This is a genomic window from Sphingobacterium sp. UGAL515B_05 (assembly GCF_033097525.1).
Lineage (GTDB): Bacteria > Bacteroidota > Bacteroidia > Sphingobacteriales > Sphingobacteriaceae > Sphingobacterium.
Window position 1 is genome coordinate 461,373 of record NZ_CP109907.1, and the last position, 57,671, is coordinate 519,043.

The 57,671-nt window shown below is 38.4% G+C and carries 54 protein-coding genes (2 of these 54 cut by a window edge); 30 read left to right on the forward strand and 24 right to left on the reverse strand.

The annotated features are described in order from the left end of the window. On the forward strand, window positions 1-461 hold the 3' end of the coding sequence (locus OK025_RS01805; protein ID WP_317668097.1) for a SusD/RagB family nutrient-binding outer membrane lipoprotein. The gene continues 1,039 nt to the left of window position 1, outside the view; only the last 461 of its 1,500 coding nucleotides appear in the window; its start codon lies beyond the left edge, outside the window; the stop codon is at window positions 459-461. A 356-nt stretch (window positions 462-817) separates the two neighbouring features. Here OK025_RS01805 and OK025_RS01810 read toward each other — a convergent pair whose 3' ends face one another. Both OK025_RS01810 and OK025_RS01815 read right to left on the reverse strand, forming a co-directional pair. Continuing rightward, window positions 818-1,708: a hypothetical protein gene (locus OK025_RS01810; protein ID WP_317668098.1), complete on the reverse strand. Its 891-nt coding sequence runs from the start codon at window positions 1,706-1,708 to the stop codon at window positions 818-820. Window positions 1,709-2,069: 361 nt separating this feature from the next. Next, window positions 2,070-2,624, reverse strand: coding sequence for a hypothetical protein (locus OK025_RS01815; protein ID WP_317668099.1), 555 nt, complete (start codon window positions 2,622-2,624; stop codon window positions 2,070-2,072). A 224-nt stretch (window positions 2,625-2,848) separates the two neighbouring features. Here OK025_RS01815 and OK025_RS01820 point away from each other — a divergent pair, with 224 nt between their 5' ends. From OK025_RS01820 to OK025_RS01845, 6 genes are all read left to right on the forward strand, one after another. Beyond that, window positions 2,849-3,436 carry an RNA polymerase sigma-70 factor gene (locus OK025_RS01820; protein WP_317668100.1) on the forward strand — a complete coding sequence of 196 codons (588 nt, stop codon included), beginning with the start codon at window positions 2,849-2,851 and terminating at the stop codon, window positions 3,434-3,436. A gap of 61 nt (window positions 3,437-3,497) precedes the next feature. Continuing rightward, window positions 3,498-4,601 (forward strand): FecR family protein, encoded by a 1,104-nt coding sequence (locus OK025_RS01825; RefSeq protein WP_317668101.1) that lies wholly within the window; start codon window positions 3,498-3,500, stop codon window positions 4,599-4,601. Window positions 4,602-4,781: 180 nt separating this feature from the next. After that, entirely contained in the window at window positions 4,782-8,264 is a 3,483-nt protein-coding gene (locus tag OK025_RS01830) for a TonB-dependent receptor (protein ID WP_317668102.1), read from the forward strand. 24 nt (window positions 8,265-8,288) lie between these two features. Next, the gene (locus OK025_RS01835; RefSeq protein ID WP_159729700.1) at window positions 8,289-9,962 is read left to right on the forward strand and encodes a RagB/SusD family nutrient uptake outer membrane protein; all 1,674 of its coding nucleotides are present in this window, start codon (window positions 8,289-8,291) and stop codon (window positions 9,960-9,962) included. A 5-nt stretch (window positions 9,963-9,967) separates the two neighbouring features. Next, window positions 9,968-11,314 (forward strand): alpha-L-fucosidase, encoded by a 1,347-nt coding sequence (locus OK025_RS01840; protein WP_317668103.1) that lies wholly within the window; start codon window positions 9,968-9,970, stop codon window positions 11,312-11,314. A gap of 352 nt (window positions 11,315-11,666) precedes the next feature. Next, window positions 11,667-13,433, forward strand: a complete 1,767-nt coding sequence (locus tag OK025_RS01845) for a hypothetical protein (protein ID WP_317668104.1) — start codon at window positions 11,667-11,669, stop codon at window positions 13,431-13,433. Window positions 13,434-13,556: 123 nt separating this feature from the next. Here OK025_RS01845 and OK025_RS01850 read toward each other — a convergent pair whose 3' ends face one another. Further along, window positions 13,557-14,492, reverse strand: a complete 936-nt coding sequence (locus OK025_RS01850; protein ID WP_317668105.1) for a hypothetical protein — start codon at window positions 14,490-14,492, stop codon at window positions 13,557-13,559. A 250-nt stretch (window positions 14,493-14,742) separates the two neighbouring features. On the opposite strand from OK025_RS01850, the gene OK025_RS01855 reads away from it, so the two are divergent. The 3 genes from OK025_RS01855 to OK025_RS01865 all read left to right on the forward strand — a co-directional run bounded on the left by OK025_RS01855 (window position 14,743) and on the right by OK025_RS01865 (window position 17,186). Then, entirely contained in the window at window positions 14,743-15,339 is a 597-nt protein-coding gene (locus OK025_RS01855) for a porin family protein (RefSeq protein WP_317668106.1), read from the forward strand. Window positions 15,340-15,542: 203 nt separating this feature from the next. Then, window positions 15,543-16,448: a sensor histidine kinase gene (locus tag OK025_RS01860; protein WP_317668107.1), complete on the forward strand. Its 906-nt coding sequence runs from the start codon at window positions 15,543-15,545 to the stop codon at window positions 16,446-16,448. Window positions 16,449-16,457: 9 nt separating this feature from the next. Next, window positions 16,458-17,186, forward strand: coding sequence for a LytTR family DNA-binding domain-containing protein (locus tag OK025_RS01865; protein WP_317668108.1), 729 nt, complete (start codon window positions 16,458-16,460; stop codon window positions 17,184-17,186). On the opposite strand, the gene OK025_RS01870 is transcribed toward OK025_RS01865, so the two are convergent. The 5 genes from OK025_RS01870 to OK025_RS01890 all read right to left on the reverse strand — a co-directional run bounded on the left by OK025_RS01870 (window position 17,187) and on the right by OK025_RS01890 (window position 21,195). Beyond that, complete coding sequence (locus OK025_RS01870; RefSeq protein ID WP_159729724.1) at window positions 17,187-18,095, reverse strand: DUF6268 family outer membrane beta-barrel protein; 909 nt, start codon at window positions 18,093-18,095, stop codon at window positions 17,187-17,189. A gap of 138 nt (window positions 18,096-18,233) precedes the next feature. Continuing rightward, on the reverse strand, window positions 18,234-18,995 hold the full coding sequence (locus OK025_RS01875) for an SDR family oxidoreductase (RefSeq protein ID WP_317668109.1): 762 nt from the start codon (window positions 18,993-18,995) through the stop codon (window positions 18,234-18,236). Window positions 18,996-19,031: 36 nt separating this feature from the next. Beyond that, the gene (locus OK025_RS01880) at window positions 19,032-19,880 is read right to left on the reverse strand and encodes a TraB/GumN family protein (protein WP_317668110.1); all 849 of its coding nucleotides are present in this window, start codon (window positions 19,878-19,880) and stop codon (window positions 19,032-19,034) included. 78 nt (window positions 19,881-19,958) lie between these two features. Then, window positions 19,959-20,171 carry a hypothetical protein gene (locus OK025_RS01885; RefSeq protein WP_317668111.1) on the reverse strand — a complete coding sequence of 71 codons (213 nt, stop codon included), beginning with the start codon at window positions 20,169-20,171 and terminating at the stop codon, window positions 19,959-19,961. 580 nt (window positions 20,172-20,751) lie between these two features. Further along, window positions 20,752-21,195 (reverse strand): SRPBCC domain-containing protein, encoded by a 444-nt coding sequence (locus OK025_RS01890; RefSeq protein WP_317668112.1) that lies wholly within the window; start codon window positions 21,193-21,195, stop codon window positions 20,752-20,754. A gap of 224 nt (window positions 21,196-21,419) precedes the next feature. On the opposite strand from OK025_RS01890, the gene OK025_RS01895 reads away from it, so the two are divergent. From OK025_RS01895 to OK025_RS01905, 3 genes are all read left to right on the forward strand, one after another. Further along, a complete protein-coding gene (locus tag OK025_RS01895; RefSeq protein WP_317668113.1) occupies window positions 21,420-24,059 on the forward strand; it encodes a family 78 glycoside hydrolase catalytic domain in 2,640 nt (879 codons plus the stop codon). A 331-nt stretch (window positions 24,060-24,390) separates the two neighbouring features. After that, entirely contained in the window at window positions 24,391-25,557 is a 1,167-nt protein-coding gene (locus tag OK025_RS01900; RefSeq protein WP_317668114.1) for an FN3 domain-containing metallophosphoesterase family protein, read from the forward strand. A gap of 41 nt (window positions 25,558-25,598) precedes the next feature. Further along, a complete protein-coding gene (locus OK025_RS01905) occupies window positions 25,599-26,138 on the forward strand; it encodes a GNAT family protein (RefSeq protein WP_317668115.1) in 540 nt (179 codons plus the stop codon). Window positions 26,139-26,162: 24 nt separating this feature from the next. Here OK025_RS01905 and OK025_RS01910 read toward each other — a convergent pair whose 3' ends face one another. From OK025_RS01910 to OK025_RS01920, 3 genes are all read right to left on the reverse strand, one after another. Next, window positions 26,163-27,020 carry an alpha/beta hydrolase gene (locus OK025_RS01910; RefSeq protein ID WP_317668116.1) on the reverse strand — a complete coding sequence of 286 codons (858 nt, stop codon included), beginning with the start codon at window positions 27,018-27,020 and terminating at the stop codon, window positions 26,163-26,165. A gap of 165 nt (window positions 27,021-27,185) precedes the next feature. Further along, window positions 27,186-27,407: a methyltransferase type 11 gene (locus tag OK025_RS01915; protein ID WP_317668117.1), complete on the reverse strand. Its 222-nt coding sequence runs from the start codon at window positions 27,405-27,407 to the stop codon at window positions 27,186-27,188. A 492-nt stretch (window positions 27,408-27,899) separates the two neighbouring features. Further along, window positions 27,900-28,115: a hypothetical protein gene (locus OK025_RS01920; protein WP_317668118.1), complete on the reverse strand. Its 216-nt coding sequence runs from the start codon at window positions 28,113-28,115 to the stop codon at window positions 27,900-27,902. A 223-nt stretch (window positions 28,116-28,338) separates the two neighbouring features. Here OK025_RS01920 and OK025_RS01925 point away from each other — a divergent pair, with 223 nt between their 5' ends. After that, window positions 28,339-30,798, forward strand: coding sequence for a bifunctional YncE family protein/alkaline phosphatase family protein (locus OK025_RS01925; protein ID WP_317668119.1), 2,460 nt, complete (start codon window positions 28,339-28,341; stop codon window positions 30,796-30,798). 146 nt (window positions 30,799-30,944) lie between these two features. Here the strand turns inward: OK025_RS01925 and OK025_RS01930 are convergent, their stop codons facing one another. Continuing rightward, window positions 30,945-31,541, reverse strand: a complete 597-nt coding sequence (locus OK025_RS01930) for an HD domain-containing protein (protein WP_317668120.1) — start codon at window positions 31,539-31,541, stop codon at window positions 30,945-30,947. Window positions 31,542-31,719: 178 nt separating this feature from the next. Between OK025_RS01930 and OK025_RS01935 the strand changes: the two genes are divergently transcribed. The 6 genes from OK025_RS01935 (at window position 31,720) to OK025_RS01960 (ending at window position 37,356) form a co-directional block, all read left to right on the forward strand. After that, window positions 31,720-32,742 (forward strand): LLM class flavin-dependent oxidoreductase, encoded by a 1,023-nt coding sequence (locus OK025_RS01935; protein ID WP_317668121.1) that lies wholly within the window; start codon window positions 31,720-31,722, stop codon window positions 32,740-32,742. 13 nt (window positions 32,743-32,755) lie between these two features. After that, window positions 32,756-33,877 (forward strand): NAD(P)-binding domain-containing protein, encoded by a 1,122-nt coding sequence (locus OK025_RS01940; protein ID WP_317668122.1) that lies wholly within the window; start codon window positions 32,756-32,758, stop codon window positions 33,875-33,877. A 164-nt stretch (window positions 33,878-34,041) separates the two neighbouring features. Continuing rightward, complete coding sequence (locus tag OK025_RS01945) at window positions 34,042-34,953, forward strand: hypothetical protein (protein WP_317668123.1); 912 nt, start codon at window positions 34,042-34,044, stop codon at window positions 34,951-34,953. Window positions 34,954-35,091: 138 nt separating this feature from the next. Beyond that, window positions 35,092-35,865, forward strand: coding sequence for a helix-turn-helix domain-containing protein (locus tag OK025_RS01950; protein WP_317668124.1), 774 nt, complete (start codon window positions 35,092-35,094; stop codon window positions 35,863-35,865). Window positions 35,866-36,062: 197 nt separating this feature from the next. Next, window positions 36,063-36,560, forward strand: coding sequence for a DUF1772 domain-containing protein (locus OK025_RS01955; RefSeq protein WP_317668125.1), 498 nt, complete (start codon window positions 36,063-36,065; stop codon window positions 36,558-36,560). A 292-nt stretch (window positions 36,561-36,852) separates the two neighbouring features. Then, a complete protein-coding gene (locus OK025_RS01960; RefSeq protein ID WP_317668126.1) occupies window positions 36,853-37,356 on the forward strand; it encodes a hypothetical protein in 504 nt (167 codons plus the stop codon). Between the two features lie 345 nt (window positions 37,357-37,701). On the opposite strand, the gene OK025_RS01965 is transcribed toward OK025_RS01960, so the two are convergent. Further along, the gene (locus OK025_RS01965) at window positions 37,702-38,508 is read right to left on the reverse strand and encodes a hypothetical protein (protein WP_317668127.1); all 807 of its coding nucleotides are present in this window, start codon (window positions 38,506-38,508) and stop codon (window positions 37,702-37,704) included. A gap of 339 nt (window positions 38,509-38,847) precedes the next feature. On the opposite strand from OK025_RS01965, the gene OK025_RS01970 reads away from it, so the two are divergent. Next, window positions 38,848-39,423, forward strand: coding sequence for a hypothetical protein (locus OK025_RS01970; protein WP_317668128.1), 576 nt, complete (start codon window positions 38,848-38,850; stop codon window positions 39,421-39,423). Between the two features lie 126 nt (window positions 39,424-39,549). Here OK025_RS01970 and OK025_RS01975 read toward each other — a convergent pair whose 3' ends face one another. From OK025_RS01975 to OK025_RS01985, 3 genes are read right to left on the reverse strand one after another with little or no spacing between them, the layout of a single operon-like run. After that, on the reverse strand, window positions 39,550-40,065 hold the full coding sequence (locus OK025_RS01975) for a hypothetical protein (RefSeq protein WP_317668129.1): 516 nt from the start codon (window positions 40,063-40,065) through the stop codon (window positions 39,550-39,552). After that, window positions 40,022-40,402 (reverse strand): hypothetical protein, encoded by a 381-nt coding sequence (locus OK025_RS01980; protein ID WP_317668130.1) that lies wholly within the window; start codon window positions 40,400-40,402, stop codon window positions 40,022-40,024. Before OK025_RS01980 ends, OK025_RS01975 begins: the two co-directional genes overlap by 44 nt. After that, window positions 40,386-40,880, reverse strand: a complete 495-nt coding sequence (locus tag OK025_RS01985) for an N-acetylmuramoyl-L-alanine amidase (protein WP_317668131.1) — start codon at window positions 40,878-40,880, stop codon at window positions 40,386-40,388. The genes OK025_RS01980 and OK025_RS01985 overlap by 17 nt, the downstream gene beginning before the upstream one ends. A gap of 530 nt (window positions 40,881-41,410) precedes the next feature. Here OK025_RS01985 and OK025_RS01990 point away from each other — a divergent pair. The 3 genes from OK025_RS01990 to OK025_RS02000 all read left to right on the forward strand — a co-directional run bounded on the left by OK025_RS01990 (window position 41,411) and on the right by OK025_RS02000 (window position 45,589). Beyond that, complete coding sequence (locus tag OK025_RS01990; protein WP_317668132.1) at window positions 41,411-41,968, forward strand: hypothetical protein; 558 nt, start codon at window positions 41,411-41,413, stop codon at window positions 41,966-41,968. 378 nt (window positions 41,969-42,346) lie between these two features. Continuing rightward, a complete protein-coding gene (locus OK025_RS01995) occupies window positions 42,347-44,587 on the forward strand; it encodes an ATP-binding protein (RefSeq protein ID WP_317668133.1) in 2,241 nt (746 codons plus the stop codon). 132 nt (window positions 44,588-44,719) lie between these two features. After that, the gene (locus tag OK025_RS02000) at window positions 44,720-45,589 is read left to right on the forward strand and encodes an SIR2 family protein (RefSeq protein ID WP_317668134.1); all 870 of its coding nucleotides are present in this window, start codon (window positions 44,720-44,722) and stop codon (window positions 45,587-45,589) included. A gap of 131 nt (window positions 45,590-45,720) precedes the next feature. On the opposite strand, the gene OK025_RS02005 is transcribed toward OK025_RS02000, so the two are convergent. Both OK025_RS02005 and OK025_RS02010 read right to left on the reverse strand, forming a co-directional pair. After that, entirely contained in the window at window positions 45,721-46,878 is a 1,158-nt protein-coding gene (locus tag OK025_RS02005) for an NAD(P)/FAD-dependent oxidoreductase (protein ID WP_317668135.1), read from the reverse strand. A gap of 30 nt (window positions 46,879-46,908) precedes the next feature. Further along, the gene (locus OK025_RS02010; RefSeq protein ID WP_317668136.1) at window positions 46,909-47,667 is read right to left on the reverse strand and encodes an AraC family transcriptional regulator; all 759 of its coding nucleotides are present in this window, start codon (window positions 47,665-47,667) and stop codon (window positions 46,909-46,911) included. A 281-nt stretch (window positions 47,668-47,948) separates the two neighbouring features. On the opposite strand from OK025_RS02010, the gene OK025_RS02015 reads away from it, so the two are divergent. From OK025_RS02015 to nudK, 3 genes are all read left to right on the forward strand, one after another. Then, window positions 47,949-49,178: a hypothetical protein gene (locus OK025_RS02015; RefSeq protein ID WP_317668137.1), complete on the forward strand. Its 1,230-nt coding sequence runs from the start codon at window positions 47,949-47,951 to the stop codon at window positions 49,176-49,178. Window positions 49,179-49,209: 31 nt separating this feature from the next. After that, a complete protein-coding gene (locus OK025_RS02020; RefSeq protein ID WP_317668138.1) occupies window positions 49,210-50,049 on the forward strand; it encodes an AraC family transcriptional regulator in 840 nt (279 codons plus the stop codon). 470 nt (window positions 50,050-50,519) lie between these two features. Next, complete coding sequence (gene nudK / locus OK025_RS02025; protein WP_317668139.1) at window positions 50,520-51,101, forward strand: GDP-mannose pyrophosphatase NudK; 582 nt, start codon at window positions 50,520-50,522, stop codon at window positions 51,099-51,101. Between the two features lie 23 nt (window positions 51,102-51,124). Here nudK and OK025_RS02030 read toward each other — a convergent pair whose 3' ends face one another. The 5 genes from OK025_RS02030 to OK025_RS02050 all read right to left on the reverse strand — a co-directional run bounded on the left by OK025_RS02030 (window position 51,125) and on the right by OK025_RS02050 (window position 53,732). Next, complete coding sequence (locus tag OK025_RS02030; RefSeq protein WP_317668140.1) at window positions 51,125-51,553, reverse strand: hypothetical protein; 429 nt, start codon at window positions 51,551-51,553, stop codon at window positions 51,125-51,127. Between the two features lie 255 nt (window positions 51,554-51,808). Further along, window positions 51,809-52,240, reverse strand: a complete 432-nt coding sequence (locus tag OK025_RS02035) for a MarR family transcriptional regulator (protein WP_317668141.1) — start codon at window positions 52,238-52,240, stop codon at window positions 51,809-51,811. Between the two features lie 46 nt (window positions 52,241-52,286). Beyond that, window positions 52,287-52,922: a nitroreductase family protein gene (locus tag OK025_RS02040; RefSeq protein WP_317668142.1), complete on the reverse strand. Its 636-nt coding sequence runs from the start codon at window positions 52,920-52,922 to the stop codon at window positions 52,287-52,289. Between the two features lie 12 nt (window positions 52,923-52,934). Further along, the gene (locus OK025_RS02045; RefSeq protein WP_317668143.1) at window positions 52,935-53,303 is read right to left on the reverse strand and encodes a DUF1304 domain-containing protein; all 369 of its coding nucleotides are present in this window, start codon (window positions 53,301-53,303) and stop codon (window positions 52,935-52,937) included. A 3-nt stretch (window positions 53,304-53,306) separates the two neighbouring features. Next, entirely contained in the window at window positions 53,307-53,732 is a 426-nt protein-coding gene (locus OK025_RS02050; protein WP_159729772.1) for an organic hydroperoxide resistance protein, read from the reverse strand. A 167-nt stretch (window positions 53,733-53,899) separates the two neighbouring features. Between OK025_RS02050 and OK025_RS02055 the strand changes: the two genes are divergently transcribed. From OK025_RS02055 to OK025_RS02065, 3 genes are all read left to right on the forward strand, one after another. Continuing rightward, window positions 53,900-54,814, forward strand: coding sequence for a helix-turn-helix transcriptional regulator (locus tag OK025_RS02055; protein WP_317668144.1), 915 nt, complete (start codon window positions 53,900-53,902; stop codon window positions 54,812-54,814). Between the two features lie 93 nt (window positions 54,815-54,907). Next, window positions 54,908-55,669 carry an SDR family NAD(P)-dependent oxidoreductase gene (locus tag OK025_RS02060; protein ID WP_120335413.1) on the forward strand — a complete coding sequence of 254 codons (762 nt, stop codon included), beginning with the start codon at window positions 54,908-54,910 and terminating at the stop codon, window positions 55,667-55,669. A 191-nt stretch (window positions 55,670-55,860) separates the two neighbouring features. Beyond that, window positions 55,861-56,598: a metallophosphoesterase family protein gene (locus OK025_RS02065; RefSeq protein WP_317668145.1), complete on the forward strand. Its 738-nt coding sequence runs from the start codon at window positions 55,861-55,863 to the stop codon at window positions 56,596-56,598. 139 nt (window positions 56,599-56,737) lie between these two features. Here the strand turns inward: OK025_RS02065 and OK025_RS02070 are convergent, their stop codons facing one another. Then, on the reverse strand, window positions 56,738-57,671 hold the end of the coding sequence (locus OK025_RS02070; protein WP_317668146.1) for an IPT/TIG domain-containing protein. It continues 1,223 nt past the right edge of the window; the window shows 934 of its 2,157 coding nt (coding positions 1,224-2,157); its start codon lies off the right edge, out of view; the stop codon is at window positions 56,738-56,740.

Here is a 57,671-nt window from a genome sequence, read left to right on the forward strand (position 1 = left end):
CAAGCTATGCGTTTACGTATTCGGATATCTGTTTTTACAAAGCTGAAGCTGCACTTCTTGGCTGGGGTGCTACACCTGCCAATGCCCAAACGTTCTTTACAGAAGGGGTCAAAGCTGCGCTGGCACTTCCGCCATATAATATGACAGCAATCCCCTCTGCATACGAACCAGTGCTCAATCTAAGCGGCTTGACTGACGAACAGAAAATGGAGAAAATAGCGACACAAAAATGGATTCACCTATTTGGCCGGGACATGGAAGCCTTTGCCGAATGGCGACGTACAGGATATCCTCGATTAACCCCCGGTCCTAACCCAGGCTCCACCAACGGACAAATACCGCGTAGAGCTATTTATTCCAGTGAAGAGACTGAGTTAAACGCAGCAAATTTAAAAGAGGCTGCAGCACGCATGACAAATGGTGACTCGTTCCTATCCAAAGTCTGGTGGGACAAGAAGTAACTGCACTTTTTTAGCCGAGATTATAGACAGACAAAGCTGTTCACAATCATTCAAAGAAGTGCTAATAAGTAGGGCCCTGATATTAATATCAGGGCCCTACTTGTTTCTTCTCATCTCCAATTCGCGTGGTTGTCAGGTCTTACCAATACAATATAAGCTAAACGATACTATCGGATCCTCTTAAATATTTCCGTTTTATTGTGCTGTATAATTTTCAACTCATTACCGCTGATGGAAAATTTTCCGGAGTAATAAATTAAGCTGTCTTTCCCCAAGTCATCATTCCCCTTTGGAGGGTAAAACAACAATGAGTCCGCTGAAGTAAAGAGTAAGACTTTACCTACAATAGTCAAAAATTACGTCAATTCCAAATCGTCAAGGCTAATTTTCTCTTTCTTTAGTTCAGTAATTTCCTTTTCTAATTTTTTTAAGTTTTCATCAATCAATGCTATACTACCTTCAGGAAGAACTGTCTCCCGGTCATTCGATTTGATCGATTGCGTCGTCACAACTAATTCCAGATCATAATCTGTCAGATTGATTCCTTTGACGGGATAGCGAGGAAAGCTCCAGAGTTTAGGATAATCTTTTTTTTGCTGATTGAAGACTATCGTATTGACACGAGAATCACCTGGCTGGAGCACACTGTCAGATTCGCCAAAAACAGCCTGCTCATTGCTGATAATAGTTTGTGAAGAACGTTTTTTCAGCACATACGAAAAGCCCTGGCTTCCGTTCAGTGGCTTTTTACCTATATACTTCATAGTCACTATAATTCTGGGAACAGGTTCGCCAAAGAAATCTTCGAGTCCAAGTTCAATAGGTTCCAACTGAAAAACAGCCAGCTCTTTCTTTACCTGTTCAAATTCAGTTTTATGTTTTTGTAGACTATCGATCTCATTTTGAAGATGAGCTATCTTCCTTTCCTGTTGTTTTTGAAGGATGTCGTCGGCCAGGTCCAATACTGCACCATAAGATTTTCCATCGATCATACCCAACGAAATACGATTTATTGATTCCTCACTATATTTTTGAGGTTCGTTCATTTTGAGCCACATCGCTTCGGATAGTGCCACTCGCAAGGCCTTTTCCAAGTTCGCTTTTTCTTTGTCATTCAGCTTCGCTTCTACCTTTTTACGGGAACTGTCAAAAGACGACTCGTCCTTTCCACTTAGTCTTTCGCTACAGGAGCTTATAGATAATGTCAAGAATAGTCCGATCAGTGCGATTTTTATGCATTGTTTCATTTTAAATAGTTTTAGTATATAAGATATCGGCTAAGCTTGCATAAAGCTAATGCTTAGGTAACACTGTTCTTAAATCAATTGAACGTTTCTTACTGCTTATTCCTTAATATCGTTCAAGCAGAACATAAGGACGCAGAATTTAACATTCAGTTTTTTTATGAGCTGTTAAAAATATATAAAAAACGTTATCTTAAAAATTAATTCAACACAAAAAGCTACATTTCACAAGATAGCCCCCAACTGACACTTTCCAACTGTCGCTATTGATAACAGCCCGCTGACTCAGCGATAATTTGTACTAGGTATTTTGGCTAAACACCTTAGAACAATCTGAAAATAAAGAAATTATAAAGGTGAAATTTTATTTCCCCCTGAGTAAAAGATGCAATTTATCGTAATCTTCCCAATCACCGAAACCTGCAAAATTTGGTTTGTCGCTCCATGAAACCATAGCCTTACAATCAAAACAGATCTTAGCGATCCCAATGCATTGCTTATTTTTATAGAACACAAGGATATCTCGAAATTCATAAATACAAGAGGTGTCGAGATGATCTGTTCTTGTTTTTAAGAAAAATAGTGAGTCGACAGCACGATAGCGAGATTGATCCAGTGAGCCTCTAACATATCCTATATTCTTCAAATGAGATAAAAGGGAAAGATCCAACTTATCATCTTCCAATACTGATAACAAAAGACGCTCTTTCTCAGATTTATTCTTTTTGTTCTCCAATTCACCTATTTTAAATAAATCAATGTCCATAGAATAATACTCCAATGAATCAAAATTAGATGATATCGGGACTGCTGGCTCATTTCCCCGCTGTTTTATAGAATTTCCGCTATTCATGCAACCTTGCAGATAAATAGCACTGAAAAGTAGACATCCAACGGTAAAACATATTATTCTTTTCATATAAATAATTTACAAGCTTTTGAATGGTTTAACTATTTTCGAAATTATCAATTTCATTTCATAATCTAGTAATATACACATCCGTATAGAACCGAAATAAACGTTTTCTAATCAAGTTATCGGAAAGCGTTGGGAGATCAAATATTACGCAATCGTGTGCATGCAAACAAAAGCTGAATAGATTTGCTCAACTATGCATTGTTTACTAATATTGTCCATTGATCATGTACAATAAGCAAAAAATAGAAGAAAGGGATCTGCTGCAAGAGCTAAAGAATGGGAACTCTCTTGCCTTTCAGAAACTTTATAACACTTATTTTGCCTTATTGTATCTTCACGCTACCAATAAGTTGCACGATCGCGAAGCCGCTAAGGATATCGTCCATGACTTATTTGCTTCGATTTGGCAAAACAGGTATACATTAGCTATCCAGGGAGAAATATCTGCCTACCTCCACAGTGCCATACGCTACCGCGTAATAGATCATATCGCCAAGGAACAATCAAAAACCAGGTATTTGGCTTCGTTACCTCCTATTACAACATATCATACCGGAGGTACAGACCATTCCCTAAGGGAGAAATTGCTTCAGGAACAAATAGATCGTGTGCTTAATAAGCTTTCCCCACGCGTAAGAGAGGTCTTTGAACTGAGTAGGGAGCACTATCTCAGTCACAAGGATATCGCAAAAAAACTTAATCTATCAGAACATAGCGTTCGCAGTTATATGAAAGAAGCCCTACGTCTGCTTCGCAGTAAATTAGGAAGCCTGCTTTGGGTAAGCTTACTGTTTTTTTGTAAAATTTTCTAATCGCCCCCCCCCCCCTTCCCCCCTTCTCATCCGTCATATAGAAGTAACCAACTATATTATCATGATGAACCAAGAGCACGGAAATGGCCCGTCCTTACTTAAGAAATATCTAGAAGGGAAATGTACTACACGAGAACAAGCGCTTGTTGAAGAATGGTATCTTAATCTAGGTGAAGACCAAATTCCATCTGACAAGGAGCTAATTTCGGATGTAATCGAACTACAAAAAAGATTAAAGGGAATCTCTAAAGAGCAGCCTTATTATAATAAAGGGTACATTATGGCAATTGCTGCAATCCTCCTCGCTTTTTTTACAATTGGAACAATACTATATCTACAACGGAATAATAATCAAGAAAACAAACATGAATTGCTTGTTGATGACATTGCGCCTGGCAAAAACAAAGCGTTATTATCAATAGATGGACAACCAGCAATTGCTCTAGACGGAAAAAATAGCAGCATTATCTCAAAAGAAGGCTCATTGGGATACAATAATGGAACGACAATCATTGAAACGGAGAATGTAAAAACAATCCGGCTTTCAACACCGGCTGCCGGTCAATTTGAAGTCGTGCTGCCTGATGGTACCAAAGCATGGTTGAATGCCTTATCTTCTATCACTTATCCAGCAGCCTTTATTGGTAAAGAAAGACAAATCCAGCTGACAGGTGAAGTCTACCTGGAGGTTACCAAAAATGTACACAAACCATTTGTCATACAAACAGCACAGCAGCGTATTGAAGTGCTGGGAACAAGCTTCAACGTCAATACCTATAATGACAATGGCCGTTCATACACGACACTTGTCAGTGGTAGTCTGCGCGTTACAGACATAAAGACAAAACATCAGGCCCTCTTAAGTCCAGGGCAACAGGCAATTGTCAATGGAAAAGATGCTATTGAAATAACAACCAGCGGTATTGAAGATAGTTATGCCTGGAAGGACGGTCTTTATGTACTGCATGAGGAACCTTTGAGCCAATATGCACTAAAGATCGAACGTTGGTATGATGTTGAAGTCGACATGGGCCCCTATGGCGATCGTAAGTTTTCAGCCATTATCCCCAGAGACGCTAAATTATCTGAAGTGTTGCAGGCAATTGAATTGAAGTCAAACGTAAAATTCACGCGAGAAGGAAGGAGGATTGTAGCTATGCGATAACCTGACAAAAGAGCTTTTTCTTCGACATTCGAGAAGAGATCCGAAACCAATTATTGTGTTAGTTCCGCCAAAACCTGGAACGAAAACCTATAACCGCCAATGTAAATCTGACTTATATGGTCTCCGAAACCAAGGATTGTATAGGTATCAACCTGCATTGTTTATTAAACTTAAAAGAATATGAAAAAAGATCATCCAAGGTATTATTACCAATGCCTGAAATCTTACAAGGCACACCTGTCTATGAAACTAACCTTTGTTCTATTATTGGCTTCCATTATGGTGGCTATGGGAAATGTTCGCGCGCAGCGCATCAACCTCAACCAGCATAAAGCACAACTGAAAAATATATTGATTGAAATCAGTAGACAGTCGGGTTACACGTTCATTTATGACGAGAACGATCTGAAAAATATTAAACCGATCACGATCAGTGCAAACAATAAATCGATCATCTCTCTATTGGATGAACTCTTAGTTGAGAAATCGTTGGATTATCAAATAAAGGGGCGCTCTATCGCGATAGGGCGCAAGCCAACGATACAGCCTATCGCTAAAAACGTCAATGACAACATTCAAAAACGGACAATCAGAGGGCGAGTGACGAATGAAAATGGGCAAGCTCTTCCTGGTATAAATGTTCTTTTAAAAGGTAGTGCCATCGGCACAAGTACCAATGCCCAAGGGGAGTTTTCCCTCACTGTACCAGAATCAAACAGCCTATTGATTATTAGTTCCGTTGGATATGCAACAGCTGAAATATCCACGCAGGGGAAAAACGAAATCAATGTTATTCTAAAGGCAGCAAACAGTAACCTCGAGGAAGTCGTTGTTGTCGGATTTGGGACCCAAAAGAAAGAGAATCTGACCGGAGCAGTTTCAACCGTGAGTGCCAAACGTTTGGCAGATCGCCCAATTGCAAATTTGGGTCAAGGGTTGCAAGGCTTAGTACCAAACTTAAACATTACCTCTGCCAATGGCAAACCGGGAACTGGTTCTCAGTTCAACATCCGCGGTACAGGATCGATCAATGGCGGTACCGCAGGCCCCCTGATTTTAGTAGACGGTGTACAACGTGATCCCAATTCTATTGATCCTTCGGATGTGGAAAATGTAACCGTTTTAAAAGATGCCGCTGCGGCAGCTATATATGGCGGTAGAGCGGCCTATGGTGTCATCTTGATTCAGACAAAAAATCCAAAAAGCCAAAATCCTCAGATCAATTATTCAGGAGAATATACCGTCTCCAGGCCTACTAAAATGGCCAAATACATCAATTCGATCGATTACATTAGGATGCACCGCCAGGCAAATCGAAATGGGCAAGACGGTGGTACCACGGCAACAGAATCTTTTACAGAACAAGATTCTGTTCTTGCCAATGCCTATTTTAATGATCCGATCAACAACCTTCCGGTGTATGTAGACCCTTCCAATCCCGCCAAGTATCGTTATGTTGGAAATACAGACTGGATTAAGGAACAATATCCAGGATGGGCGCCGATGCAGCGACACAATCTATCATTACAAGGAGGCCGTGGTGCAACTTCGGTGATCACCTCCCTAGGATATCTACAACAAAAGGGCTTATTTAAAGAAGCTGGTCAAAAGTATCAACGCTTGAACCCATCGATGAAAGTAAACTCGGAAATTACAGATTGGCTGACCCTAACAGGAAATTTCGCCCTCACACATATAGACGATAAAGAAACAGCCGGAGTCGTTACCGGTGGAACCTCGTCTGGATGGATCTCCGGAGACTTGAGACCGACAATGCCAATTCGACATCCTGACGGTAACTTTTCAGGACAAGGCAGTTTTACCAATCCTTTCGCTGTAGCTGCCAACAATGGAAAAAGAAAACGATATTCTAATGATTTATGGCTGACTGGAGGAGTAAAAATCAAACCTATAGAACATGTCTCGGTCGTTGCTGATTATACGTGGAATGCTTACAACAACTTTCTACAAAGCCATCAGATTCCTTTTAAGGAATATGGTGTGAATGGGATTCTGCTCGGAACATTTCCTTGGACAAACCCTTCATCTGTATCAGAAACAACAGATAACCATAATTACTTTGCCTTAAATGCTTTTGCAACATACGAAAACACCTTCGCCGAAAAACATTATTTCAAAGCAATGGTGGGTATTAATCGAGAAAGTAGCCGCTACAAACGATTAGGCATATTCGCAAATAATCTAGTTGACCCCACCAAACCGGCAATCAATCTAAATAATGATCCCCGACCAAGTGTCACTGGGGCCGAGAACGAGTGGGCACTCTTTGGAACAGTTTTCAGATTGAACTATATTTTCGATAAGAAATACCTATTGGAAATAAATGGTCGTTACGACGGATCCTCCCGTTTTTCTGCGGATAAAAGATATGTCTTCACTCCCTCCGTTTCTGCAGGTTGGCGGATTTCTGAAGAAAACTTTATGGAAGGCATTAAGGATGTTGTCAATGACTTAAAATTGAGAGGTTCATACGGTGAATTGCCTAACCAAGGTTTCAATAGTGATGATTTATATTCCGCTTCCAATTTCTATCCTTATCTACCGACAATGCCCGTAAACAATAGCGTAGGCTATATTTTTGGTAATCAAACCGGTGTGAGTGTAGGCGCTCCAGGGCTAGTGAGTACAAACTTTACCTGGGAAAAATCGGCGACGACCAATTTCGGCTTAGATTTCGCCTTACTTAAAAACCGCTTGACAGGTAGCTTTGACGTTTACGAAAGGCGCACACGAGATATGCTTGTCGCTGGAGTTCCGCTCCCATCCGTACTGGGAACAGCTGCTCCGAGCCAAAATGCAGGTACATTGGTTACGAAGGGATGGGAGCTTAGTGTAGGCTGGAATGATCGCATAGGTGATGACCTTTCCTATGACGTGATGCTTTCGTTATCGGACAATCATGCCAAGCTCACGAAATATCCACTGAATACAACCAAAATATTCAATAACTGGTATGAAGGGAAATTAGACGGCGAAATATGGGGATTTGAAACACAGGGTTACTTTCAAAGTCAGCAAGAGATCGATTCGGCGCCAAAACAGACCCAAGTATGGGGTGGCACCTGGAGGCCAGGCGATATTCGCTATGCGGATTTAAATAACGATGGTAAGATCGACTTTGGCAACAACACAGTCGGCAATCCAGGAGACCGAAAAATTATCGGAAATTCTACACCTCGGTATTCGTTTGGCCTTAACATGGGATTGAATTATAAAAACTTTGATTTCTCGGCTTTCTTACAAGGTATAGGCAAGCGCGATACCTGGATCAGCAATAGTGCTTTCTGGGGATTTACGAGCGAATGGAATGTCCCTTTTGTCTATGCAACAGATTATTGGACGCCAGAAAACAGGGATGCTTATTTTCCGAGGCTACGATTTGGTAATGGTGGAAACTCACAACAACAGACAAAATACCTTCAAAACGCGGCATACCTTCGGGTGAAACAACTCACGCTTGGTTATTCACTACCTAAAAGATGGACTGAAAAGGCCAAACTCGGTCGTGCACGCGTGTATATTTCAGGACAGAATCTCCTAACGTTTACGAGCTTATTTGATGCCTTCGATCCAGAAGTCCTCAATTTTCAAGATGCTCCACAGAGTAAATCGGTAGCATTTGGATTGCAACTCGGATTTTAATTGATAAGATTTAGCTTTTAGATTATGAAAATTTTAAAAACACTACTCATACTTGGTTCATTGGCGTTTATTACTTCTTGTAAAAAAGACAGCTATCTGGATAGGTTACCTTTGTCCTCGATCACCGAACCAACCTTCTTCAAGAATGAAAATGACCTGATGCTCTATGCGAATCAGTTTTATACTTCGCTGCCTACCCAAAATTTTATCCAGGACAATCAGTCAGATGATAAAGTCCCAAGTAGTATAAACGCTTTTTTAGCTGGTCAATATGTTGTTCCCAATACGGATGCCAGTTACAACTGGACAAATATCCGTAATGTAAATTATTTCTTACAGCGCTACAACAATGCCGAAGCTAGTGCAGCAATTAAAAATCAATATGCTGGTGAAATTCGGTTTTTTCGCGCTCTTTTTTATTGGGGGCTCTCCAAACGTTATGGAGACGTTGCCTGGTACAATAAGGATCTTACGGAAAAAAGTGAAGAGCTTTATGCGCCGAGAACTCCTCGTAATATCGTCATGGATTCGGTATTGGCCGACCTGAATTTTGCTGTCGAAAATATTCCTGCTGATAACGTTTCTGCCGGACGCTTGCATAAATATGCAGCCGCAGCACTAAAAGCCCGTATATGTCTATGGGAGGGAACCCGAAGAAAATATTTTGGTGTCGAAGGGAGCGAAAAATATCTTCGCGAAGCGCTCAATGCTGCCGAACTTATCATGGGATCAAATAAATACTCCTTATACTCTACCGGAAATCCAACAACGGATTACTACAATCTCTTTATCCAACAGGAACTCAATGGCAACACCGAGTCTATTCTTGGAAGACGTTACCTTCAAAGCATCCTTATGAATGGTATCAGTAGGACTTTGGGTGAGACAGGGACAGGCTACAGCAAAGATTTCGTGCAAAATTATCTTTGTTCAGATGGACTACCTACCGCGCTTAGCACAAAATATAAAGGAGACAATACACCTGAGGATGAATTTGCGGATCGTGACCCAAGGGCCAAACAGACAATTGCAACCAAAGGCTTTGTATTACTACAAAACAGCGACGGATCGAAAGACATTATTGATCTACCCAGAATTGGAACAAACACTGCCAATACAGGGTATCAGTTGATTAAAGGACGAAGCTCAGACCCTGCTATGTGGCAAGCCAATCAATCGACTCTGGACTTTTTTATCTTCCGATACGCTGAAATACTATTGATCTATGCCGAAGCCAAGGCCGAACTGGGTGATATCAAACAAACTGATATCGACAAAAGTATCAATCTGCTGCGAAGACGTGTAGGTATGCCAGATATGATTATTGCATCGCTAAAAAGAGATCCCAATTCGGTCTTTCCAGAGGTTCCGGTTTTGATAGACGAAATTAGAAGGGAACGCAGAGTCGAGCTCGCTGATGAAGGTTTCAGGTTTGACGATCTGTTACGCTGGAAAGCAGGAAAAAGAATCGAACGTCCTGAAACAATATTAGGAATGAAACTTACTCCTGCATTAAGAGCTAAATATCCAGCTGCACAAGTCAATGGTATAACGGTCAATAGCGATTTTTATATTCGAATCTACACTGCACTAGAAAAAAGATCATGGAATGACAAAATGTATTTATTTCCAATCCCGTTAGAGGAAATCAGTTTAAACCCTGCTTTGGGACAGAATACAGGATGGCAACAACAATGATAAAAATGAAGAACTATATTTTAATGATCCACTTCCTTTTGTTGGGCTTACTGTGTAACGCCCAACAAAAGGAAGTGATCCCTTCTCCGGCCCATGTAGCATGGGCTGAAGCAGAGATCGGGGTGATTTTTCACTTCGATGTTGTGAACTATGTGCCCGACTATAAATGGCAAGAATGGGGCTCGCACCCTCCTGCCTCAGTCTTTAACCCTAGCAAATTGGACACTGATCAATGGATCAAGGCTGCCAAAGCTGCAGGTGCAAAATATGCTGTGCTCGTTGCAAAGCATTGTTCGGGATTCAGCTTATGGCCTACCAAAGCACATGACTATAATATCAGCAAATCACCTTGGAAAGCAGGAAAAGGCGATATCGTAAAGGATTTTATCCAATCCTGTCAAAAATATGGCATCAGACCTGGCATCTATGCCAGCGCTTCCGCCAATGGATATTTGCACGTAAACAATCCCGGTAAAGTTCAACCCGGGGGCCCACTTACGCAACAGCAATACAATGAAGTGGTGAAAACGCAGCTTTCCGAATTATGGTCAAATTATGGTAAGCTGTTTGAAATCTGGTTTGATGGCGGAGTACTGCCCATAAAAGATGGCGGACCGGATATTGCTACATTACTAAAAAAACTACAGCCTGATGCTGTCGTTTTTCAAGGTCCAAGTGATGCCAAAAATTTAATCCGATGGATAGGCAATGAAGAAGGGAGAGCACCATATCCCAATTGGAGCCGTTCGGATTTCACTACATCAGCAACGGGGACTATTGTTATCGATGGTTTGAACGGCAATCCAAATGGGGCAATATGGTGTCCGGGGGAAGCCGATTTCCCAATGCGTACCGGTTGGCAAGGTGGCTGGTTCTGGAAGGAAAATGGACAGAAGCTCCTTTCGGTGGATCAACTGGTGGATTCCTACTATACCAGTGTAGGCAGAAATTCCAACATGTTATTGGGCATTGTAGTCGATACGAGCGGCTTGGTTCCAAAAGAGGATGTTAATCGACTAGCAGAGTTTGGGAGAACATTGACTAATGTCATATCCCATCCCATAGCAATCGTTAAGAACAAAGCAGCAAAAGACTTTACCCTAGACCTGAAAATGCCTAAAACTGTAAATCAGGTCATCTTTGGTGAGGTAATACAGCGTGGCGAGCGTATTCGAAAATACACCGTAGCCGCCTGGATCGATAATAATTGGGTAAATATTGCTTCTGGCGAATCAGTTGGCAACAAAAGGATACATAAGTTTGACAAAATCAAAACATCTAAAATTCGTTTTCATGTCGTTGAATCGACAGCAACGCCACACATCAAAAGCTTTGCAGTTTATGACATTTGAGCCAAAAGAAATACTTGCCTAACAAGCAGCGATAAAGAAGTCTGCCTTTAAGCAGCTTTATATGTTAAACTTCAAATGAGAATTAAAAAAAGGAATAACTCCATATAAAAGGGTAAACCACAGCGCAAGGAGAAACAAAGAGTTCCATCCTCCAAAGTAAGGTCTGATTTATATCAGACCCTTTTATATACGAGTAAATTTAGTTGAACATGCAATGGGAAAATTTGTGTTCAGCCGAAGTTTATACAACATAAAATGTAGTAGTAAAACAACTACAGCTTTATAAAAATTAACCGCAACAAAACTTAACTACAAGATTTTTGGTTTACTTTTGTGATAGATATATAATATTATGAAACAGAAATTTTACCTGCCACTTTTAGCATTGAGTTTGACCACTATTATTAGCTGTAACAAAAACAATGATACCATTGATAACCCTAAAAATAATCAGTCTGTTGTTATCGACAATAATGCGAGCCAACTGAATGCACGTTTAGATCATCAAAATGCTGGTTTATTGCCGTTATCTAATCTTTTAGCATCCGGTAAGCGAGCAGCCAATGGTTCGACAGTAACTGCCACTCAAAACCCAGACTTCTCATTAGCATTGGTCGCACAAGTCGCTCCTCCGGATTATGAAGGCAATAAGCTTCGGGCAACCCATGTTGCTGTTTCGGGCAACTACGCTTATGTAAGTTACAATACCGAAGGCGATCGCTATCTTGGTGGTGTCGATGTCATCGACATTTCAGATATTAATAACCCACGTCTTATTGTAAATGCTAAATTGCCGAACATCGACATTAGCTCCTTGGCAGTTGATGGCAATAGTCTACTCTTAGCTGGAGCAGCAGATGAAGGTGTATTGGCAAAGATGACCTCCCCTGCAGTTCTTATTGTTTTACCGCTTCAGAATGGCTTACCTACCGATGCTTATCGTTATACAGGTCTGCCAAGCTATGTGGCAACAGATGTTACTTTTAACAACGAAAGCCAGTATGCTGTTTCAGGTAATGCGGGTGCTATTTCTAAAATCAATAAATCTTCGGGCGCTATCGAAAAATCGGTAACTATTGCGGATCTCCTATCTGTAAGAACATACCAGAATCAAGTGTATGTGCTTTCAGGAACACAGGGGATAAAAGTTGTATCCAATAATCTTGATCCGGTTAAAACAATCAATGTGGGTCAAAATCCAAGTTCAGCAAAGCGTACTATCGATTTTTACAGCAATTATCTTTTAGCTGCTGAAGGCGCTCAGGGCTTGGGTATTTATAATATAAATACAGGAGCTCTGGATAAACGCATTAGTATTCCAGTAAGTCCTGATGACAGCAACATGGATCCGGAAGATATTGTGACCAATGCTGTATCCACAAACGACAAACGTGTATTTGTTGCCAACGGTGGTGCTGGTATCGCAGCCTATCAATTTGATACACAAAATAACTTTAACTATATCGGTAGTGCAAGCTTCAATGCCATTGACAACAGTTCAAGTAATTTTGTGATCAGTAGAGATAACTATGTTTTTGTGGCAACGGGAAAAGGTGGCTTAAAAATTCTTAAACTCATCGATCTGAAACCAACAACTCCAAGCTGTAATGGTACTTATCCAGCTTTCACAGGAAATACACAAGCAGACCTGAATGTCAATAATGAAGCGAGCTACTCGGATACAAAAACATTTGCTTCAAACGTTAATATCAACCGGAATTTTAACTGGTGTGGCACACTTAATATCAATGGAAATTCCGTTAACATCAACAGCGGTGTATTCAATATGTATGGTTCAATCGCTTTGAAGCAAAACATTAACGTCAATTCAACAATGAATTTGGTGGGCTCAGGTGTTATTGGTGGAACCTTTACCGTAAACGGAAGTGGCATATTGAGCGTAACAGGCTCACTTTCTCAGGGAACTGTCGGATCCAAATCCACTTCATTTATCAATGGTAGGATGGTTATTGACGGTGAAGTTGTCGTATACGGTAACTTGACTATTAATGGTAGCGGAAAGGTAGAATTCGCCAACAGTAAGTCTAAATTAATTGTTTATGGAAGTCTTACAAATTGGGGAAGCGTTACTAACGGAACAATTACACAAGTCAAATAAGACATTGTATAGCCATTAAGCAGAACACAAAAAAGCCACATTGTCTGATGTGGCTTTTATATTTACTGAGAATTACAAAAAGGTCATTATATTGTTGTTATGCTTAAAACCTCATAAACAATCTTATTCCAGAATAGTCCGTGGGGTCAGCGGAACCTTTTGCTTCCAGATACCCTTCACTTGGAATTCGTGCCCAGATGTTTTATTCTTGATCGTGAAGATATAATTGCAAGTTCTTTCGAGGTATTTGAATTCACCTCTCGCAGTTATCTGGGCATTGGGTTTGAGCAGCAATTCTTGTTTATCTCCAGATTTAATATAATTTTCAAAAGTTTTGCCTTTGCTGTAAGGAACTTTACCTTGCCAGCGAACTCCACCATTTACCATTAATTCATCCATGAAGATCGTAGAGTCTGTTTTATTGAGCCAGTCAAAAGCACCGTAGCTGTCACTTATGAATTCGGAACTATACTTTACGTCCTTAAAAATGGCAGTGATATCGACTTTTCGCTCCCGATTTGAGCTGTTTACCAGAGTCATCGCAGTACACCCTTCGGTACTGACAAAGATTTTCCGGCTTTCTTTCACTTCTTTGATTTCTTTTTTGACCAACTCATATCCATCAGCCCTAGTTTGAATGAAATTCACTTCATCCATTTTATCCGCTGACAATATGCCAATGGCAAAATTCCTGGGCTGATCACTAAAATTTTCCAATAAGGTCAATTTAAGCTCGTTATTAATTGTTTTTTCCAACTGTAGCCACCCGCCGTCAACCCCAATCGAGCCCGTACGCTCCAACTTGAGCTTTTTTCCAGTGGAATCTTTCAATATTTCTCCTGTAAGGGCATCTTTGACATAGGATACATACCATAAATCCGCTTTAATCGGAATTACATTTTCCTTGATTCCGGTTTGTAATTTGACAGCTTTAAAACCGGGATCTATTAGACCTCCTTGTGAATTAAGTCCCTCTTTAGAACAGGATGTTAGTATAAGCAGACAAAAGGGCCATACCAGATAAGAAAAAGAAAACGTTAGCTTCAATGGATTTTTCATGAAATCGATTATTTATACAACACAATTTACCAAACAAAATCTATCTTGTAAGTTAAAAAAAACAATAGACCTTTCCCCATCAATCCCAAAAAAAATACGCTTAGGCAAGAAATCTTGACAAATAAATAGAAATCTTGACAGACTAATCATCGCTATATTAACCTTCGTCACTACAAAAATGCCGTTCGTCAAACACATTTTGCCAAGGAATTGATCCTTCGTTCTTTTGAACAAATCAAAACAATATAAAATGAATAACAAAGCAATTTTATCATGCATCGTATTATTTGCCATGATGTTTAGCAAAAAACTGTTTGCTCAGGAGCAACCTTTCATTCAATTGGGTATTAAAGGGGGAAGTAGTCTCAACAAACTCAACACCGAATTAGCAGACTTAGATGACAAATATGCCATAGGATTACACATAGGGGGTATGGCAAGGGTTAATCTTGGAAGAGCCTATATCCAGGGTGAAGCTCTTTTCAATAAACGAAAAGCAGCACTTAAACCGCAAGGGCAAACCGAAAGCAAACTCAAATGGAATGCGATTGATATCCCCGTCGTTGCAGGCTACAAAATCTACCAAAATCAGGACATCAATTTCCGGGTATTAGCTGGTGCAATTTACAGCTATACGCTAAACGACAACTTGCCGCCTCTCAAAGCAATACAACAGGGAATGAAACATTTTGATAAATCAAACTTACAAGTTACCGGCGGTCTGGGAGTCGATATTCAACGATTTACACTTGATATTCGTTATGAACGCGGTTTTTCTGACCTTAATAAATCTTTTAAATCCAAACCACAGGCATTTTCTATTGGATTGGGTTACTTTATCTTCTAAAACAATGAATAAGTTTTACCTTTGGAGCTACCTAGGGATCAGGCTCCAAAGGTATTTTTTTTAATCGTCATATGTTCAAAAAAAACTATTTAAATAAACATCTTTTTCTCATTTCTTTTTGGTTCGTTCTTGGGTTTGCTGTATGGATTCAAATAAAAGGCGAGTTCGATTCGCTCCAGGCGTTACTGCACACCTCGCTAATCATGGCTTCTTCGATTATTGTATCGCAGTGGCTGAGTGACCGGGTTCTACCACGAGCGATCAAGGCTCAACAAATGAAACCTTTTGTACTAAAAGCAGTGCTTTTTGTAGTTATTTTAGCTATTTTAATTGGAAGTATAGATTTCTATTTCATTCTCACCAAAGAAGGAATAGCTAACCATGAACGGACAGAGCTAATACTCACTCATTTCTATCAAGCAATTCCATCTTCCCTTCTGATCAATGGTACGGCCTGCGGAATTAGATTTTATCAGGAACATGCCGATATTCAACGTATCCATGGTCAATTGCAGCAGAATTTTCTTGAAAGTCAGGTGAAATTTTTGCAGGATCAGGTCAATCCTCATTTTATGTTTAATGTCTTGAACCATATTCATATTCTCATGAAAAAGAATGTGGAAATGGCCGATTATTTGCTTCTGAAATTTTCGGACATTCTGAGGTATCAGCTCTATGAGTGCAACCAACCGCTCGTACTTTTAACACGCGAACTGCAATATTTACAGGATTTTATAGCCATAGAAAAAATGCGGTGGGGTAACGAACTGGATGTAAGCTGTTCATGGAATCAATCTTCAAAGGATTTATATATTGCACCATTGATGCTCATCTGTTTTGTCGAAAACGCATTTAAACACGTAAACCGGCTTCCAAATCAAAAAGGAAGCATAGCGCTTTCCTGTGTTGAGGAAAATGGAAAACTTCAATTTAACATCAGTAACAGTTATCAGGACTATCCGCAATTAGCTTCGACAGGACACTCGGGCATAGGGCTGGAAAATGTAAAAAAAAGACTGGAACTGCAATATGAAAACAACTATTCGCTAACACTACATAAACTTGACAACAGTTTTACTATCCAACTGACTATCGATCTTAACAGCTAACTATTGACAATGGAAGAAATTAAAATGAAATGTATCATCGTAGACGATGAACCTATGCTGCGGCAACATATTGCCGAAATGACCGAGCAGATCGATTTTTTGGATTTAGTGGAAACATTTCCTTCAGCACTAGCTGCAACTTCGAGGTTACAGCAGAGCGATATAGATCTTATTTTTTTAGATATTAATATGCCCTATCTCAATGGTATAGACTTTTTAGACTCACTTGAAAACCCGCCTTTGTGTATCTTCATCACAGCTTATTCAGAATATGCTTTGGAGGGATTCAGACTTCAAGCTGTTGATTACCTCCTCAAACCTATAATTTTCCAGCGTTTCTATCAGGCCAGCACCAAAGCTTATCAGCTTTTTGTACAGCGAAACAAACCCTTACAGGAAAGTAGTCCGAATGACAATATGTTATTTGTAAGACAGGGGGATGCTTTTGTTAAAATCTCCTGGACAGATATTCTATACGCGGAAAGTATGCAAAATTATACAAAACTTCACTTTAAAGAACGTACAATTACAATCCATCAAACCATGTTAGCTTTGGAAGAGGCATTACCCGGCAACCATTTTTTTCGCATTCACAAATCCTACCTAGTCAATGTAAACCACATTGACATCATTACTGGAGGGAGAGTATATATACAGGAACAAGAATTACCGATATCGCGAACAAAAAGAGAGGAGCTTCTCCAAAATGTTGTTTTTAAGAAGCTCCTCAGCCGATGATCAAGGCATATTCCATTTAAGTGCTACGGAAGTATAGAAGGTTGGAGAAAACCGGGGATCCGCCTGACTTTTGTTCTTGAATAAACTTTTCAGCGATCTATCATTTTCTACATACAATCTGGCGAGTGTGCTTCCGCCGGTCAGCTGAAGTTTAAGGCTCTTGCCCAAATTGAACTGAGGCTGAAGCCCAGCTGTCAATAACATGAAACCAGCCAAAGTAGATTTCCCATTTTTTTCTCGCTCTGCAGTCATACCATCTAGATTAACGACAGCACGAAGATCAACCAATTCATTGAGATGATAGGATGCGGAAAGACCCTGTGGGAAATTCACATTGAACTTCACTTTTCCATTTGTTTTCCAGTCAAAATACAAGCCAGGTAAGATCATTGGCACGCCAAAACTATTGCTCAACACAGGGCCAAAACCAAAAGCTAAATTCGGTCTAAATTTTTTGATAAAAAGCACTCCCCCCTGCCCCAGTACATCCTTACCATTTACTTTAACGAGGTCTGAATAAATCCCAACGGAGGCGAAAGTCAATAGAGACCAATTTTTCCTTAATGAGGTCAGGTATTGAAGTCCCATTTCTGCATTGAGCATTTCAGTCGGGAATAAGGGTTCTTCATACCCTCTATTTTCCATCTTTGCATAAGCTGCCCCTATCTTCCAGGACCAGCGTTTTATATTGCCAGAAGAGTCTATTTTGGTGGATAGTGGAACTTCCAGGTTAAACTGTATCCGCCTAAAATCGCTCTTTGAACCTGTCTTAACACTATCTTCAGGGCGAATATAATTTGATAGTGGGACATAATCCACAGCAACCTGTCCCGATACTGCATTTTGAGCATGTGCAGCCAGCGTAGTAAAACCGCTGAGTATAACTGCACATAATACTTGTTTCCTCATGTTTTTTCAACAAAGGAAGCTTTTGGACGGCTCAAGCACCAATCTTTTTGATATAGTGCATGTATACGTTGACCAAATGCAAATTTATCGCGATGTCAAAAAATTTATAACGGCAAGAAGTGCGGATCAAAAGCAATGTTATAGATTAATATCACACATTGCCGGCATATTAATTTCCTTTACACAGCTTGCCGCCGAAGTAGAGATAATAAATCGTAATGCCTGGATTACATCTTGCAGGGGAATAAGATTACCTTGTGTTTGTACAATAACGTTTTCTATTGTTTCACTATGATCAAATTCTGTCGCTAAATAGCCCAAATTTAATATGGAAACACCTATTTTATCTTTTCTAAGGTTTTCTCGTAAGGAATGGACAACACCACGTAATGCAAACTTTGTCGCAGAGAATGCAACTTCTTTTCCACTGTGGTTATCTAAACCCCAAGTAGAACCAATCAATATAATCTTAGCGTTGGACGATTGTCTTAAATTATCTATTACCGACTGTACATTTAAAATGCAAGACGTAATATTCGTATTGATTAAGTTTATTATTTCGGAGGCGCTGCTATCTGCAAAATTATACGCTTCCGTAAATGCATCTTTTTCCCATATCCCAACATTATAGATAAAATAATCAATCCGCTGATTTCCTATTATCGCTTTTATCGTTTCCGAAGATTCTTTCGGTTGGGATAGGTCGGTAGCAATCCATCGGATCTCTGAATTGGCTCTTAAATAATCTGGCTCATTCCTGGAAATACCAAATATTAGATCGTTCTCATTTGGCAAATTCAACGCTATAGCTCTGCCTAATCCCCTACTTACTCCAAAAATCAAATATGTCTTGCCACCTGTTTTCAATATCTCTACTGTTTTGTTGTGCTCGGATGCCATTTTTTTCTTAGTTTTAAATAACCACTAAGATAAGATTTATTTTATAGCCTCCATTTTGAATCCCTTTTCTCGGAGTAAGGTAATCAGCCCCTGATCACCGGCCAAATGCCCTGCGCCAACGGCAATAAAACAGGATTCTTCATTGATCATAGGAGGTATCAGGTTACTCCAATTCAAATTCCTCCCAATTAACAATTTTTCTTTTTGTTCTTTCGTCATCCAGACTGGATCTTGGAGCAATTTTGTCAACTCTTCCAAATTCTCTGATTTATAAGCTTGAACCATCTTGACGGTCAATGCAGGGTATTCGTCCAACTGAAAAACAGATTCCATGAACAATTTGGGTGTAATGAGATCCTTCAGCAAATTAAATTGAAAATCAGGTGTCTCCAACTCTCCTATTGCCTTTCCTTGGCTGGTCGCAAGTGCTGAGAGCTCAACCTCATAAGACTTCATCTTTGTCGGATCCGGGCAATTAAATCCTTTCATCGAAAACAAGGAGATAACCGCAACAGGTGATACATAATCCAACAATTTGATTGAAAGTTGCTGTGCCATCAACACGCTGTCCATCTTTTTGATATCGTCCTCAGAAAATGACTTTATAAAATTCGGATCCGAAACCATAAATGCCTGTAGAGATTTTGCATTTTCGGGTTTAGAAAGATCGACCTCAAATACTACCTTTTTACTAGCATTAAGCGCATCTAAATTCTTTTGCTTGATTACAAAATCATCTGGGCACAAAATATGAATTGTACCGAACAAATAAGAATCTTGTTTCAGCCCATTACCAGAAATTTTCCACAACATGGAACTGTCCTGGGCAAAGCTATTAAGAACGATGCAAATTAGCAGTACCAATAGAGATAATGTCTTTTTCATCTGATCGTACAAATTGACGTATTTTATAAAAAACACAGATTTTACTTTTTTTCGAAATGTTACCTACTTTTCAAAGTGTTATATGTTAGTTCCCGAAAATTCTTGTTGCTGTCTGCCACTTTTAATATCTTCGATATTCTTTTCGATTAACCATGATCTAAAATGTTCTGGATCTTGCGGTGTAAAATGAATTACTTTACCACACTTTAAAAGTAGGGAAAATATCCCGCTAGCGGCAGCGAATTTTACGATTTCATTAGAATGGTGTCCAAGTTGGCGAAAATATTCCATTGTTTTTATTCAATTCTAGAAATACTTATCTTACAAATCGATACAGGTCTTATAGGCCAGCAGTCGTTCAGAAAGCATGTTAATTTTTATTTTCTTGCAGTTTTATAATTCACTCAAATATCGTAAATAATTTTAAATATTTCATTAATCAGATTATTAATTTAATTGTTGTTTTCATAAATTAATCAAACAATTAACAAAGCTTCTACCAGAAATTATAGCTATTCTAGTTCCATTGAATTCAGATCCAATCAATTTTTCCACAGTGAGGCGGTTTTATTTCGACCGTGTCATTCGACACGACATCAGGCGTAAAACTAAAGATGAGCAGGGATCCAATGGATATGTGATAGACAGCTTCAAATCAAGCCTATGGTATCTTTGGAGAAAGAAAAATTATAGCGGTAATGATTTAGGGATCATTAATCTCGAAGGAGAAACAGATACTGGAGCCCCCAGGGGCAGGCTCACAGTTATATATTTATTATGGTAAAAAATCCATTCCGGAAACCTGGTTGTCACATCCAGCCCACTACGAATAGAGTAATACCTTAACAGAAGCTATATTTGCTAGCAAGGATCAATTCGAAAAAGGCTGTCCTTTACCTGTTTCAATATATGCTTCTAAACTTTTCACAAATTGTCGCCATCCATCTGTACAAATAGCATAACATTCGATTTCAGGGGATAAGCCAATATGTTCAAGTTGCAACACAATTCCGTTTTCTTTTTCAGTGATGTCCCAAACGATCGTTGTGCCAATCCATTCTTTTTGATTTTTCAATTCGGGAAGGGCTATCAATGAATCTTCGACATGCCAAACAACTTTTGTATTTTCATTTAACTCTTTCACTTGCATCACTTTGTAAATAAGATCGCCAAAGCGAATTGTAAATCTATCGTCCTTCTTATTGGAAGAGCCCTCAAACATGGTTGTCCACCAAAATGGTATTTCATCGGTTAGTGCTTTAAAGACCCGGTCCTTTGTTACCCCCAACTGGATACTTTGACTATAATTTCCCATTGTCAATTTTTATTTTTTGAATATTAAACGCGGCCTTGATTTTCCGTTATTATTAACGAATTTATAGATAGTTTTTCCAATCGATCTTAGCATAAGACAAGTTTTTCTTTAGTATCAGGATAGTACATGACGCTTATATAAAATTTATTGCCGACAATAGTTATAATACTTTTATACTCCAAACAACAGATTACTAATCAAATATAAAACCATCGATGAAGACTATGCTTCAAAAATTAGGAATATTAGGATTTCTGATCGTACTTAATCTCTCCACTTTCGCTCAAAAATTAGCGGTAATCGACCTAAAGGTAGAGCATCTGAGCAATCCATTGGCCATTGAAACCGAGATTCCGAGATTGAGCTGGAAAATAACCTCAACCGAGAAAAACACACAACAGGCGGAATATGAAGTCCGGGTGGGGACAAATCAAATTTCCTTAAATAAGGATAAAGATCTAGTTTGGAAACATCGAGCTTCTACAGACCAATCTGTGTTAATTGACTACGCGGGATCTCCCCTTCAGTCAAAGAAAAAATATTTTTGGCAAGTCCGGGTAAAAGATAATCATGGCAATACATCTGCCTGGTCCACAATTGGATTCTTTCAAATGGGAATCTCACCCTCTGATTGGTCTGCACAATGGATCACTGTCTCAGGAAAGGACACTTCAGCCCGCAGTCCACTTTTCAGAAAAGAATTCAGCCTGAAAAAAAAGATAAAATCAGCGATGGCCTATATTACGGCAAAAGGCCTATACGAAGCCAAGCTTAATGGCGCTCGTATAAGTGACACATATTTTGCTCCGGGATGGACCAGCTACAAGAACCAGTTGCAATACCAAGTTTACGATGTTACAGCATTGCTTAGGGTCGGTTCGAATGTACTGGGCGCAAGTCTTGGCAATGGCTGGTATAAAGGCCGTATTGGATTTGGAAACCAGCATAATTTCTATGGCGATACACGGGGACTGCTTTTACAACTTGAGGTCGAATATACCGACGGTACAAAGGAAACAATAAATACGGATGAGCACTGGAAGTATACTTATGGGCCAATTATGGCGTCTGATATCTATGATGGAGAGATTTACGATGCCAGAATGGAGATCACCGGATGGGATAATATTGATTTTAAAGAAGATAGCAATTGGAAGAAAGTAAATATAATGAACAAAGGAACGGAAAAGCTTATCGCGATGAGTGGCCCTCCTGTTAGGAAACATGAGCAGTTTAAAGCGCTCAGAATTTTTAAAACCCCAAAAGGGGAAACTGTGGTAGATTTTGGACAAAATTTGGTGGGATGGGTGATGTTGAAGGCACAGGGGCCCACTGGAACAAAGATCACACTAAGTCATGCTGAAGTACTTACTAAAGAAGGTAATTTTTATACAACAAATCTACGATCCGCTAAGGCACAGGACAGCTATATTTTAAAAGGCGGGGCCGAACAAGTCTTTGAACCGCATTTTACTTTTCAGGGTTTTAGGTATGTAAAAGTTGAGGGTTATCCCGGAGAATTAAAATCCGATGATCTAACGGCCGTGGCTCTCTATTCTGATATGGCGACAACGGGTATATTTACGACTTCCAATCCCCTAATCAATCAATTGCAGCACAATATTCAATGGGGACAAAAAGGAAATTTCGTAGATGTACCTACCGACTGTCCACAACGCGACGAACGCTTAGGTTGGACAGGCGATGCACAAGCTTTCGCGAACACCGCGGCTTACAACATGGATGTAGCAGGATTCTTTACGAAATGGCTAAAGGATGTCAAAACTGACCAACAACCCAGCGGACTCATTCCACATGTCGTACCAAATGTACTCGGTGTCAATGATGGTGCGTCAGCTGGTTGGGCCGATGTAGCCACAATTATTCCTTGGGATATGTACCGCGCTTATGGAGATCGCAGAATATTGGAAACACAATACGAAAGTATGCAAAAATGGGTGGGCTATATTACTTCTGTTGCGAAAAATAATCTCTGGAATTCAGGTTTTCATTTTGGTGACTGGCTTTTTTACCGTCCGAATGATGATAATGATGGAAGAGCCGCTGTAACCGATAAATATCTAATCGCACAGACTTTTTATGCTCACTCGACACAACTACTGATTAACGCAGCGGAGGTCTTAGGCAAAAAGGAAGACATCGCCAAATACACGGCATTACTTTCTAACATCAAAGCAGCCTTTGTAAAGGAGTATATGACTCCAACAGGTCGCCTCGTATCCGGTACACAGACTGCATATGTACTGGCACTGCAATTTGACATGTTGCCTGAAGAGCTACGATCTGCTTGTGCCGACCGCCTTGTTGCCAACATCCGCGATTATGGTAACCACCTCACTACAGGTTTCTTGGGCACCCCTTATATATGCCATGTCTTGACTCGATTTGGGCACAATGATGTTGCATACGACCTATTGATGCAAGAGAGTTATCCCTCGTGGCTCTACCCCGTGAAAATGGGCGCTACCACCATCTGGGAACGATGGGATGGTATTAAACCGGATGGATCTTTTCAAACGCCAGACATGAATTCCTACAACCATTACGCCTATGGCGCCATTGGTGACTGGATGTATCGAACAATAGCTGGAATTAACTCAGCAACAGATGCTCCGGGTTATAAATCTATCGTGATTGCTCCAAAACCGGGCGGCAAATTAACACAAGCAACTGCAGAACTTGAAACGGCATATGGTACGGTAAAATCGGCCTGGGTGTTGGAGAATAATCTATTGAAACTAGATGTGACTATCCCCGCCAATACACGAGCAACAATTATGCTCGCTGATTCTAGCCACGATGTAGGTTCGGGTACTTATCATTTCGAAAGTAGCATCAAATAAACATAAACGCCACGTCTCACGACGTGGCATTAAACTAAACATATGAAACAATTGCATTTTCAGTATCAACAGCTGGAAGATTTTTTAACTCTTTACCCTAAATATTTGATATCTCTGCAATAACTTTTGTGCAGTAAGTACTTTGATAAGCGAGTACCACGACCTCTTCAATAATACGTAGTGTTTCGACCAAGGTGACGGTTATTTTGCCTCCTTTTAGTTTAACAAGAGTGTTACATTATGATTGATAGCCTTTTCACACATTTTTATATCTTTAAATTGAAAAAAAATCATTTACGGAGGAACATCAATTATAGACCCTGGCACTAAAATGACGAAACTAAAATGTATCATCCTATTGTTGTTCTTCAATTGCTTTATCGCAATTGGTCAAGAGGCGATCAAAATAAATCACTTACCTTTCATTCAAGGTTTGACAGAGCAATCTGTTTCTATAATTTGGACAACAGACAAGCCAGCTACCGGCTGGGTTGAGCTGGCCCCAGATGACTCCAGTCACTTTTACTTTAAGGAAAGACCAAAATATTATGCGGCTGCCTATGGCTTCAAAAAAGTAGGCACCTTACATCAAGTTACATTGACCAACTTAAAACCCGGCACACGCTATAGATATCGTGTGTATAGTCAGGAAGTTCTCAAACATGTTGGAGTCAATGTGCAATATGGAAAAGTAGTGGCCACTGATGTCTATCAAAAAGCCCCCCTATTTTTCCAAACCTTTGGCAAGGCCACTTCTACCCATTTCACTGTTCTCAATGATATTCATGAACGCAACGAGATTCTCGACAAGCTGTTAGATGTTGGCGATCTAAAGACAAGTGATTTTGTGGTCTTTAATGGTGACATGGTAAATAACCTACTAACTGAAGCACAGATGTATGAGGGGTTTATGGATACAGCTATTAAAAGATTCGCCAGTGAAAAGCCAATGTTTTATTCAAGAGGAAATCACGAAACACGAGGTCCTTTTGCCATTGAGTATCCCAACTATTTCCCAACGCCAACGGGTAAATTATATTATCAGTTTAGACATGGAGATACGGGCTTCATCGTATTAGATTGTGGTGAAGATAAACCCGATACCGACATTGAATATAGTGGTATTGTGGATATGGATAATTATAGAAACGAACAAGCGGCCTGGTTAGCTCAAGCTGTTGAAGACCCGTCATTTAAAGATGCCAAATATAAGATCGTAATCTGTCATATGCCCCCGTTTGGTGGCTGGCATGGGGAACAAGAGATTCTGGAGAAATTTGTTCCTATCCTTAACAAAGCAGGAACACAGATCATGCTATCAGGTCATTTACATAAACACATCATCCAAAATGCGACAAATACGATACAATTTCCAATTATTGTAAACTCCAACAATAATATACTACGCGTAGATTTAAACGATGAAAAAGGGACGTTTAAAATTATCGATCAGCAAGGAAAAATGGTCGATCAGCTGGTCATCAAACCGTTAAAATAAACCATTTAGCCTCGTTAGTGATTTAATGCAATAAATGTTAAATGATGGTCAAGTTAAAACCACTCGCTCTTGAAGATGTCTCACCATTTTATGAATGGCTCAATGACGATTTATCTATTAAATATTCCCGCTCTCTTTTTCAGTCACTCCAATCAAAGGATCATATAGACAATTGGTTTCTATCCGTTGTCAACGATTCTAAAAATTTTAATCGTGGAATTTTCTTAAACGATTCGAATAAACTGATTGGGTATGCCGGCATTTGTAATATTTCTATGCCAAACAGATCCGGGGAGTATTTTATCTTTATAGGAGATCGCCAAGAATGGGGGAAAGGGATAGGCTCTTTAGTTACCAAATTAATCCTAGATATAGGGTTTGGAAATCTAGGGCTCAATAGAATTATGCTTACCGTATCTGAACCAAATTATGCCGCAGTAAAAGCGTATGAAAACGCCGGATTTAAACTGGAGGGGCGAATGCGTAAAGCCTGCTTTAGGGATAATCAATTTCACGACAAGCTATTGATGTCAATTCTGGAAGATGAATGGCACGATAGAAGAAACCTAGGTATAAAATAAAATTAATCGCTACATATTCCCGCACTATTTTGAATAGAATGTTTTTGGATACAACTTCTTAAAAGCGTTGTAGACCGCTTGATGTATTACAGTGGAATGCAATTCATCAGGCATGTAATCAAATACAAAATGAATTTTTTTATTGTTATTAAGTATATCAGATAACGCTATGGCCTCATCATACATTCTCACATCTTCTTCTTTATTGGGCACACCAAGATAAACCTTTGTATTTTTTCTCAAATTGCGTTGTAGAAACTCCTCTGCATTCTTCAATAAAGACTCCTCGCCCCACCACAAACTTGGACTTATAATAATGTAATCATCAAATAACTCGGGTTGTTTGAATAGTATTTCTACTGATAGAAGCCCAGCCAGTGATTCCCCTATTAAAGTCTGTTTTCCATTCGATTTATAATTACCACTTATATAGGGAATCAATTCATTTTTTATGAATGTCCTATATTTTTCAGAACCACCATACGAAGGAAAACTAGCTTTCTGAAAACCTTCCCTTTCTATAAAATCAGTATTTTCTACAGGAAAGGTAAAATCTCTTCTTCGCGTGTTTCCACCAATTCCAACGACAATACTCTGAGGGAATCTGTCGATCCAGGGTTGTGTACTGAAACGTACAATACCTGTAATATGAAAAAAATCTTCATCCATACCTCCATCAAGAACGTATACGATCGGATATCGAACAGAATCATTTGGATTATAATTATCGGGAAGATAAATATTGATCGTCCTATCTTCATTCAAAACCTTTGAATGCAATATTTCTGACCTACCTATCGATAATGGTATTCCTTTTTGTGCAAAACAAGCTGTATTAAAAATAAAGAGTATCAAGAAAAGGAGCATTCTATTACCTATCATATTCGACATATTACACTTACTATCAATGGATTTTAATTAATCTAATAACTGAAACCGTCCGCTTTCCAACTTCACAAGTCCAAGACTTTTGAATAAGGGCATCCGCCAATTACTAGTGCAATTTACAATGAAAAATAAATATAAGCGTAGTTTTTTAGCGTATGATTAAATGATCCTTTCACAACGATAGCCCCATTCAAACATCTTTCCAACGATACTGTTAACCTCGATTTCTAATTGTGAAGATTCAATTCTTAAAATACGTTCTTCATCGTCAAGATCGAAGTTAATTTTATAAGAGGAAAATAAGCTGACAAGCGTTGCAACGATTTGCTGTGCATCTTTTAATCGATAGACATTTGTTTTAAATATTTCGACTCGTTTCATTAGATCTGATTAGATTTTATTCAAAAAATACAATATTAATCCTATTCCGTTTACTTATTCTAAACTACAATATGGATCGTGCAACAGCTACATGGCTTCGATAAATACAATAAAAAATTCGGTAAGTATGGGGAATTAGACGGTAAATGCCTGTTTGGCTATTTAATAACAGCATGATAACCGTTCATAAATCCCTGAATAAGTTCATGTAGATTCAATAACAGAAATACGCAAATAACAATAGCAATAATAGCATAAAAAAACCACGATGAACTTTTCTTTTTCATAACAAGCTATTTAAGAGTAATCAATTTAAAAATATGGGCTTCACAACGATAGAAATTACACTAGATTTCTGTACAAAAGAACAAATAACATAGCATACCCTCCTGATAACTCAAGATATTAAAATTAATCTATATAACAATAAAATAATTTTAAAAATATATTTTTCAAAATCACAACTAATAGCTTTAATTAGGAAAGTTCTTATCACAAAATAGAACCTTTGTAATCCATATGAGATTGAACTTTATCTTGTTGCATATTTTTAGGGCTATTGATTTTCATTGTTCGATTGATTGAAGATTCATATTCAATTGTGGTATCCACAATATTCACCCGGTGCTCTTGAGTTTTCTCGCCGGCAGCGAGGGTAATCATTCCCACTACGGTTAAAATTGCTAATGAATTAAAGAAGTGTATCATAAATAAAGATTGAATAGTTTATCGATCTAAATTCAAGCAATTATATTAAAAAAACTACATCTTTTCGGTGAAAGAACAATTTAAGTCGGTAAACAACAGACTTTTATCTATTAACCGAACTATTATGACTATTAATGATCGGATAAAAGAGTGCTATATTAAGTTTTCTTTAATTTTGAAGCTTCCTATTTAGTCTGACTATTCAATTTCGTAAATATGTCCCATGAAAAGAATAGGAACATTTATTTTGACAACGTGTATGTTTGCAACCTCACAACTCACATTCAGTCAAAACAATATACAAAATAGGATTAGTTCAATTTTGGAAAGCAATAAAGTTGGACTACCAAATGGTTGGACACTAACCCCTGTTGGAAAACAAATAGAGCTCGGCGATCTACCACTGAACTTAGTTATCAGCCACAATAAAAAGCTTGCAGCGGTTAGCAATAATGGACAAAGTACACAAACCATCGATCTGATCGATCTATCTCTACAACGAAAAATCGATAGCATTGAAATCCCAAAATCTTGGTATGGATTAGCTTTCTCTAGCGATGACAACACATTATACGCTTCCGGAGGACATGATAATTTGATTAGGATATATAAAATCAAAGACGGAAGAATGACATCAAAAGATTCTATCGTTCTTGGCAAACCATGGCCCAATAAAATAGGTATAGCAGGATTGGCTATTGATGATAAAAATAAACAGCAATTATACACCGTCACCCGAGAAGATAAAAAACTATATGTGATAGATTTAAAAACCAAAGCGACAAAAGCAAGCTATGATCTTGGAGCCGAAGGGTATACCTGTCAGCTAAGCCCTGATACAAAACAACTTTACATCAGTGTTTGGGGCGGAGAAAAAATTTTAGTGTGGGATGTAACACAGCAAAAGATAACCAAAGAAATCACCGTAGGAAACCATCCTAATGAAATTACTTTGAGTAAAAATGGCAAATGGCTTTTTGTAGCCAATGCAAATGATAACTCTGTTTCCATTATCGATACCAAATCGGGAACTGCGGTAGAAACATTGAACGCAGCATTGTATCCTAATGCTCCAAGTGGATCGACCAGTAATGCTGTTGCCTTGTCTCCAGACAGTAAAACGCTTTATATTGCAAATGCAGACAACAATTGCCTGGCAGTTTTTGACGTCAGTAGTCCTGGTCGATCTATTTCGAAAGGATTTATTCCAGTAGGTTGGTATCCAACTAATGTAAAAGTGGTAGGTAAAACAATTTTGGTTGCAAATGGCAAAGGCCTATCATCCAAAGCTAATCCACAAGGCCCCAATCCGACAGACCAAAAGGAAAAAGTCGACCGTCATGCCGGTGACCTCAATAAACCAAAAGAGATACAATATATCGCTGGTCTTTTCAAAGGAACCCTTAGTTTTATCTCTACCCCTAAACCAGAAGAACTGGCCCTCTATTCTCAGGCAGTATATCATAACACACCTTATTCGAAAGAAAAAGAACTACAAACAGAAGGAGAATTCGGAAACCCTATCCCGATGAAAGTCGGCGCTCCCTCCCCGATCAAATTCGTATTTTATGTTATTAAAGAAAATCGTACATACGATCAAGTTCTAGGTGATGTCAAACAAGGAAATGGGGATGCCTCACTTTGTTTATTTGGCGAAAAAATCACGCCCAATCAACACAAAATTGTCAATGAATTTGTGCTTTTAGACAATTTCTATGTCGATGCGGAAGTTAGCGCGGATGGCCATAATTGGAGTATGGGTGCTTATGCCACAGACTACCTCGAGAAAACCTGGCCGTCAAGTTACGGCGGTCGCGGTGGTACTTATGGAGGAGAAGGGGAACGGGAAATAGCCAACAATAAAGGCGGCTTTATTTGGGATAATGCCAAGCGGCACCAGGTATCCTATCGTACCTATGGCGAATTTGCAGACAAAGGAAAGCCTAACGTAAAATCTTTGGAAGGCCATGTTGCTACAGGATATACAAGCTATGACCTCAGCGTGGCTGATACCACACGAATAAGACAATGGAAAGCCGATTTTGACCAACTCATACAGAAAGGGGAAATGCCACAACTCACCACGATACGAATCAGCAACGACCACACAGAAGGAATGCGCGCAGGCAAGAAATCACCCTATGCACATGTAGCGGATAATGACCTCGCAGTAGGGATGTTTGTGGATCATATCAGCAAGAGTCCAATATGGAAAGAATCGGCAATATTTATACTGGAAGATGATGCCCAGAATGGTCCTGATCATGTGGACGCGCACCGTAGTCCTGCTTACTTAATCAGTCCATATGTAAAAAGAAGAGCTGTAGATCACGCGATGTATTCGACCTCAGGAATGATCAGAACCATAGAGCTGATTTTAGGGATGAAGCCAATGACACAATACGATGCTGCAGCAACACCTATGTGGCGATCATTCAGCAATATTCCCGATTATACTCCGTTTGACCATGTTGATGCAAATGTAAACCTCAACGAGCGAAACCCCAGTAAGGGAAAACTGGCAATATGGAGTGACAAATATGATTGGTCGAAGGAAGACGCTGTGCCCGATTTAGTATTTAATGAAATTCTATGGCAGGGACTTAAAGGAGAGTCTGCTCCGGCTCCTAAAAGAGCAGCATTCTTAAAAGTAAACGAAAAGAAGGAGGACGATGACGATTAAAATCAATGTATAAAATAACAATGGCCAGCACGGATATGAAGTTGAAGTGCTGGTCGTTGATGATCAGAATCCATTAAAAAAAATGGGATCTTGCGCTTGCGCTAATTTCTGTTTTAATCTATGAGCCATCTAAAGAATCCAATAGGCTAATCCTTTTTTAGAATCCCTTGAGTAACTCCCGCATCAATCAACTTTTCAGCATATGCCCATAATAGTGCCGAGCCATCTTTGATGACAGATTTTTTGGCATGGACCTTTTGATAATTTACACCAGGCTCATTCCATGTTCCTCCGTTATTGGAGCTATTTTGCAAAAGCGGTTCCAAACGATCCATTGCTCGAGCAAACTGGGCTTCCTGCGTCTGCCCTGCTTCAAACTCTTCCCATATTGCAATGAGATCTTCCGCCTGCTCCTCAGGTAAAATTCCGAAGATCCGTTGCGCTGCTAAACGTTCTGCATCGGTATTGGTGTGATTCATTTCTGTATCATAGATAAAGGTATCCCCAGCATCAATTTCTACAATATCGTGTATCAACACCATTTTGACAACTTTCAATAAGTCCACTGATTCATTTGCGTGCTCTAGAAGAACGATGGCCATTAATGCAAGGTGCCAACTATGCTCTGCATCATTCTCAGGACGGTCACTGTGGAAGAGCTTTGTTTTGCGTTGGATGTATTTAATTTTATCTATTTCTTTAATAAACTCGATTTGTTTTAATAATCTATCTGAAAGTTCCATTCTTAATCCGCTATAGTATTGAATAATACACAAATTTACTCTTTTTAGGGTGTAGCTTAATTGTCATTTGACAATTCCATTCAAATCGCATATTATTTACACCCATCGGACAATCCATACGACTTAAATAACGGCAACATTTATTAAATTTGATAGACAACAAATCCTACTGTGATTTATGAAAAAAATAGGCTTTCTATCTTTTGGCCATTGGTCCAAACATCCTGCATATAGTACGCAGACGGCAAGTGACACATTACTGCAGTCAATCGATCTAGCGGTAGCCGCGGAGGAAATAGGGATTGATGGCGCATATTTCCGCGTGCACCATTTTGCTAATCAGCTGGCATCTCCCTTTCCTTTGTTATCGGCTATTGGAGCAAAAACCTCTAAAATTGAAATCGGTACCGGTGTAATCGACATGCGCTATGAAAACCCTCTTTATATGGTGGAAGATGCCGGAGCTGCGGATTTAATCTCTGGAGGCAGATTACAGCTTGGTATTAGCCGAGGTTCTCCCGAACAAGTAATTGATGGCTGGCGCTATTTTGGTTACAATCTAGCGGAAGGTGAAACCGACGCAGATATGGGAAGGCATAAAGCTTTGGAGTTTTTGGAAAGGCTTCAAGGTATTGGTTTCGCCGAACCAAATCCCTACCCGATGTTTCCAAACCCACCAGGGTTATTAAGACTCGAACCGCATTCGGAAGGTCTACGTGACCGCATTTGGTGGGGAGCAGCGTCCAATGCAACAGCCGTATGGGCGGCCCAAAATAGAATGCACCTCCAAAGTTCTACCTTAAAATATGATGAAAATGGTAAACCTTTTCACATTCAGCAGGCCGAACAAATACGTCTATATAAACAAGCCTGGAAGGAAGCGGGGCATGCTGGCGAGCCTCGCGTATCTGTCAGCCGATCCATTTTTGCTTTGGTCGATGATTTAGATCGTTATTACTTCGGGCAAGAGGCTGACAAAACAGATAAAATTGGAGTGATCGAATCGGACAAAAGAACAATTTTTGGACGGAGTTATGCAGCTGAACCAGATCAACTCGTAAAAGAGTTAGCGCAGGATGAAGCAATCCAAGAAGCTGACACCCTACTCTTGACCATTCCAAACACTTTAGGGGTAGACTATAACATTCATATTCTTTCCGCTATTTTGGAACACGTGGCCCCCGAGCTCGGTTGGCGTTAACTCTTCTGAACTGATGATTAATAATATTCGCTATAAAACAAAAATTGCCGTCATAGGCGCTGGACAAGCGGGACTTTCCGCTGCTTATCATTTGAAGAAACTCGGCCTTAAAATCGGGCCAGATTTCATCATCTTGGATGAAGCTTCCAGGCCTGGAGGAGCTTGGCAATTTCGCTGGGATTCGCTCACTTTAAGCACTGTCAATAAAATACACGATTTACCGGGCATGTCGTTTGAAGAAACTTTGTCTACAACGGATACGGAGGTGCAGGCCAATACCGCAGTTCCCCATTATTTTGAACTTTATGAGAAGAAATTTGGACTTCAAGTATATCGGCCAGCCAAAGTAGAAAAAGTCTATCCATACCAGGATCGTTTTCACATCGACACGGCAAACACACTTTTCTCCGCTCTCGGCATTATAAACGCTACGGGAACATGGGAAAACCCATACATTCCTGATTATCCCGGTGCGGAGCTATTCCAGGGCGAACAACTACATACAAAAGATTTTAGAACCGCAGATTATTTCCGAGGCAAGCATGTTATTGTTGTTGGAGGCGGCATCTCTGCAATTCAATTATTGGACCAAATCTCCCAGGTAACGACAACAACCTGGGTTACACGTCGCCCACCTTTATTTAGAGATGGGCCCTTCGATGACATGGCGGGTCATAATGCTGTTGCGATGGTAGAAGAACGGGTACGACTCGGACTTCCGCCTTTGTCTGTTGTATCCGTCACTGGCCTCCCCTACTCTACCGAAATCCAGGAGATGGAAAAACGTGGTGTCCTTAAACGTTTTCCGATGTTTAAAGAAATAACGAAAAAGGGAATCAAATGGGAGGACGGAACCGAACAAAAAGCGGATGTTATACTTTGGAATACAGGCTTCAAAAGTTCATTGAGTCATTTGGATGCCGTACTACCGAAAGAAGAACAGGGCGGTATCCAAATGGCAGGTCGACTGGCTACCATGGTGGCCAAGGAACCGCGAATTCATCTCGTAGGCTACGGCCCATCGGCATCCACTATTGGAGCAAACCGCGCTGGAGGTGCTGCCGCCAGAGAACTTCTAAAAACCCTTTCAACAGTCTACCTGAATACAAATACATTTAGCAGAAGCCAACTGTAATCATAGTTTTAATTTTGAGCACAGTAATAAAAGGTCAATTTATTTTGTACGCTATTTAAAAACACTGCGAATCTTAAAATTAAAACCATTATTGCCTACTGTTCACTGAAACAAAGGTATTATTGCAGGCGATCAATACGAGGCACCGATATAGTTTAATTGATATGGGATATTTCAAACAACAACTCCGTACAAAAATAATAAACCAGAGCCGGGAATGGTTATTGGGATTATTGGCAATAACATTTTATAGCTGCAATTCTCAAAACGATAATACGTATACAACTAATTCTTTTTTAGTCTACCAAAAAATCGATAGCCTAAAAATCGGAGATTATAACCTTGTAGAACAGGACTGCTCCCTTATAGCCGACAAGCACTATAAATTTTCTATTTTTAAGAACGACACAAGTTGTTTCTTTCAGGTAGAAAAATTACAGGATAATCATTGGCACCTCATTATGCGAGATTTGGATTATGGGACCAATAATTCAGGATTATCTTTTAGCGATCAAAATAAAGACGGTTTTGACGATATTGTATGGAACAAAAAGTGGCAAGAACATGCCTATTTGTTTAATCCAAAGGTTGAGAACTTTATTGAGATAGGTGAATACCACGATAGCAAACCACTTAAGATCAATGGGAAAACCATGCTCTATAAGCATAGTTTTCCTATTCAGTACTTTTGTAATGAAGAGAAATCTATGAACTCAGTTTGCGGAGAAATCATCGAAACACATTCAGAACTCTTTGCTATCGATGAAAATTATCAAAAAATTAGCATAGCAACATTGGATAATTTCGACAGTTATGATTATCCCACAGGTGACAGCTGCGTGCAGGCTATCAAATGTTATACCCCGCCCTACAGGGGACGTTACAGCAAAATAAGCATTTGGAATATTGGACCAGCGGTGGATTCAGTTGTTTTAAGAAGTGATCGGAGTCATTACAATCCTTCATTGGATTCGAATTGGATTGCCAATTACTGGCGAAATAATTATGTTAAATTACTGCAACATGCACAATTATTTCAGGTGAGAAGAAAAAAACCGCTCTACTATTTCAAATAAATTGAATCAGCGAGACTGAATTCAAATTCTACACATCACAGCAGATCCATTAATTAAATTCCGACGATTATTCTTATTTGATATATCTGTATATTTATGATTATAAAAAGTCATAACGCAAAGACAAACAGTTCATAGATGCATCCTCAGATTATCAGTCCAAACAAATCCATTGCATTATTTGTAAAGGAGATCCTGATATATGAATGTCACGAAAATTATTGCATAAACTTACCTTTTTATGCCGACGGTTACCCTGGCTTGTTATTTCAACGATCCGGCAGCGATTTTATCATCAGGCCACATAACAAAAAAATGTCTCCTATTTTTCTTTATGGCCAAACGATTAAACCAATTTCAATTGATACAACGGGTCCTCTTCAAATTATTGTTTTTCAATTTTATCCGTTTGTATTACGCTCATTTTGGAATATTTCTCCAGAAAGTATAAATGACGATTGCTATGATTTAGACAATAACGAAAATACAATTTTCCAACAGCTAGCTCGTAAATTAACTACGGCTTGCAGCCCTGAAAACAGCATCCATTTACTAACACAAGTGCTCGCCAGCTTTTTTGACAGCAAAAAGAAGAACCTAGATTTTTCTATTAGGCAAGCGATCCTAAGTATCATCGAAAATAGGAGCCAAGTTACTATTAGGCAAATCGCCGAAAGAGAAGCGTTAAACATACGGACTTTGGAAAGAAGATTTCTTAAAGAAACAGGGATATCCGCCAAACAATTCGCTAAAATAGTGCAGTTTCAGAATGCTCTTAAACAACTCAACAACAAAGATTTCCAAAAACTAACGGATATTGTTTACGAAAATGGATTCGCAGACCAATCACATTTTATTCGTGTATTTAAAGCCTTTACAGGCAAAACTCCTACATTTTTCAACAAAATATAGTTGATTGTCGTTTTTATTCTATTTTGAGAAACAGCTTATCACAACTTTTGTATTGTACAAGGGCTAGGTAAACGTCCAGTATTTAAAATAGTCTAAACTTATCTTCAAGAGGAATAATGCAAATTAAACTCTTTGATTGTTTCTACGACTACTTCATGAGGTTCAATAAAACAATTGTATAACAAAAAAATACAGCTATGAAATCACAAGACATCATTTTAGCACTGGCAACTATATTTTCGGCAATTATATCGGGACTATTTTTCTCATATACTTTTTCAGTCAATTTAGGCTTACATAAACTCAACGATAAAGCCTATTTGATGGCTATGCAAAATATAAATAGAGAAATACTAAACCCTGCTTTCTACTGTTGTTTTCTCGGGGCACCGATTTTACTGGCCATTGCTTCCGTATTATTTTTTGATATACATTCACCAAAATTCTATTTAATCCTAACGGCTTGTCTGAGCTATATCATTGGCGTATTTATGATTACAGGCACGCAAAATGTTCCCTTAAACAATCAATTAAGCTCGATTGACCTTTCGATATCTTCGGAAACATCCCTGAGACTTGTGCGTGATACCTTTGAAAAACCCTGGGTATTTTGGAATAATGTCCGGACATACTGCTCCTTACTTACACTTATTCTTCTAATTATTAATCTAGTTTTATTTAAATCAAAAAACTAATCCTGGCACCATTAGTACAAGATCAGGTATTTAGCGAAAAACAATTCAATGGATACGAATTTAAATTCATTCTCAACGAATTTAAATCATGCACTAAAACCAACTGATCAACACATTACTTTTACAAAAAGATAATCGTTCTTTATTGAACAAAAGCTAAAGTCATCATGAACATACGTCCATGATCAAAAAAACAAGTGGCTTTAAAACAACGCAAAGGAGCGTAGCGTTATTAAATATGACCAACACCAAATAAGAAGACATATATAATTATAATTAAAGAATCTTTTCCATGAAAACAAAACATTCCATCTCAGCATTATTTCTGGCATTTTTTGTCCTTACATTGTTTACCTCTTGCAATGGAGACTCTGTCGATACGGTAAAAGCTATCGAATCAAACTATGAAAACCACGATAAGACCATCGAATTAATAGGTGAATTTGATGCACCTTCTTTCACTTTTTCTTCTGGCAAATCGAAAACCATGGCCATGAATTTTGTGGTTAAATCTCACGCTTTCAGCTCAGAAAAATTCACTGCTTTCAGTGTGATTTTACCCGTAGGAACAGGAAAGAACAATGTATTATTTAACGTCCCTGCTGATCAAAAAAATTATACACTCAAGAATTTCGATGTATTTGATGACAATGGAGAAAAAATAAACCTTGATTCGCATACAACATTCAAAATGAAGGGAAAAGTACATTACAGTGAAATGGAAAAACCTGAAAATGAACGCGAAAAAGATAACTTTTCGTATAAAATAACCGATGTAAGTTTTGTGAAAGATTAAAATTGGAGATCGCCATCTTCAAAAAAATAAACATTTTATCCATCTAAAATGTGCTATAAGAAGGCAACTGGGGGAGCAGTATACGATTTCAATTGAACGCTACGAACACGCTTGAATAATGAGCAACCTATATTCTTGCTGCGTTAATAACTATTTAAGCTTATTATATATACTAGGCATACCGAAATAGCAGGCAACAACATGTTCGTACACGTTCAATTTAGGATCAAAAATAGAAATAAAAACTAACATAATTAGTTTTTATTTCTATTTATTTTAGCAAAAAAAAAAAAAAAAAAAAACAGAATACTTCCTGTTTAAAAGAGCATTATTAAGGTATTGCTCCTATAATGAACGACTAATATCTACAACATTAAAAATTTGGTCAACGTCATCCAAACTTACTTCAAAATCAGGATATCTTGTTTTATCAACATTAAGCGAACGGAGGGTAAGAATTCCGTTGTTTACGTCATGTTTTGCAATTTCCTTAATAATAACGCCCTCATATTTATGCACAATAACCCAATAACGATATTTATGGGTATGAAATTTTGATTGCCATAACTCCCGCTTAATCAAACGTCCTGTTACAATATCACCATCCAATACGCTTGCATCTGTCCCATCCGTCATACTTTCACCGCTAACTTCAAAGGAACGATAAGCCCCTTTGTGGAATTCATTCACTGTAATAAAATGTGCCGGCAAATCATCCATATATTCGGTATCGGAAAAACCAGATAAATAGCCCGCTTTTGCTTTCTCAGTAACAAGTTTAGTTTGCATCAAATATCGTCCCGGAGAAACTTCAAAGAATATATTATTCTTGTTTTCATCAATAAACTTGACATCTTCCGAAAAGTATCCTATAGATTTACCGTTTCCCATGTTAAGCATCGCTATCGTGTCGGGTTGAACTGAAGGAACAGTCCATTCTCTTTCCCCTTTTCCATACAAGAGCCAGTCATACTGAATATGCGGGAAGGCTTTTTGAATACGTGTTTTCATTGTAAGTCCAATAGGATACTCGCCTTTTTTAATGCGCGAGTATACCTGCTCGCGTACGCCTAGCAAGGCCGCAAATTCACGATTTGTAACACGCATTTCCAAGCGTAAAACTTCAAAATTATTATTTGGATAAGTTTCCATAGTTGACAGAGCATTTAACAAATGTTACACAGATAGATAACAATCTGACACTAAGTTACACAACTTATTAAACCTAAACAAATAGACAACCTTTAAAAAATAAAAAACCATTGATTTTCAAACAGTTAAAGTTAAACAAATAAGTTTATTATTTTATAAAAAACCTAAAAATACCGTAAAAATAGTCTTGACAAATTAACAAATTTGTTTAACTTTGTTTAACAAAAAAAGAATAAAAATAGCGAATCCATAGAATAGACAAACGGGTTGAAGAACGGGCTATTTACAGGATTTCCCATTTACGAGACGAAAAATCAGTTCATACTTAATTGCATAAAAATGGAACAGCTCATTAAACACAATCCTAGGCAGCCAGCGGTTTATCCCGGGGAGCCCAATCAATCACACAATCAAAATAATATTTTAAGAATAGAGGAAACAATACGATTAACAGGTAAAAACAGCTCACAACGTATGAACACGTTATATCATTCATTTATCATGAGTTTCTTAAAGGAAAATCATCCCGAAATACTAAAATCTATTGATAAGATATACGAATCTGACCTTTCTAAAATCAACAAAGTGATCGATTGCTATTGCCAATTTGTGGGTATCCCCCCACAACAGATCATGGGAGAATATATCAATTATAAGGATATTCAGCATCGTTATAAAGCGATAGCGGTTGTTTTGCGCATTTTTCAACCTGAAAAGTTGGATAATCAGAAAACAAAAGTAAAAAGCAGCATATATAAAGAACTAGGGCCCTATTTAAAAATAAATAATGACACAATACAGAAATCCATCATATGCGCCTGCAACCAATTTGACCTATACCGAGACTTCAAACGAGAGATCAAGCAAATTGCAAATTATTACCTTATTGATACCCGTTTCAATAACGACCAGTGATCCTTTACCAGAAAACACTAATTTTTCCGACAAATCCGGTTATTGTTACTATAAACGAATAAATAGTCCTTGAAAAATGATTACTCAAGGACTATCTTTTAGGCTCCAAATTTATCCTCCCTACTATTACCAGGGCATGGCAACTTTACGTTTTTTTATCCAATATACAACTATCGTGATCAGCACTCCTAACCCTATTAAAAAATAGAGCATGCTTGCCACAGCTGGTTTTGTCGTCAATTTTGATTGTTCCTCCTGACCTGCTATTTTATTTTTATTCTGTTTGTCGTTCTTCACTTTTTGACTTTTCCAGTCTGTATGAAGTTGCTCCTTCATCAGTACCCCCTTTGAATAGTGGCCTTGCTTTTGATAGATTTTCCCTTTATGGAGCCGGATAATACCATCTCTGGTGATTTGAACCCCTTCTCCTTCAATTCGAAGAATTTCCTCATCGCCTGTTAAATTTGCGGCATGTGACTGCGCGATTTGTACATTTCCTGAATCAAGTTCAACACGCAAATTTTCACGTGTTTTTTCTATAACCTGCAATTCTTTCGATTCCTTAACCTTGAACCTCTTCTTAAACAGACCGCAACTGCTAACCAGCAGCAGTATTGCGATCACCTGTAGTGCATTTTTCATTTTGTATTCGTTTCAATTCAATTTGTAGTCTGTTATAAAGTTTCATTAGGTCATCAAATTTTACTTGCAGGTCTGTTGAGGTCTTTAAGCAGGCTATACGTTCGTCGTTTGCCAAATGCAGTGCTTCATTAAGATCTTCAATGACGCCGCGCTGTTGTTCGATATCTTTTGCTAACCTATTTGAATATCCTTCCCATTTTTCAATTACTTTCCCTGCATTCTCAACGTTTGTCGCTTCCACTTCGGCTTGCTGTTTAGGCTTTCCGACTAGATATCCGCCGATTGCGGTCACTACGGGAATAATCAATTTCTCTAAAATTTCAAGTAACTCCATCATAATTTTCTTTTATTAACGGTTTAAATCTTTCCCAGGGAAACTGTTTACCTGGATCCTCTTTTCTTCCTGGCGCGATGTCAGAATGCCCCAGAATATCCCGAATCGAATATTTACCAATAATAGTCTGGCATACGGCAATCGCCGCGCTGATCTGCTTTTCGGTATAAATCTCCCTGCCCTCATTTTGTAATTCGATACCGATGCTAAACGTATTCAGATCTTTCTGTCCGGCCCATGAACTGACACCTGCATGCCAACATCTGATATTAAATGGAGCCAACTGCGTTACAACACCATCACGACTTATATGAAGGTGGGCTGAAACCTTACTTCGGGAATCTGTCATCCAATCGATTGCACTTGTCGCATTGGACGCTTCATCATAATGCATGATAATATAAATGGGCTCAATAATTCCACATTTATTAGGTGTTTCTCTATATCTTACACCTAATAACTTGTTTTCTTTAATTTCCATAATACCTTTTTCTTTTATAAATTAATCAGATAGTTAACCGCTGCTTTTAATATAAACCCGAACTTCTACTGGTATCCAAAAGGAAGCACCTAAACAATACCTAATTGGCTTTATCTCAATACAAAGTTAAGAGACGTATGCTGGCTGAAAACGGAATAACAAGTGTATGTAGGCGGTATATTGAACTTACCGAATATTCAGGAAAAATGCTCTAAATAAGATATTCGATTAAAAATCTACGGGTATTTAGCAAGCCCTTCTTCACAATACTTTTAATGAAAATGAATAGTTGACTCAGGTCCTTGGCGAGTTGATCTGCACATATATTCCAGGTAGACGTATACTTTTTCTACTCTTTAAATCTGAGTACATTAAATCTGAAGATAGCGTCTATTTTTGGAGGCTATTGGTTTATAACAATTTAACAACATGAAATTATGAATGATCCGAAATTCGAAGAAGCATAATAAATTGAAAAAAAATAAATATTTTAAAACTATATATTAATTTAGCACAAAAGACATTTTACTATGCCAATGACTAAAAATGCCGTATATTTTGACAAAAGTGAAGATTACATTCGGTTTGTTATCAAAATGGTACACCCAAAGTTATATGTATCTATCTTTGCCTTTCTGTGTATCCTGTCAATCCTCGGCACATTGTCTCTCATTGTCATATTCAATATATTCGCAGCATTGGGACCATCTTCCCTACTCGTATTGGCATTAGGGCTACTCGTATCATTTGGATTTTTTAAAATTTACAGATGGCACCATAACGGTGAAGAATTTTTTATATTAACGAAAGATAATTTTAGTTATCAAATTAACAATGGCATAAAATTATCGGGATTAAAAACATTTACCGAAAAAGATTACAGGATCGGTTTCCATACAACTAACACCTATGAATCAAGCCCCTGTGGTAAAATTTATTTTTACAAAACTGATCCAGACACCAAATTGACGACAATTATTTTAGATAGCACACTGGAAATTGCTTTAGACGAGTACACACTTCTTGAAGAAAATTATCTTCAAATGACACAAAAGCCACTACCGTTTTTTGATTTCAACTTGAATTAATTAAAGAACGGGTGAATGAGAAGTATATGTGATATGTTTCGTAAGTAATACCAAAGAGGCCTTTTAAAATTGACGATCTTACTCTCTTATAAAACTTTTCCCTAGCTCTTTTGTTAATTGTTCGTTATAGCATCGAATGAGTTATACCGTGAAGGCTAGGAAGTTGGTTCGCCTAGCCTTTTTTGGCGAATATTCCGCAATATGCATAGCATTTAAAATATCATACCATAGCACCTATTTTATAGCTAGATAAATTTAAGGAATTTCATTTCACATTTATTCACTGAATCAAATCGTTTCGTTTTTCCATCAAAACCTAGTACGCCTAGTTCCTGACAGGATATAGGGAGAATACATTTTTTTTTGTAAGTTAGCCCTATGGACAATCCTCATTTTTTAAATTGCGATCAAGAACCTATTCATCTCTGTGGTCACGTACAAAACTTTGGTTGTCTTATCGTGTTTGACAAATTCCACAACTGTATTGGTTGGAGTGAAAATTGCCAGGAAATAGGCTTTCCAAGGGAATGCTTGCACAATGGCTTGCATCTATCAACATTCATTAGCAATCTTAATTTATCTCATCCCATTGATTTAGATCGGGTATTACTGGATAACGTAGAAATCTTCAAACACAGATACGTATCAGATATTCATTTGCAAAATGGAACCTATTATCTTAGCATCTATCCTTTTGACGACAAGATATTTATTGAAATAGAAAAGCACCAGTCGCAATCACATCAATTCAAGAACATCTACCATTATGCCCAACATATCAACAATGGTAAAGACATCTGGAAAGCATTGGCAGACAATATTTATACAGTCACGGGATATGACCGTGTAATGATCTACAAATTTTCAAAAAATGGAGATGGCAAAGTCATTGCCGAGCATGTGTCTGAAGGCCTCGAACCTCTTTTGGGATATCACTATCCAGAATTTGATATTCCTCAACAAGCACGTTTGCTCTACACAAAAATTTTTGCACGAGTAACTCCGGATGTAGATGCTAAACCAATTCCTGTTCTCGGTATTAACCCGGAGATGCTTGACCTTTCCATGACAGGCATACGTGCAATGTCTCCAATTCATCTTCAATATCTTCGTAATGCACAGGTTCGTGCTAGCGGAAGTTTTTCTATTATCATTAATGGTAAGTTGTGGGGATTAGTCGCCTGTCAAAATACCATACCCAAAACTATTGATTTAGCGCAAAGACATCTCTCCGTTTTTATAGTTCAATACGCCGTAAACAGCTTTTTGGCTAATAAGCAGATTGCAGAAAACAACTTTAAACTTAAAATTAAAAGCATAGAATTTGAAATCAGACAGAGCCTTTTTTCAAAGCAGGATCTCCATGGGGTCATCGGATCCCTTAGCCCCCGCTTAATGGACATTCTAAGAGCAGATGGAATCGCATTCAAATACCATAACAAATGGCATATAACAGGCAGTACACCACATTTGAACAGTATTCAAGCGATAGAAAACAGTTTGATTACTAATAACGCAAACGAATTATTTTGGCAATCTGATTTTAAATGGCCCGACAACGATATTAAGGATTTATCTCACTTTTCCGGTATAGCTAAAATAGACTTGGAATATAAACTGGATTTTAAGATCTATTTTTTTCGAGAAGAAGTAAAAATTGAAGAAATTTGGGCCGGACAACCGAAAAAAGAATTTATTTATGACCCTAACAAACCGATAAATTTCCCATCTCCACGCACATCATTTGAGGCATGGAAAAGGACAGTATGCGGAACTGCGCCAAAATGGACTGAATGGGAAATTGACTTCTTAAAAAAACTAAGCATTATACTACAGGAAGCCTGTGTAAAAAAAATAACGGAGATTCAAGCACTTAATGAAAAATTGGTTGAGATCAACAATATCCTTGAAACATTTAGTTATACGCTCAGCCACGATTTAAAAAATCCACTGGCTGCCCTACAGATGACAGCACAAATGATCCGCGACCGTCCTGGATTAAGTCAGGAGTTTTTGGGAAAAGCCGGTAAAAACATGATGGAAGCAATTCAGTTAATGAATAACATGCTGGATAAAACCGTTGATTTCGCTCGTACAAAAAGCTATGATTTCGAATATGAACCTGTTTACCCCGAGCGCTTTATCCAAAATATTATTGATGATTGTAAAGTCAGATATAATATAGGAAAACTGCAATTTCAAAAAGGTAAGACGCTGCCTATTGACGGTGAAAAAACATTGATCTATCAATTGTTTTTGAACCTTTTGGGCAATGCAATAAAATATAGCAGCAATAAGGGAACTCCAATTATTGGTGTAGATAGTGTTGATTATGGAAATACGATCGTCTATAAAGTCTGGGACAATGGTATCGGAATCTCCGCAGAAGAAACTGAACGGATTTTCGAGATTTTCCATCGTCTGCCTAACGCGATACAATTTGATGGTTCCGGGGTAGGGTTATCCATTGTCAAAAGAATCGTGGAGCGGCTTAATGCAAAAATCACGGTGGAAAGTACATTGAACGAGGGAACAACCTTTAATATTCATTTCCCTAAGAAAAATAAAGATTTAAAATCTACCTTACCGACAAATCCATACCAGAACGAAGCAACATAAGCCTTTCAGCATTTTATTTATTAAATTAGCATAGCGAACCTACACGCAACAGGTTAATCAAACAAAACCAAATATACGATTGTTTGGCATCGTCATAATGCCTGACAGGATTGACGCTTGATTTATATGACAATGAAAAAGTTGACTTTATTAGTTGGAAACGACATCAATAATATTTCACCAGGGATCAGCTGGAGTGATCTACTACACAATATCAAAGAAAAATATAAGGTTAGTTCATTAGAAAATGGACAAAAGCCCTTCCCTATGTTGTATGAAGAAATATTCCTTCATGCGATAAAAGAAAAACATATCAATGAGAGAGAGCTTAAAACCTATATCGCTGATTGTGTTTCTCAGATCAACCAAAACGAAATACACCAATTAATCCGGGATTTCCCGACCGAAAACATCATTACTACGAATTATGAATTTAGTTTGGAAGGGAAAATCACAACCACTAATACGGGACTAATTCGCGAAACGACGTACAGTATATTTCGTAAACACGAAAACGAGAACAAAAACTATTGGCATATACATGGTGACTGTCTAAACCCGTCGTCCATTAATCTCGGCTATGAGCATTATTGTGGACAATTGCAAAAAATGAGAGATTATGTCGTTAATGGAACAAATTACAGTTCGGAAACTGTTTATAAGCATGCTCTGATTAAACGATTAAGTCAGAATAAGGATACCAAGCTCCAATCGTGGATTGATCTATTTTTTACTCAAGATATCCACATCTTGGGTCTTTCTCTTGATTTTGTCGAAATAGATCTTTGGTGGCTTTTAACTTATCGTGCACGACATAAATATTATAGACGAAGTAGCTTTATTAAAAATCAATTATTTTATTACACAACAAAAAAGTGGTATGGGCTTTCCAAAGATAAAATGCAGTTACTTCAGGCAAACGATGTTGAAATCATTGTAATTGACGAGTCTGATAAGACTAGGTATTACAAAAAGGTACTGGATGCAATAAAAAAGATATGAGTTTTCCAACAAAGCATAACTGGGAAGTGGACCCATTAGCAAATTCTCAAGAGTAAAACCTCTAAAATAGCTCACTTTTGAAGAAAACAAAATTCATAATCAGCAAGCCTTTTTCGGGCAATCCATAAAGACTAATCTTTTATGGATTGCCCGAAAAAGGCCAACATAGTCGACAAAGCGTTTGTCGAGTGCATTCTATCACTATTTTCCAAGGTATCTTGTGTTGCTTCAGCACCACGTCTTATCATATCTTTTTCAAAATATCCTATTGCGTCCAACAAAGTTTCGTGTTTCCCATTTGTTAAACATTCAGTTAACTCAAATGCATCTTGCATCGCTACATTTGCTCCTTCGCCAGCAAATGGCGGCATACGATGGGCTGCATCCCCTATTATTGTAAGATTAGTCTGCGTTTCCCAATTTTGATCAAGTGGAAAATAATATTGGGGACGAGGGATAAACTGAACACTGTCATTCGTAAAGAACTCATACCAACTCGAGTCCCATCCTGAGAAATAATTCTTAAACCAATGCAACACTTGCTTTTTATCCCGAAAATCAACAGCAATCTTCTCCAGTTCGTTTTCCGGCATTTTTGTACTCGCCACAAACATCACTGAACCATCTTCTTTTGTACCGTATCCAATAAATTGCCCTTCACCGAAAGCCATCACTTTTCCTCCTTTTGTTAATTCAAAAAGATTTGGCACATTTTTTTTTGCCTCATAAATATTACCCTCAATTAAGGTAATTCCAGCATACACAGCTTTTACATCGCTTAAATAGGGGCGAACCTTTGAGTTGGCTCCATCCGCACCTATTACAAGATCTGCATAGGCATCCTGCTTATTCTTAAAGGACAATAGCCAGCCCTCTCCAGACTTCTCCATGGCTACGAATTGGCTATCCCAGATCACAGTCCTTTCTTCCAGGGAATTTAGCAAGATATCTCGCAATGGTGCACGATCAATTTCTGGTCGATTTTCAGCTGCCGATACATGGTCATCGTGGTCATCAAATTTTACAACGAGCCCCTTATCGACAATGCGTAGCTTACTAGCTGTTGGACGATGATATTTATAGAATTCCGCTAGAAGTCCTGCGCGTTTCATTGCTTCGAGCCCAGTTCCTTCATGGAGATCCAATGTAGAACCCTGGACACGAATATTCCGGTTTAAATCCCGTTCATAAACAGATACATCAGCCCCATGTAACTGTAATAAGCGAGCCAAGGTTAGCCCTCCCATTCCACCGCCAACTATTGCTATTTTCTTATTTTGTGTTAACATCCTATTTGTTTAAAATTTATAAAAACAAAGCTAATGAGATGTCAAAGACGATAATAGTATAAATCGGTCGTTTTTATTTTTCAACAATTCTTTGGGGACAACTCCCGAAAAACGTTTAATCTCTTTGATAAAATGAGTCTGATCGAAAAAATGCTCACCCGGGCTGAGCTTTCCTTTTACAATATGATCTAATGAGGACCTAAAACGTAGGATATTACAATATGCCTTTAGGGAAAGTCCAAATCGCTGATTAAAATAACGGTTGATCTGCCTACTGTTCCAAAAAACCTTTTCGGAGAGTTCAGCGATGGGAATTGTTCCATTACTCTTGTAAATTAGATCAAATAATTTACGCTTTCGTTCATCAATATCATTTGGAATCAGTGATTTAATTTTATTTACTGCTTTATCTACAAATTGGTCAAAGCTCACTAAATCCTGTTCTGAAAATCCCCAAAAATCCTGTACTAAAAACTTACCTGAATTGATAATATCCACAATATTTTCACGCAAAAGATATTCTACGGCAAGCAATTTAAAGCTGATACAAAATAATTGTCCATCTACAGGAATAGTCGCCTCTTCATGGGGCTGTGTTCCCAACCCCAATAAAATAATCCGAAATTCATCTATTGCCGATTTAAAAAGAAACAAATCGACACGTCCATCTGGTAAACCGATCGTTTCTTTCTTTACCCCGGTTTCATTGCGCAAGCACCAAAAGCTATCCACAAAGCATGCAAGTTCTTCACTAGGTGCAATCAATGTATAAAGTAGACCATCTTCCATGTTCAATTGTAATTAACAGATTATTTTATGGAATATTTAATTCAATAGCTTAAAATTAACGATTATATCTTAAGATTGTCCTCAGGGAATTCAAAAAACACACGTCAAAAAAAACACTTATAAACCAGAAAAACAAATATTTATAACATATAAAATATTTTTAAAAATCGATTTTGAGAAATAAAAAAAATAAATCATTTTTGCTATCGTTTAGCTGAGATTAACAGGAAAAGTAAGACCATAACAAATTACCTTTCGAATTTTATTTTTATTGATTCTCTATGTCATATCAAAGAATTGCCTATTTCTTTTTGGGCGTAATATTGTGTATTAGTTGTAAAAGAGATATTCACCCCGGAGCTGTGCCGCCCGATCCAGAAATCATCGAAAAGGATAAACTACCTATCCCAGCAGGCTTTACCAATGATCTTGCTACCATAAAAATTAATGCTATTGCCAATGCAAATCAACCAGGTGAAGAGCAACCTTTTTTGATACGAGATATTTCCGGAAATAATGCGAGTTACTGCCATCCCGATGTGGAATATTTTCCAACAGGTTTCAATGGATACAAATATTGGATGGTATTCACCCCTTATTTTGGAATAATAGGATCTGACCGAACAGCATCATTGTATGAGAATCCCACAGTGGTGGTGTCTAATGATGGGAAAGAATGGATTACTCCAGCTGGGCTGGCAAACCCTATTCAGAGACGTCCGGCGTTGGAAGACTCATTCATACAAAAAGATGGCAGCCCTAACCAGGGATATTGGTCTGATGTAGACTGGAACTTTAACGGAAAAGAATTCGAATTATATTATAGAGGCTGCTTTTTCTCCAGCAAAATTTTAAAAAAATGGGGTGCCAAAAGTGCAAACAACACTAAAAAATTAAACGAAGAAGCGGAACGTGTTATTGTAAGACAAACGTCAAAAAATGGGATTGACTGGACACCGCTCGAACTCGTGTATAATAGTAATGAACCTACTTCTTTCCAAGACAACCACATCCTTTCACCAACATTTGTGAGAAATTCGACAAATATAATAACGAGCTACGAAGTGGATTTTATGCCAAGCTACAAAGCTCCAATTATGACCAATATCCTATCGCGTATTTCTACAAATGGCTTAGATTTTACCGCTTATCGCGACAGTAAGAAAGTTGAATTTATGAATAAACCTTGGCTAGAATTCAGCAAGGGATATTCGACTTGGCATCTGCAAGGCTCGTATATTGATGGGTATTACTTTCTATGTCTGGCAATTGGAAACGTAGATCGATTTACCTCAGATATGAATTATCTAGCCTATTCAAAGGATGGTCTACACTTTCGCGTCTTCGAAAAACCTTTAGCCGCGGCCAATGTATACCGCTCTTCTGTATTCCCAAAAACCTCTTCCTCAAAAAGCATTGAATTTGGTGCTGTAATTGGTTATAAGTCCGGAGCCTTTGGCTACCGTGAATTCACCATCAACAAACAGGTACTGGAAGATGGTTTAAAATAAAACACCTATATTTAGGTTCAAAATCATTTCGATGGAGTTATTTCCGACAATAGATATTCAAGAATTTAGAAAAGACCACCTTGCAGGTAATCAAGGATATTTATACTCGGAATTACGTGGTGAACATCATATAGCGCGTCCACATCAGCATCACTTTTTTTTATTGGTACTTTTTGACCAAGCAGAAGGTGTTCATACGATTGATTTTAAAGATTATCACATTGATCGTCATCAAATCCATATCCTGTTTCCAAAGCAAGTTCATAGCTGGAAATTAGGGGCCAATACCACTGGCTTCCAATTGATGGTCGATAGAGAATACTTCGAGAAATTTTCGCCCAATTTCCATTTTTCATTTGCTTACTATCAGCGTAATCCTGTTATCTCACTCTCCAACGAAACATTTGCGCTACTTTATTATGAATTTAATGCAATAAGAAAAGAACTTGAGGACCACGATTGCGTTCCAGCTATTATCTATTCTCGCACAGCTGTAATCGCATCGATACTAAGCAAAGAGGTACAAAAAGTAGTACAAAATGAACAAAATAATGAATCCAATCCACGTCTCTTAAAGCTACAGGAGTTAATTGATATCCATTTTCGACATGAGAAGTCGGTATCTTTCTATGCAAAAGAACTTAATATATCCACCCCGCACCTTACTAAAATCTGTCGTCAAAAGCTCGAAGTATCTCCAAGCCAGCTCATTCAACAACGAACTATCTTGGAAGCAAAACGATTGCTACAGGCAACCGACCTATCTATCAAAGAAATTTCGTTTAAACTTGGTTTCGTCGATTCTGCTTACTTCTCCAATTTCTTCAAACAACATACTGGTATGAATCCAAAGCAATTTAGAGCGAACTGAGATTCACCAATACCTCGCATACATTAAATTTTGACCAATATTTCTTCCTTAAAAATAAACAGCAAGTCCATTTGCGGAACAAAACTTGTTATTTTCACATCAAAATACCATTATCAATGATAACTGAATTTATTAACCTTGTAGTGGACACAACTCTTTTCATCTTTGGCCAAGGTTCCGGTAACGAACGGCCACAGAAAAAAAAATAATTTCAAATTTGTGTCTCTCTTTGACGCTAGCTCTTGCTTTGGTTGTTACGCTACTTCGCCACAATCGGATTGCACCAATTGATTTATTTTGGATTATACCTGTTAGTTTATTAACGGGTTTCATCCTACTTTTTATCCCGCTTCGACTACGCTGGATAGCACCATGGCCAATCGCGACATACATCAAAGCTTCCCTTAGTTTTTCCTGCTTAGTTTGGATTGCAATTCTTATTTTTATCTTTTGACTTTAATGCGCTAAAAATGGCTATAAAAGATATTAAAATTGTAAAAACTGAAATTCTATCAGACAACTGGTACACTTTAAAAAAAGTGACTTATCAATACAGCAAACCCGATGGCACTTTACAACAACAAAGCCGAGAAGCTTATGATCGTGGCAATGGAGCTGTCATTTTACTCTATAATACCAGTACTCAAACGGTCATCTTAACAAGACAATTTCGGATACCTACCTACATCAACGGGAATGAGTCAGGAATGCTTATCGAAGCTTGTGCAGGTCTTCTTGATCAAGATTCTCCCCACGACTGTATACGGAGGGAAACAGAAGAAGAAACAGGCTATCAGATCAAGGAAGCAAAAAAGATATTTGAAGCTTATATGTCCCCAGGTTCTGTAACTGAAATTCTACATTTTTTTATAGCAGAATACACCAATAACATGAAAGTTGGCGATGGCGGTGGTTTAGAAGAAGAGGAAGAGCATATTGAAATTCTAGAAATCAATATCGAAGAAGCACTACATATGATTGATACAGGTGAAATCAAAGATGGCAAAACCATTATGCTACTACAATATATTCGATTAAAAAATATACTATAGATGCCTAATTTAGATGATTGGAACTAGTGATTAACTTTCTCAAAGATAAACCTCGGGTCCTGGAAATTGACGGTTGAGGGTATATAATGTGGAATTCCCAAATATACTTGCTCCGTACCTGTACCTAAAATATATAGAGACCCTTTTTTTAATAAAACAAAGGGTCTTCTTTTTTTCTGTCCCCAGCCAAATGGCGTATAATAATAGTCTCCAAGCAATGTGTCTTTTTGGATATTACCGCTAATATCTCCAGAATCGACCTCACCTCCAGGTCTATAAAAGAACAATTTACCATGAAAACGGCGCTCAAAAAGATTAAGTTCTAATCGTGCACTATCCCGGTTACTATAAGCCATATAACTTAAGACATCTGCATCCTGCCTTCGCTCTTCACAACTTATCAACGACAGGCCCAAAATAACAAAATAAAAAACTAAAGAAAATAAACGCATCTTTCTTTTGATCTATAATACCTAATACCGCCCAAGATAAATACAAAATCTAGCAAGGCAAAGTCACATAGAGTAAGATACTTTTTATCGCTCTATTTCGAATCCTATGGTGCGATAGAACGTCTGCTCTATTTTTAGGTCTTCCCACAAATAAAATCATAGATCACCGTAGTGTTCTTTTAGCTGATCACTTTGTAGCTGCAACTATTTTCAATCCGTATACAGTCCCTTTGTTATTTCAGTATGACAAAAATACTAATGTCCATTAGCGTTATTGACTATTTTATCTGCTAAAGATTTAAGCTGAACCATATCCGCATAATCGAGCTTGAGGGCTTCAAAAATCTGCATGGGAATACAATTTGCCTTTTCTTTTAATTGTAATCCATGCTTTGTAAGTTTGATTTTGACTACCCTCTCGTCAGTTTTACTTCGTGTTCGTGTAAGCAAAGCTTTAGTCTCCAAGCGCTTCAATAGTGGCGTAAGCGTTCCATTATCCAGAAATAACTTAGCTCCTAATTGATTTACTGTTTGCTCATCATTCTCCCATAAAGCCATCATGGTGATATACTGTGGATAGGTCAAGTCAATCTCTTCAAGAATAGTTCGATACTGCTGCATAATTTCCCTATGTAGCACATACACTGAAAAGCAAAGCTGTTTATCTAATTTTAATAAATCATCCATCTTGCAAAGTTATTGAGTTTTCGAGGGATTGAAAGAGAATGATCAACTATTTATACTCAACGACAAACTCTTCCTTGGGTACTCGAACCTTTTTCATTGACGAAATCCAATCTCTCGAAGAGTCCGCCACACCAATATACATCAATGAAACGCTTTTAAGTCCATGTTTTTCTAATTGTAAAGCCTCATCCACGACGCGGTTATCGAAGCCCTCGGCAGGCGTGGAATCAACGCGGAGTTCCGCTGCTTGAGCCAAAGCCAAACCTAAAGCAATGTAAGTCTGTCTTGCCGTGTGCGCAAAATTTCTTTCTGCAGCTTCATTCAGATAAATAGATTTTAACTTGTCCGTATAGGAGCCAAAGCGTCCCCTTGGCAAATCCCGTTCATCTGTAGTAAAATCATAAACTTTATCAATACGTTCTTCTGTATAACGATCCCATGCAGCGAAAACAAGCACATGTGAGCATTCACGCATACAGTCTGGATTTAGTGCTCCTTTTGCCAATTCTTCTTTCAATGCCTGATTTTCAACAATCAATATTTTAAATGGCTGTAAGCCCGAGGAAGTCGGTGCAAAGCGCGCTGCTTCAACGATTTTATCTATATTTTCTTGACTAACTTTTTTTGTCGGATCGTATGCTTTCACAGCATGACGCCATTGTAAATCTTCTATTAATGACATATAATTATATTTTTATTTTACGAGTATAACGGATAACAACGCCAACAATGCAGGAACTCCTTGTACAAAAAATATCTTTTTGCTCGCTGTCATTCCACCAAAAATACCGGCAACAAGGACACATCCTAAAAAGAACAGGCGTACATTGTGACTCCAGATGGGGTCATTGATTAAAAAAGACCAGGCTAAACCTGCAACGAGAAAGCCATTGTAGAGCCCTTGATTTGCAGCAAGCCCCTTCGTTGGCTTAAATAATTCTGCCGGGAGAGCCTTTCCAAAACTACGTTTTCCTGCAGTTTCCCAAGCAAACATTTCCATCCATACAATGTATACATGTTCTAAAAGTACGAGTGCTGTAAGCACGTTGGCAATATAATTCATATATTATTCGTTAGTTGATACCGTCAATTTGACATCCATATTACCCCTAGTTGCATTTGAATAAGGGCACACTTGATGTGCTTTTTCAATTAATTGTTGTGCTAACTCTAAGCTTACGCCAGGTATATTTGCATGTAATTCTGCAGCCAATCCAAAACCACCATTATCCAATTGTCCAATACTCACATGTGCAGTTACCGAAGTCTCTCCAGTTTTTACTTTTTCTGACCTAATGACCAAATTCAAGGCACTATCAAAACACGCAGCATAACCTGCAGCAAAAAGCATCTCTGGATTGGCATAATCATCATTCGCACCTCCTAGTCCTTTTGGCATACGAACAGCTAAATCCAGTACACCATTTTCACTTCTTACCTGACCGTTTCGTCCTCCTTTGGCTGTCGCGCCGATGTTATATAACGTTTTCATATTTCAATTTGTTTTGTTTGTACAAATGTATGGCAAGAAATTATATTGTGCAAAATATAATATTGCAATTTACATTAAGATGAAAATAGCAATATCTTAAAAACATGACTGCGTGTATCGAATGTAATCTAAAACCAGTACATTTGATTATTGCAAATCGGGTTTAAATGAAAACAACTTCCATTGAACAGTTTTATCAGGAAATCAATGCGAGCATCCCACAGGAGATCGCAAGAGAGATTGGTCATTTTAATGTATTCAACTTTGAGGAGCTTGCAGCTACATTAAAAGATAAACCGATCATGCCCTACAATAAGCGTACCTACTACAAAATAAGCTTAATCACAGGGAAAAACACGGCTGAATATGCCGATAAAGTCATCGAAATCGATGAATCCGCGCTTGTATTTGCTACCCCAAAAGTTCCTTACCATTGGATACCGAAAGATGAGCATCAGAAGGGTTATTTCTGCGTTTTCACCGATGAATTTCTAACCCGAAATAAAAGTGGTGTTAACATAGATGATCTCCCTATCTTTCAACCGGGCGGCCTTCCGATTTTTCAATTAGCAGAAGAACAACGTATTGAAATAGAGGAAATCTTCGTAAAAATAAATAAAGAGCTTTCTTCAGAGTACGTCTTTAAATACGATCTGCTGCGAAATTATGTTCTTGAGATCATTCATTATGGGCAAAAGCTGCAACCCAAAAGTATAACAAATCCCACACATAATGCCTCTAATAGAATAACCTCATTATTTATAGAATTGCTAGAAAGACAATTTCCCATTGAATCTCCAATGCAACGTTTACAACTACGGACAGCTAATGATTTTGCGGAACGACTTGCCATACATGTCAATCACCTGAATAAAATTTTAAAGGAAAATACGGGAAAAACAACCAGCCATGTCATTGCAGCCAGAGTCACACAGGAGGCAAAAATTTTACTGCGACAAACCGATTGGAATGTCTCTGAGATTGCTTATTCACTTGGCTTTGAGGAGATCGCTCATTTTTCCAATTTTTTCAAGAAGCAAACCGGCTTTGCCCCAAACATTTTTCGTTCTCAATCGTTATAATTTGAATTTCGCAAATATCCATTTGTATTTCGCAAGGAAAAGTATAACTTTTCGGAGGATCTTTGTGCTGTTGGATCTTTAAAACAAATTAAAATGGCTACAAATAAAATAGCATTGGTAACAGGCGGAAGCCGTGGTTTAGGTAGAAACATGGCTGTTAGCCTTGCAAAAAAAGGAATCGATGTCATTCTAACCTACAATAGCAATCAGGAGGAAGCAGATCATGTAGTTGCTACGATACAATCTTTAGGTCAGCATGCAGCTGCATTCCAATTGGATGCAGGTAATGTGCAGTCTTTTGATCTCTTCATCGAACGAGTTACACAGCATATAAAACAAGAAACTGGGCAATCAAACTTCGATTTCCTAATCAATAATGCAGGAACCGCCTTATATGCCCCCTTTATAGAAACCACAGAAGAACAATTTGACACAGCTTATAACATCCATTATAAAGGGGTATTTTTTCTCACGCAGAAAGCTCTTCCCTATTTGAATGATGGTGGACGTATTATCAATATTTCCTCTGGTCTCGCACGTTTTGCATTTCCGGGATCATCTGCCTATGGCTCGATGAAAGGAGCAATCGAGGTACTGACGAGGTATCTTGCCAAAGAACTCGGTCCTCGAGGTATTGCAGCAAACGTTGTTGCTCCTGGCGCGATCGAGACTGATTTTGGTGGCGGGCATGTGCGGGATAACAAAGAAACAAATGCGCATATTGCAGCTGTTACAGCTTTAGGACGTGCTGGTGTACCTGACGATATCGGCGGTGTGGTTGCCTTCCTCTGTACCGAAGACGCAAGATGGATCAACGGACAACGTATTGAGGTATCCGGTGGAATGAATCTTTAGTAACGTACCACCTAAATAAGCACATATCTGAGGCTATTAGCTATGTGCTTATTTTAAAGTATTTCTTCACCAATTTCAACCAATTACTCCCTTTTAGCACAAAAATTATAATGCTATTATCATTTTCTTCCTTACCTCGTAAATTGTAGGTTGACTGATTACCCGAATGATTATGTTTGTAGCATAAGAATATGATACAACTTGCCATAATAAGTGATATTCATGCCAATTTAATTGCATTGGATGCGGTATTAACAGATATCAAAGATAGAGGATTAACACAAATCTACTGCTTAGGTGATCTTGTTGATTTCGCTCCCTGGGGGAATGAAGTCATTGACAGAATACAAGAAAAAAACATTCCATGTCTACTGGGAAACCATGACCAAAGAATTGCTTTTGACGAAGCCATTATCCCTTTACCACACCATGATGGAATAGAGACTTCAAATCGAGAAATCGCCATCAACATAAGCAAGAAGGAGATATCGGCCCCTCATAAAAAGTGGTTAGCAACATTACCCTACAACATTGAACTAACCTTCAAGCTTGGAACGAGTTTTAGGAAAATCCTTCTTGTCCATGCCAGTCTCCAAAGCAATGACGAATACATCCATGAATCAACTCCAAAGCATGCTCTATCAACCCTATTAAAGCAAAGAGCAATCGATATTCTGGTGATGGGACATACACACCATTCTTATATTCAACAGGATGGAGACGTCTTTTTTATCAATTGTGGTTCGGTGGGCCGAAGTAAGGAAAAAGACAGAAAAGCAACTTACACAATAATCACCTTATCTGAAAAACAAATTAATGCCGAGATCGTTAAAGTCGACTACCCAATATCAGCTGTCGCAAATGCAATTTACGACAGCAATATCCCCGATTTCTACGGAGACTTCTTACTTGCGAATAATACACTTTAATCATTGTCAATTTGCCACAATAGTTAAAGCTGTCGTTTCATTATTAACATAAAAATCCCCGACACGTACGCCGCATTATTTTTAAAGAGAGGAGCTCCTAAAAAAAAATACGATTGCATCGGGGATTTATGTACAATTATTATTTTAGAAACAGTTTCCGAATAGCTTTATTACCAACATCCAGAAGATAGATATTACCTTCCTTATCCACTACCACATCTTTTATCAGACCAAACCGTGCTGTCGATAAAGTTCCATCCGCATATCCATTCGTTCCCTTTATCAAAGTAATCACTTCTCGTGTCGACATATTGACCTCCCGAATAGCATAATTGTGGTTATCGGCAACAATCAATCTGTTATTTAATCCTGCTGTGATACCGCCTATTCCGTTGAAATATGTGTTCGTTCCAATCCCATCTTGATAGCCCGCATCCGAACCTCCAACCCAACGTTCCCCACGTGCATCACCCGGTCTTACAATTTCGATCCCGTTATTGCTGCTCGTGTTCTGATCCGAATAATATAAAACTCCTTGACTATCCACAAAGGGCTTAGCCATTACCCAACTAGGTCCGGGTACCTTCGTATAACCTCCAGCCAGGTTGACTTTGTTTATTCCCTGCGCAAAACCAGCTACTGCCACATATAAATTCCCTGACAGATCTAAACACATTGCACCCGGAGAAAATCCTTTTGCATGTACCGTCCGTTTGCCCGCAGGTGTAATTTTAAAAATCTGATTTGCTCGCTGATCACTGACATAAATATTATTTTGTGGGTCAACAACTATTCCTGTAGGATAGTCGAATACAGCATTGGCACCATCTACCTGCAAAATAGATACACTTCCGGTCGGGGACACCTTTTTAACTTGTTTATTCTCCGGATCTGCGACATATAAATTTCCCTGCGCATCTATCGCCATTCCAGCTAGGTTATTGCCGAATACCGTACTTCCTGGCCCCCCTACGAATGTCATTACACCTGCACGACGGAACGGTTGCGGTGCTAAAGCATCCTGACCGCCAACGATTACCTTTACCTCGCCTGTTGCAACACCCTGTGGTGCC

What these genes read in the sequence shown, in the direction of transcription:
- OK025_RS01840 (WP_317668103.1), top strand. Translation starts at nt 9,968, where the DNA reads ATGAAGAACTATATTTTAATGATCCACTTCCTTTTGTTGGGCTTACTG.
- OK025_RS02015 (WP_317668137.1), top strand. Translation starts at nt 47,949, where the DNA reads ATGTCATATCAAAGAATTGCCTATTTCTTTTTGGGCGTAATATTGTGT.
- OK025_RS01990 (WP_317668132.1), top strand. Translation starts at nt 41,411, where the DNA reads ATGCCAATGACTAAAAATGCCGTATATTTTGACAAAAGTGAAGATTAC.
- OK025_RS01815 (WP_317668099.1), bottom strand. Translation starts at nt 2,624, where the DNA reads ATGAAAAGAATAATATGTTTTACCGTTGGATGTCTACTTTTCAGTGCT.
- OK025_RS01995 (WP_317668133.1), top strand. Translation starts at nt 42,347, where the DNA reads ATGGACAATCCTCATTTTTTAAATTGCGATCAAGAACCTATTCATCTC.
- OK025_RS01910 (WP_317668116.1), bottom strand. Translation starts at nt 27,020, where the DNA reads ATGATAGGTAATAGAATGCTCCTTTTCTTGATACTCTTTATTTTTAAT.
- OK025_RS01890 (WP_317668112.1), bottom strand. Translation starts at nt 21,195, where the DNA reads ATGGGAAATTATAGTCAAAGTATCCAGTTGGGGGTAACAAAGGACCGG.
- OK025_RS01810 (WP_317668098.1), bottom strand. Translation starts at nt 1,708, where the DNA reads ATGAAACAATGCATAAAAATCGCACTGATCGGACTATTCTTGACATTA.
- OK025_RS02000 (WP_317668134.1), top strand. Translation starts at nt 44,720, where the DNA reads ATGAAAAAGTTGACTTTATTAGTTGGAAACGACATCAATAATATTTCA.
- OK025_RS01930 (WP_317668120.1), bottom strand. Translation starts at nt 31,541, where the DNA reads ATGGAACTTTCAGATAGATTATTAAAACAAATCGAGTTTATTAAAGAA.
- OK025_RS01945 (WP_317668123.1), top strand. Translation starts at nt 34,042, where the DNA reads ATGGGATATTTCAAACAACAACTCCGTACAAAAATAATAAACCAGAGC.
- OK025_RS01900 (WP_317668114.1), top strand. Translation starts at nt 24,391, where the DNA reads ATGACGAAACTAAAATGTATCATCCTATTGTTGTTCTTCAATTGCTTT.
- OK025_RS01830 (WP_317668102.1), top strand. Translation starts at nt 4,782, where the DNA reads ATGAAAAAAGATCATCCAAGGTATTATTACCAATGCCTGAAATCTTAC.
- OK025_RS02040 (WP_317668142.1), bottom strand. Translation starts at nt 52,922, where the DNA reads ATGTCATTAATAGAAGATTTACAATGGCGTCATGCTGTGAAAGCATAC.
- OK025_RS01875 (WP_317668109.1), bottom strand. Translation starts at nt 18,995, where the DNA reads ATGGCATCCGAGCACAACAAAACAGTAGAGATATTGAAAACAGGTGGC.
- OK025_RS01880 (WP_317668110.1), bottom strand. Translation starts at nt 19,880, where the DNA reads ATGAAAAAGACATTATCTCTATTGGTACTGCTAATTTGCATCGTTCTT.
- OK025_RS02065 (WP_317668145.1), top strand. Translation starts at nt 55,861, where the DNA reads ATGATACAACTTGCCATAATAAGTGATATTCATGCCAATTTAATTGCA.
- OK025_RS02030 (WP_317668140.1), bottom strand. Translation starts at nt 51,553, where the DNA reads ATGCGTTTATTTTCTTTAGTTTTTTATTTTGTTATTTTGGGCCTGTCG.
- OK025_RS01845 (WP_317668104.1), top strand. Translation starts at nt 11,667, where the DNA reads ATGAAACAGAAATTTTACCTGCCACTTTTAGCATTGAGTTTGACCACT.
- OK025_RS01895 (WP_317668113.1), top strand. Translation starts at nt 21,420, where the DNA reads ATGCTTCAAAAATTAGGAATATTAGGATTTCTGATCGTACTTAATCTC.
- OK025_RS02020 (WP_317668138.1), top strand. Translation starts at nt 49,210, where the DNA reads ATGGAGTTATTTCCGACAATAGATATTCAAGAATTTAGAAAAGACCAC.
- OK025_RS01975 (WP_317668129.1), bottom strand. Translation starts at nt 40,065, where the DNA reads ATGAAAAATGCACTACAGGTGATCGCAATACTGCTGCTGGTTAGCAGT.
- OK025_RS01970 (WP_317668128.1), top strand. Translation starts at nt 38,848, where the DNA reads ATGGAACAGCTCATTAAACACAATCCTAGGCAGCCAGCGGTTTATCCC.
- OK025_RS02010 (WP_317668136.1), bottom strand. Translation starts at nt 47,667, where the DNA reads ATGGAAGATGGTCTACTTTATACATTGATTGCACCTAGTGAAGAACTT.
- OK025_RS01905 (WP_317668115.1), top strand. Translation starts at nt 25,599, where the DNA reads ATGATGGTCAAGTTAAAACCACTCGCTCTTGAAGATGTCTCACCATTT.
- OK025_RS01925 (WP_317668119.1), top strand. Translation starts at nt 28,339, where the DNA reads ATGAAAAGAATAGGAACATTTATTTTGACAACGTGTATGTTTGCAACC.
- OK025_RS01950 (WP_317668124.1), top strand. Translation starts at nt 35,092, where the DNA reads ATGCATCCTCAGATTATCAGTCCAAACAAATCCATTGCATTATTTGTA.
- OK025_RS01835 (WP_159729700.1), top strand. Translation starts at nt 8,289, where the DNA reads ATGAAAATTTTAAAAACACTACTCATACTTGGTTCATTGGCGTTTATT.
- OK025_RS01940 (WP_317668122.1), top strand. Translation starts at nt 32,756, where the DNA reads ATGATTAATAATATTCGCTATAAAACAAAAATTGCCGTCATAGGCGCT.
- nudK (WP_317668139.1), top strand. Translation starts at nt 50,520, where the DNA reads ATGGCTATAAAAGATATTAAAATTGTAAAAACTGAAATTCTATCAGAC.
- OK025_RS01980 (WP_317668130.1), bottom strand. Translation starts at nt 40,402, where the DNA reads ATGATGGAGTTACTTGAAATTTTAGAGAAATTGATTATTCCCGTAGTG.
- OK025_RS01915 (WP_317668117.1), bottom strand. Translation starts at nt 27,407, where the DNA reads ATGAAACGAGTCGAAATATTTAAAACAAATGTCTATCGATTAAAAGAT.
- OK025_RS02045 (WP_317668143.1), bottom strand. Translation starts at nt 53,303, where the DNA reads ATGAATTATATTGCCAACGTGCTTACAGCACTCGTACTTTTAGAACAT.
- OK025_RS01965 (WP_317668127.1), bottom strand. Translation starts at nt 38,508, where the DNA reads ATGGAAACTTATCCAAATAATAATTTTGAAGTTTTACGCTTGGAAATG.
- OK025_RS02055 (WP_317668144.1), top strand. Translation starts at nt 53,900, where the DNA reads ATGAAAACAACTTCCATTGAACAGTTTTATCAGGAAATCAATGCGAGC.
- OK025_RS01920 (WP_317668118.1), bottom strand. Translation starts at nt 28,115, where the DNA reads ATGATACACTTCTTTAATTCATTAGCAATTTTAACCGTAGTGGGAATG.
- OK025_RS01960 (WP_317668126.1), top strand. Translation starts at nt 36,853, where the DNA reads ATGAAAACAAAACATTCCATCTCAGCATTATTTCTGGCATTTTTTGTC.
- OK025_RS01825 (WP_317668101.1), top strand. Translation starts at nt 3,498, where the DNA reads ATGATGAACCAAGAGCACGGAAATGGCCCGTCCTTACTTAAGAAATAT.
- OK025_RS02005 (WP_317668135.1), bottom strand. Translation starts at nt 46,878, where the DNA reads ATGTTAACACAAAATAAGAAAATAGCAATAGTTGGCGGTGGAATGGGA.
- OK025_RS01860 (WP_317668107.1), top strand. Translation starts at nt 15,543, where the DNA reads ATGGCTTCTTCGATTATTGTATCGCAGTGGCTGAGTGACCGGGTTCTA.
- OK025_RS01855 (WP_317668106.1), top strand. Translation starts at nt 14,743, where the DNA reads ATGAATAACAAAGCAATTTTATCATGCATCGTATTATTTGCCATGATG.
- OK025_RS01820 (WP_317668100.1), top strand. Translation starts at nt 2,849, where the DNA reads ATGTACAATAAGCAAAAAATAGAAGAAAGGGATCTGCTGCAAGAGCTA.
- OK025_RS02060 (WP_120335413.1), top strand. Translation starts at nt 54,908, where the DNA reads ATGGCTACAAATAAAATAGCATTGGTAACAGGCGGAAGCCGTGGTTTA.
- OK025_RS01955 (WP_317668125.1), top strand. Translation starts at nt 36,063, where the DNA reads ATGAAATCACAAGACATCATTTTAGCACTGGCAACTATATTTTCGGCA.
- OK025_RS02050 (WP_159729772.1), bottom strand. Translation starts at nt 53,732, where the DNA reads ATGAAAACGTTATATAACATCGGCGCGACAGCCAAAGGAGGACGAAAC.
- OK025_RS01870 (WP_159729724.1), bottom strand. Translation starts at nt 18,095, where the DNA reads ATGAGGAAACAAGTATTATGTGCAGTTATACTCAGCGGTTTTACTACG.
- OK025_RS01850 (WP_317668105.1), bottom strand. Translation starts at nt 14,492, where the DNA reads ATGAAAAATCCATTGAAGCTAACGTTTTCTTTTTCTTATCTGGTATGG.
- OK025_RS01885 (WP_317668111.1), bottom strand. Translation starts at nt 20,171, where the DNA reads ATGGAATATTTTCGCCAACTTGGACACCATTCTAATGAAATCGTAAAA.
- OK025_RS01865 (WP_317668108.1), top strand. Translation starts at nt 16,458, where the DNA reads ATGGAAGAAATTAAAATGAAATGTATCATCGTAGACGATGAACCTATG.
- OK025_RS02035 (WP_317668141.1), bottom strand. Translation starts at nt 52,240, where the DNA reads ATGGATGATTTATTAAAATTAGATAAACAGCTTTGCTTTTCAGTGTAT.
- OK025_RS01935 (WP_317668121.1), top strand. Translation starts at nt 31,720, where the DNA reads ATGAAAAAAATAGGCTTTCTATCTTTTGGCCATTGGTCCAAACATCCT.
- OK025_RS01985 (WP_317668131.1), bottom strand. Translation starts at nt 40,880, where the DNA reads ATGGAAATTAAAGAAAACAAGTTATTAGGTGTAAGATATAGAGAAACA.